Origin of the sequence: Caballeronia terrestris, from assembly GCF_001544515.1 — a bacterium.
GTDB lineage: Bacteria > Pseudomonadota > Gammaproteobacteria > Burkholderiales > Burkholderiaceae > Caballeronia > Caballeronia terrestris.
The window spans coordinates 166383-221283 of sequence record NZ_FCOL02000004.1; the positions used below are offsets into that span (position 1 = coordinate 166383).

The window sequence follows — 54901 nt, forward strand, 5'->3', positions numbered from 1 at the left end:
CGTCTCGCTCCAGAGGCGGTCGAAACCGGCGCTCCAGTCGAGCCGGACGGTCCGGTCCACGAACGCTTGCGCGAGCTGGCACACATGCGGCGCTTCGAGCAGCAGGATCAGCCACCAGCAGATGCCGGAGAGGGTCGCGGTCAGCCGGACGCTCTTCGCTATGTCGCCGTCCTTGCGGGCTTTCCGCAACCGCTTGCGGGTGGGTTCTTCGGTCTTGTCGCTCATGGCATCCTCACGATCCGGTGCAGCGCCGCCTCGATCCACGCCATGACCGGCGCGATGCTCAGCATCAGCGCGAACGCGAGCACCATCGCCTTGACGGTGCGCGCTTCCGCGAAAGGATTGAGCTGCCTCACGTGACGCGACATGAGGCCGAGCGCCACGTCGATCAGAAGCAGCAGCCCGATGAGCGGCGCGGCGAGCCGCAGCGCATCGCCGGCCAGTCCCGGCAAGCTGGTCTCGGCGAGCGCGCGGAACATCGCCGTGAAATCCGGGCTCGCGTGGCCTGCCGGCCAGAGCGCCCACATGTCCGCGAAAAAGCCGAACAGCAGCCTGAGTCCAGGCCCCGTGAAGAGCGTCAGCGCGGCAAACTGCGCGAACAGCACTTCGAGGAGCGCCGCTTCCTGCGCGAAGTACGGATTGAAGGTGGTCGCGATGCTGTAGCCGCCCTGCTGGTCGAGCAGCGCCCCGGCTGCGGCCGCCACGTGGACGATCGTGCCGAGCATGAGCCCCATCGCGACGCCCAGGCCGATCTCGACCAGCGCCGCGAGCACCGGCGCGGGTGGCCAGCCGACCTGCGCGGGGAGCGCCGCGAACGCGAGCATCAGCGGGACGCGCAGCGCCACGCCGAGCGAGCTGTTGTAGCCGAACGGCACCAGGAACAGCGCGACGGCGGGCCGGATCGTGCAGAACGCGAAGCCTTCCAGATACGCCATGACATCCAGGCTCATGTGATGCGCCCCGCCGCCATGTAGACGAACATGTGTTCCAGAAGCCGCGCGACCTCGCGGCCGGCCCACGGCCCCGTGATCATCAGCACGACGCCCACGCAGACGATCTTCGCCCCGTACGGCAGGCTCTGATCCTGGATCTGGGTTATCGATTGCAGCAGCGCGAGCGTGAGTCCGGCGACGGTCGCTACCGCGAGCGGCGGCAGCGACAGCCAGAAGACGAGCAAGAGCGCGTCCGTAGAGAGGGAACCGAGCGTGCTCATGGGGCGTAGCTCACGATGAGGCTGTGCATCAGCTTCGACATCCCCGATACGGAGACGAACACGAAGAGCTTGAGCGGCACGGAGACCGTCGTGGGCGACAGCATCACCATGCCCATCGCGGTCAGCACGTTGGCGATGACGAGATCGATCACGAGGAACGCGATGTAGAGCAGGAAGCCGGCCTCGAAGCCCGCCGATATCTCACTGATGAGAAACGCCGGCACGAGCAGCGTGAAATCGGTTTCGCTGGCGTCGCGTTCGGGATCGATGCGCTTCGCGGCGGCGAGCAGGAACGCCCGCTCCTCCGGACGCGAGTGCTTCAGCATGAAATCGGCAAGCGGCGGCACGACCGCATCGACAATCTCAACCGCGTTCGGCATGCGGTTGCTCTCCAGCCGTTCGCGCAGCTCGAGCCCCGCCTCGATCTTCGCGACGGTCGGGCCCATTACCACGAGCGTCGCGGCGAGCGCGATGCCCGCGATCACGAGATTGCTCGGCGCCTGCTGCACGCCGAGCGCCGAGCGCAAGAGCGTCAGCACGATGGTGAACTTGGTGAACGACGTCGTCATCGTGACGATCAGCGGCAAGAGCCCGAGCAGGAAGAAGCTGACGATGACCGCCAGGTTGTTCATCTGCCCGTTCATTGGCCTGCGTCGCCGTGCGTGAGACGCGTGATGCGCACGCCGAGCGTGTCCTCGATCTCGACCATCTCGCCGCGCGCGAACGGCACGCCCTGGCACAGCAGCGTCACGGAGCGCTCGCCGAGCGGCATCTGGAACGGCACGACGGAACCCGCGCGCAGCCGAAGCAGGTCGTGGACCGACATCGGCACGGTGCCGAGGACGGCATCGAAAGGAAAAGTGAGCGCGTCGACCGGAACCAGCTCGCTGGTTTCTTCGACGGGCGGCGCTTCATCAGGAAGGATGCGATCGATCATGTAAGTGTCTTCGTTGGATTTGAGGAGAAGCCGCCGCGCGCCGTCGCGCAGCGGCACACGCAGGTGGCACGACGCGCCGTTCACCACGACGACGTCGCCCGCGCTGATCTGGCGCACGCGCGGCAGCGTGAGCGCCGGCCCGGACAGGCACACGGGCACCTTCAGCGCGAGCCGTCCGGCGAACGCGTTGGCGGCCGTGGCGCGCCCGGCGGCGGGCGTGCGGCTGGCGAGCCAATGGTCGACGGCCTGGTTGCGAAAGGAGAAGTGCGCCGCGCGGCCGCTTTGCAGATGCGTGAGCGCGAGGCCGTAAGCGCCCGCTTGCGCGTCTTCGTCGAAGGACACGGCGGTGAGCGCGATGGTGAAGCCGAACAGGCCTTCGAGCGCGCAGAGCCAGTCGTCGAGCGCCTCGGCGATGCGCGCGGCGGCGCTCGCGTCGAGCTGCGCCAGCGCTTCCTGACCGAGTTCGGGGAAGAGCGCGGCGGCGTCGCAGTCGAGCAGGAGCGGCTCGCCGCCGGCCTCGCCGTGCAGCCGCAGCGGATAGCGTGCGCGGCACGGCTCGAACTGCAGCGCGTAGCGCCGGTGGCCGACTAGCACGCCGTACGGCTTGCCGAAATGCAGCGCCGCGAGGTTGTGGCGCTCGACATCGGCGTGCGCCATGCGTGCGAAGCGCGGGACGGTTGCGATCGATGGTCTCGCGCTCATGCTGCCACGCTCCGCACGAGCGCCGGGCGCTCCAGCGTGCCGACGACCTCCCGCAAGCGCGACTCGACGACGCCGAACTGCCTGAGGAGCCCCCCGTCGAGGTAGGCGTGATCGCGCAGCACCGCCGCGATCGCGTCACGCATGCCGCGCTGGATCGCCGGAAGCTGTGCGCGCAGGCTGCCGTCGATCACGCCGTATTCCGTCTCGATCACGCAGGCGTGCGCGGGGAGGCTCGCGTCGGCGAGCACGTCGAAGAGCGGCGCACCGAGTTCGCGCTCGACCTCGGCGATGAACTGGCTCGCGGCATCGAAGGCATGCGGCGCGACCCGCACCGACACCGCCCGCTGCGAGCGCGACGCGAGGATGCAGCGGCGCAACAGGTGCGGCAGCGTGAGCGCCGCCGGCATGTCGCCGAGCAGTTGCGAGACTGCCTGCATCGCGATCAGCACGAGATGGTCTTCGAGGCACCGCGCGACGAAAGCCGGCTGCGCCGCCCGCGAGACCAGTTCGCTCGCGGCCCGTGCGCGGCCCGCCGCGTAACCGCGCGCCAGGGCGCGGCGCTTCAGCTCGCGGATGCGGGCCGCACCGGCGCGCGCTTCCCGCGCCGCTTCCTGCGCCCGCGAGCGCTCCAGTTGCCGCAACGTTCCAAGTGAACGGAACTCCTTCGACGCGATCAGTCCGTCCGACTCCACGCGCCACTTGCCTACCTTGCAGATCAGCATGACTCCCCCCGCATCAGCCGGTGAGCTTCGTCCCTGAGCTCGGCCGCGGCATCCGCCGGGACCGCGGGCCCAACCGCGTTTTCGAGTGCCCCGGCGGCATCGGCGACGCCGACGGGCAGCCGCAGGCGCAGCCAGAGCCGCTGGCGCGGGTCCGGCTGCGCCCGCATCGACAAGAGGAGGCCCATTGCCGTCGTTTCGGCGCGCTGGCGCCAGTCGGGCGCGGTGGGTGCGGGCAAAGGATCGAGGCTCGCGCGCCGGCTGAGCTGGATCGCGCGCAGCCGCCCCGGTCCGAGCTCGCGCACGAGCACCTGGCGAGCGGGCGCCGAAATGATCTTGCGCAACTGGCTGGCGTACGCCAGCGCGGCGGCCGTGCGGCAAAGCCGCGCGAAGGCCGGCCGCGGAATCACGTAGACCGGCGCGAGGTCTTTGGGCAGGCCGTCGGCGAGTTCGGGGAAACGCATCAGCAGGCAGGCGTTCGCGGCCCGCGCGGCGCGCTCGCTGAGAATGGCGCGGCGCTGTCCGAGCCACGAGTGATGCGCCCAGGCGGCCGGCGCGAGAGTCGTTCGATGCTTCATGACGGTTCAATCTCCTTGGTGGAATTCGTGTTGCCCGGCTCGCCGCGCGGCGCACGACGGTTGCGCCTTCGCGCGATCAGGTCCGTGAGCGAGCGCACGCCGGAATGCCAGAGCCACGTGGCGGGCAGCACGAGGAGCGCGACGATCGCGATCAGGCACAGGACGATCGGCAGCCGCGCGCGCACGACGGGCGCATTGACGGCGCAGTCGCCGTCGGCGTCGTGGCAGGCGCCGGGGAAGGACAGCACGGGCGTGACGGCGACCAGCACCAGGTCGACGCGCTCGCGCGTGAGTCCTTCCACGCTGCCCGCAACGAGCGTGCGGATGCGCTCGCGCATCTGTTCGAGGTTGTAGTCGCTGCGGTAGCGGATCATCACGGAGGCCGAGGGCTCGGCGGGCGGCGGCCCGAGCGGGGTCTTCTCCGGCAGCACGATGTGCACGCGCGCGACGAGCACGCCGTCCATCTTTTCAAGCGTCTCGGAGAGTTCTTGCGTGAGCCCGTAGACGAACCGCACGCGGTCCTCCTCCGGGCTCGAAATGAAGCCCTGGCGGCTGAACAGGTCACCGAGATTGGCGTGTCCGCCGCGCGGCAGCGCATAGGCGCTCGCCAGTTCGGTGGCGACCACGGCGTCGTGGTCCTCGACCGAGATGTTCCAGGTGCCGTCGGGGTTGCGGCTCTTCTCCCCGGCGATCCCGTGATGGCTCAGTGCCGCGACGATGCGGTTGGCCTGGTCCTCGTCGATCTGCTCGAACAGCGAGGTTCGGCAGCCCAGCAGGACCAGGAACGGCAACAGGACGAGGGCGCGGCGCATCAGCTTCGCTGCGTGAGGGTCTGGATCGCGCTGCCGAGCGTATCGGCAATCCGTACCGTCATCGACGTGCGCACCGCGAACTCGCCCATGTCGCCCTGCAGCCGCAGCATGTCGCTCGTCGAGAGGCGGCCGGTATCGAGGTCCTGCAGGCGCTGGTCGAAACGCGCGAGCGAGCCGTCCTGCAGCGACTGGGCGTGTTCGAGAAGCTGGGTGAGGATGCCGCCGGCATCCCCAGCCGCTCGCTGCGGCTGCGGCGCTGGCGCTGCGGCTGGCGTGAGGCCTGCGGCAAGCGCAGCGTGGGTGGGAGTCAGCATGACTTAGCCTTGATATTTGAGTCGGTTGAGAGTCGGCACGGCGGGTATCGAGAACGCGTTCGCATACGGCACGCAGCCGGGCACTTTCAGGAACGTGGCGGCCAGCGCCCGGCCGCTTTCGTCGTCGCTGCGCGTGGCCGCAATGAGCGCTTGCGCGCCCGCCGCGTAACGCTCTTCGAAGACGAGGCACACGCCCAGCCATGCCTGCGCGAGGCCGTAGTCCGGCACCGCGTCGAGGGCGGTCTGGAACCACTGGCTCGCCTTGCGGTACTGGACGCGGTCGACTTCCACGAGCCCGAGCCCAAGGTACGGAAAGGCGCGCTCCGGATAGAGCAGCGCGAGCCGGTCGAAGAGATAGCGGGCGTCGTCGAAGCGTCCCCGGACCCGTGCGTAATGGCCGATCGAGATCAGCAGTTCGAGCGTTTCGTCTTCCATCGCGTTTTGGCCGCCGGGAACCTCGCGGGGAGGTTCCCGGCGAGCTCCATTGAGTGTTAGCGGGTGGCCTTGGCGGTGTCCTTCTGAGTGTCGTTGAAGCCGGTGATCATCGCGGTCGCGAGCGACTGGGTGTTATTGAGCGCACCCGTCGCCTGCTGGAGCTTGACCATCGCGACGTTGCCCTGCTTCTCGTCGGCGCCTTCGGCCGCCTGCATCTTTTGCGATACGTCCTGGTTCTGCTTCTCCAGCACCTTCGCCATCAGCTCGGCGATCTTCTGGCTGGAAAGGCCGTTGCTGCCTACACCTCCGCCGCCGTTGAAGCCTGCGTTGTTCGGGGAGAAAGTTGCGTTACCTACGGTCATGATGGATTCCTTTGTTTACTGCGGTTGATGGCGCGTTTTCGAAGCTCGCGCTTCGCTCTACCACTCGCCGAGCCGCGCTCAGACACTCGACAAGCAGATTCAATTTCCTGTGTTCGGCATAGTTGCCGCGCTGCGCGGCGGCAAGGCACGCTCGCCGCATGCGCTCGAAGTCGCGCGTGAGGCGCTCGGCGATCGCCGAGCGCCCGGCCGGATCGTTCAGTTGCTGTTCGAGCGGCAGGACGACGAACGCTCCGAGCGTGCTTCTACCGGCAGGCGTTCGCATCGGCGGACCTCACGAAGAATTCATAGACAGTGCCGTCGTCTTCACGCATGACATCGGCGGTGCAGGCGGTGATGCGCGTCAGCTTTCCGAGCGGCATGCGCGCGCCGGGGAAGTAGCGCGCGCCCTGGCCGTCGGCGAGATAGGCCCCGCGGCTCGTGCGCGAGAGATTCATCCCGATGGCCGACAGCGGCAGGCGCACGGGTTCGCCCGGCCTCGTCTCGCGCCCCGGGAAGCGGAGGCTCTTGAGCCCGGCAAGATCGGCCTTCGCGAAACGCGCGACCCGCGCGTAGTCCCACGATTCCGGCAGGACGTGCGCATCGGCGCCCCCGATCACGACGCTGAAGTCGCCGGGCTCGCCTGGACGCAGTTGGGCACCCCGGTAGTACTTCCCGAGGAAGCCGGCAAGCTGGTCGCTCAGTTGCGAAAGGACGGTCACGCGCATCACGGGCGCACGCGGGTTGTGCCATGCGACGGCCGTGAGGTTCGCCATGTCGGCGGGCGTCGCGACGTAGCCCTCGTAGATCATCGCGCCCGTCTTCTTCTCGACGTGCGTGCTCACGAAGCGAAACGCGGAGGCGCCCGCGAGGCCCGCATCGGTGGAGACCGGGCGCGGCGCCTTCGCGAACCAGACCGCGAGCGCGACGACGGCGGCCGTGGCAAGCAGCATGACGATCTTCAACAGCAGCGAGGCCCTGCGCCACATCGAAGCCGCGTAGCCGCTCGCCGAATAGCGGCGCAGATAGGCGCGGCGCGCGGCTTCGGTCTGCGCGGCGCCCGGGCGCACGCCGTCGGGGCCGCCGAGTAGGAACGCGGTGGTATCGATCGAGAAGAGCGCGCCCGGGTCCAGCGTTACCCGCGTGCCGCGCGGGACCGGGCGGCCGAAGACCGCGACGCCATCGTGCAACGCCGCGAGCATGAGCGAGCCGGACACGATGCGCAGCTCCGCATGCGACGGCTTGACGCGCTCGTCCACGAGCATCAGGTCGGCCGTCGCCGCGCTGCCGATGGTGAGCTCGCGGGCCGCGCCGAACTGGACGCTCGCGCCGGTATGCACGCCGCTCGTGACGAACAGGGTGAAGCGGTTCGTCATCGCAGGTTCTCCAGCGTGAGCGGGACGGTTTTCGCCCGCGACGCCTGATCGATGGGCGTGAAGACGGCGGCGACAGGCGGGATTTGCTCTGGCGTCGGCATCGGATACACCGCGTCCGGCGCGCTGCGGGGAGCGGCGCTCAGTTCGGGAGCAGCCGCTTCACGATAGACCGGCATTACCTTGTCCAGCCGTTCGCTGAGCGGCGCGGCGAGCGGCGGCGACACAGACCGTCCGCTCGACGTGCGGATGCGCGGCGTGATGAGGATCAGGCGTTCAAGCCGCTGGCGCGTCGCCTGCTTGTTGCGAAAGAGCGCGCCGAGGTACGGCACGCTGCCGAGCACGGGCACCTGCGAGACGGTCGACTCGTTCTTTTCATACTCGTATCCGCCGACAGAAGACTTTCTCCGTCGCGCACCACCGCCTGCGTGACGATCGAGTGGTTGTTCACGTTCGGGATGCCGTCGACGGTCAGCGACGTATCGAACGCGCCGTCGTCGATCTGGATGTTCATGTGGATGTTCTTGTGCGTGTCCGAAGTGGACTCGACCATCGGCGTGACCCTCAGCGAGAGGCCCGTGTCGACGTTGTAGAGATCGACATCCTGGTTGCCCGCAACGCGCACGTACACCGAGCTGCGCGACGACAGCACCGCCGCCGAATTGTTGAGCGTGAGCACTTGGGGCCGCGAGAGGATCCGCGCGCGGCCGCTCGCCTCCAGCGCGTGGATCTGCGCGAAGAGGTACTGGGCCGAATTGCCGATGAGCGTCGCGAAGTTCAGGCCGGTCACGAGACTCGTCGGCGCGGGCAGGTCGGGCCGGCGCGTGGTCAGGTCCGCACTGCCTGCGTTCACGCCGAGGTTCACGCGCCCGTTCGCCCCGCCCCACTGCACGCCCAGTTCGTTCGTGAAACCGCTCGACACGTCGATCACGGCGGCATCGATCTCGATCAGTTCCTGCGGCCGGTCCAGCATCGCGATCGCGCGTTCGTAGTTCGGCATCATCGCCGGGACGTCGTGGATCACGACCGCGTTCGTGCGCGCGTCGGCGACGATGTTCTGGCGCGCGGGCGTGACGTCGTTCCGGGTCGCGCCGCTCACGGCGTCCGCCATGCCCTTGTCGGTCTGCGGCAGCGCGATGTCGGCCATGCCCATGCCGCGCAGGCTCGGCAAAGGCGGCGGACCGCCCCGCGACGCCTGCCGGCCTGCGCGCGCATTGCCCCGCTCGGGTTGCTTCACCGCATACACGTCCGACATCAGATTGCGCAGGAGCGTCGCCACACCCGGCACGACCTGGTCGCGGCCGTTGATCGTGTAGGTGATGTCCTGGGCCTGCGCATAGTGCAGCGGGAAGACGCGGATCGAGGTCTGGTCGAACGGGGTATCGACGGTGGTCTGGCGCTGCGCCTTGTCAACGGCTTCGGCGACTGCGTCGACGAAGCGGCTCGGGCCGCTCACGCGGATCGACGTGTCGGAATAGCGGATCGACGCATTCGGCCCGTCCAGTTCGAGGCTGCGCAAGAGCGAGGTGACGGTGCCGCGTGTCATCGGCGCAAACGGGATCACGCGGCTGCGCACGTCGGCGGCGGTCGTGACATGCATCGCGCGGCCGTCGAAGTACCAGACGAGACCGTACACCTCGGTGAGCTTCATGAAAAGCGATCCGGGCGTCTCGTCGAAGACGCCGTTCACGGTGCCGCGCACGTCGCGGCCCACGTCCGCCGCGATCCCTCCGGCGGCGAGCACGTCTTTCAGCACATCGGGCAGTGGCGAACTGCGGGCCGCGTAGTGCATCGGCGCGTCCTGCCACCTCGGTGCGGCCGCGTTGGCCGCGCACGGAAACATCGCGCAATGCAGAGCCGCCAGCGCCGGGAGCCAGCAGCGGCTCGCCCGGCGGCGATTCAGGTTCGAGGCATTAACGCCCCGTGTCTTTAGCTTATTCATCTCCACCAACGGATTTTCAGTAACGGCGAAGACGAATTTCAACCTACTTAGCAATGTTGATGGTCATACATTTGTATGACCATTCTGCTTCAGCAAAAGATCAGGATTGCGAAATCCGATTACTGGCAGAACGAGGCGTTGATCAAATTAATCAGCGATGCGTATCTTCAGGATAGAAATGACACGCGCGGTTTCCCCTGAACCGCATCTTGCCTAGTCAAACAACTCGGCAACAATCTGCATCACGATACGACAATGAATAAACCAGAATTTTGTGAGTTCGACCTGGACCTGGTGCGTCCCAGGCTTCGCTCAGTGCGGGTGAACGGCCTTTCCACCTGCTTCCGGCTTGAAGAGGTGTACTGGAAAATCATCGAAGAGATCGCCCGCAAAGAATCGTTAACCGTGGGAAAGCTTATCTCCAAATGGGCGCTCGAGATCGACCTCAAGTATGGCTCTGTGTGGAACTTCACCGGTTTTCTCAGAGTGGTCTGCGTAATGCAGTTGATCGATCGTAAATATCTGATCGACCTTCCGGACCGTGCGCCCGTCGCGCCTCTCGCGAGGAATTCCTTTTTGCCGATGAGTGGGAATTGAATTATCGCTATCACAACGATTCTGATTTCTATTAATAAGGAGGATGCCTACACGAGTTAACTTACATCTTTTGATGCTTGCAACTTTTCTTCTGTGTCACCGTTCATGGTTGTTTCAAATCAACAGGAATCCCTATGTCGATGCAGATTTCAAAGTCGGATAGTCACACCGCCAGCATGTCCATCTCGACCGGCGGCGAGATGCGCAGTGTCTCGAGCAGCACCATGCGGACGCAATCGATGCAGCACGCGCACGTCGGCATGCACGAGCATGATTCCCGGCAGCCGCACATGCGCAACACCGATGCGGACGGGGCGCAGTCCCTCATGCGGCACGGGTCGGCCGCGAGCAAAGCGGAAATGCTGGATGGTCTTGGGCGGCACCGGTGGCAGCGGCGGCCCCGGTAATGTCGGAAGCGCCGGCGGCAGCGGCGGTAGCGAAAGCACCGGCGGCGCTGGGGGCAGCGAACGCGCTGGCGGCTCACAAGGTCAGCAGCAAGGCGGCGGCAGCGAAGGTGCCGGCGGTTCGCAACGTCAGCAGCAAGGCGGCGGCGAGGCGCAGCAACAAGGCATGCAGCAGATCATGCAGATGCTCGGGCAGTTCTTGCAGACAGCGATGCAGGGTCTCACCAGCCTGCTGGGCAGCATGAAAGGCCTTGCCGGCGCTGGTGGCGCAGGGGGCTCAGGCGCCGCCGGCGGCTGAGCGCACCCGCATGCGGCGGCGCCTGCGCGCCAGGACGCATGCGGGGTCCACAAACCAATGACGCTTTACCTTCGCGCCTGGCCCGGCATTTCGAGCCAGGCGCGTTCTCGTTCAAATCACCGCGCCTCGATCATCAACGCATCCAGCTCGAACGAGCCGTCTTCCTGCACGGCGAAATACTGCCGCACTTCGTCCGGCGCGTTATTCCACATCGATTTGATCGCGATCACGCGCTCCGGCGGCGTGCGCATGCGCGCGACCCACGCGTCGAATTCGAGCGGCAAACGCCAGCGGCTGCGCACCTCTGCCTGAAAGCCCGCCCCCTCGAACAGCGCCATCCATTCGTCCGCGCGATAGTCGCGGATATGCGAGCCGTCGCGCAGCAGCTCGATCGCCTGGATGTGCGTGTCGAGGAGCGGATGATCGGCGCCCGCGATATCGACGAACAGCACGCGCCCTCCGGGCTTCAGCACGCGTTTCACCTCCTTCAGCGCGGCCGGCACGCCGTGCCAGTGATGCGCGCTCATCCGCGACAGGACCCAGTCGAACGAGGCATCGTCGAACGGCAGTTTTTCCGCCGGGCCTTGCTGCGTGCGGATGTTCGTGAGACCGCGCTCGGCGGCGGCGCCCGCGACGGTCGCGAGCATCGGCTCGGCGATGTCGTAAGCCACCACCGACTGCGCGTGCGGCGCCACCGCGAAACTGACGTGACCGGCGCCGCAGCCCAGATCGAGGACGGATGCGCCCGGCGTCGCGGCGACTTCGCGCGCGAGGGTCTGCAGGTCGGCGCCCGTCGCGTGGACGGCGCTCGTCAAGTACGCGGCGGCGGTCGTGCCGAAGGCGTCGGCGACCTGGTCGTGGTGTTTCATCGGTTGCTCCGTGCTGAGTTGTGGGGACGTGAGCCGCTACAATAGAGCCCGCCCTGTACCAGTACAAGTGAAGTGATTATTCTGGTATCTACACTACCTGTTCTGCTTTCTCTATGCGTCTGTCGCCCAAGGAAAAAACCGAGACCGCCCCTCCCCCGCTCGACACGACGCCCGCGCGCGCGCTCGGCGATTTCATCCGCGCGCATCGCGAGCGGCTTTCGCCGATGGCCGTCGGCTTGCCGCCGGGTCCGCGCCGCCGCACACCAGGCTTGCGGCGCGAGGAAGTCGCGCAGTTGTGCGGCGTGAGCCCGACCTGGTACACGTGGATCGAGCAAGGGCGCCCGGTGTCCGCATCCGCCGATGCACTCGCGCGCATCGCCGTCGCGCTGCAGCTTTCACGCGCGGAGCGGGCGTATCTCTTTGAGCTGGCCGCGCAGCGCGATCCCGCCGAGCCCGACCCCGCCGCGCAGGACGCGCCGGCCGCATTGCTGCAAACCGTCGCGCTGATCGACGCGCCCGCTTACGTGCTCGACCGGCAGTGGAACGCGCTGCGCTGGAATGCGCAGGCGGCGGCGCTGTTCGTTGGCTGGCTCGACGGCGAGCATGACCGGAACCTGCTGACTTACATGTTTACGATGCCGGAGGCGATGCAGTTGGTCGTCGACTGGGAGACGCGCGCGCGGCGGTTGGTCGCGGAGTTTCGTGCGGATTCGATCCGCCATCTGAACGACGCGCCGACGCGCGCGCTAATCGACGGATTGACCTCCGCGAGCGATGCGTTCGCGCGCTTTTGGGCTTCGCAGGACGTCGGCGAGCGCGAAGGCGGAGAACGCGCGTTCAATCATCCGATGCAGGGACGGCTTGTCTTCGATCAAATCACTTTTAAGCCCGCGCATCGGGAAGATTTGAAGCTGGTGATTTTGGTGGGTGAGAGTTGAACCGCTTCTAATGCTCGCTATCCAGTTCGGCGAAAAACGCTTCTTTAACCCGATGGTTACCCGCTTCCATATCGCGCCGGCCTAAATAGAGAATCGTGCGAGCGATAGTCTGTTGAACATCGTCGGTTTTCCCGAACGCGGCGTCGGTTGGCTTAGATTGATCTGTCTGCACGGCGTCTCCGGCAAATTAAAGCCTGTATTGTAATAAGTATAGGCTATCCGAGAAACGCGCATAAATTACAAATTCCACGTAAGAGGCAGGCACCAAAAAGAAAGCCCGACCATCCGGCCGGGCCAAAACCGTTCTCACTGAATGCACCAATGAGAACGGGGACACCCGATAGCGCACCACTTCGCGCTCCAGTTCTATTTCCCCGCCCGGTCTCCCGCTCTTGTTCCCTCAGTGATACCTAGCCGCTAAACGCACTTACGCAGCACCGGACCGATCGGATGCACACACATCGATAACAATTCCGATGCGATCGATCCCGATTACTTGGGTAAGATCGGTTTTCACCACCTTTCAGAATCGTCTCAAGCAACCGGCCCATGTCGACAGCCCTTCCTCGCGATCCGAACGCCGAAATCCTCGCGCAGCTCCTCGAGCGCGTCGCGAGCGAAGATGCCGCCGCGTTGCGCGCGCTCTACGATCTGACTTCTTCGAAACTGTTCGGCCTCGCGCTTCGTATATTGGTGAAGCGCGAGTGGGCCGAGGAGGTCCTGCAGGACGCGTTCGTCAACATCTGGCGCTATGCCGGCGACTATCGGGCGGGACTTTCCGCGCCGATGACCTGGATGGCGTCAATCGTGCGAAACCGGGCACTCGACTACCTGCGGCGGCAAAAAGCCCACGGCGCGAGCGCGGAGACGCAATGGAGCGAAGCGTTGGACGACATCCTGCCCGGCAACGAGGCCGATCCGTCGGAACAGACGCTGATGAGCCAGGAAGCACGGCATCTCAGAATCTGCATGGAGCAACTCGAAGCGAGCCAGCGTCAGGCGGTCGCGCTCGCGTATCTGCGTGACCAGAGCCACAGCGAAGTGGCCGACGTCATGAAGGTCCCGCTCGGCACGGTGAAATCGTGGATCCGGCGCGGTCTCGAAAAGCTCAGAGCCTGTCTGGGAGGTCTGTGATGGATCTCCACCGGCACGCAGGCCTTGTCGATCAGCTCGCCGCCGAGTACACGCTCGGCGTAATGCGCGGCCGTTCGCGGCGGCGCTTCGAAACCATCGCGCAGGGCGATCCGGCGATCCGCGTCGCGATCGAAACGTGGCGCGGGCGCGTCGAGGCGATCGGCGAACTGGCGCCGCAGGTAGCGCCGCCGCCGTCGGTCTGGGAAGCAATCGAGCGCCGGCTGAATCTCGGCGGCGCGCGGCGCGAAGCGGTCTCGGTGCGGCCCGCGTCCCGGTGGTTCGAGAACCTGTCGTTCTGGCGCGGCTGGTCGATCGCGGCGACGGCGGTGGCCGCGCTCGCGCTCGTCATCTCGCTGCGGCAGCTCACGCCGACGCCCGTGCCTGCGCCGCAAGTCGCGCAGGAACCGCACGTTGGCTATGTCGCCGCGCTCGCCGACAAGGACGCGCATCCGGCGATCCTCGTCACCTGGGACGACCGGACCTCGGAAGTGACCGTGCGCCGTCTGTCCGGCGCCTCGGACCCGACCGACAAATCGATGCAGCTCTGGGGCTTGCCGAAGGAAGGCCATCCGGTGTCGCTCGGCGTGCTGCCGGCCGGTGGGACGGCGCGCTTCAAGGCGGCGTCGGTCAATGCGTTCCCGGCGCTTGCGGTGTCGGTGGAGCCGCTCGGCGGGTCGCCGAATCCCAACGGGCCGACCGGACCGGTCGTCTATACCGGCAAGGTGATTCCGGGCGCTTGATCCCGTCGACGGCGAAGCGCCCTTGGGCCGGCGCGCTTCGTCGTTTCAGAAAGCTCCGATGTTAAAATTGCGGACTCGCCGGCTTCGCGCCGCCCGCTGTCGCTCATTGCCCAAATCCACATCACCATGACGTCCCAACTGCACAAAAAAGGCGAAGCCTGGTCGGCTCGCTTCTCCGAGCCGATGTCCGAGCTCGTCAAACGCTATACGTCGTCGGTGTTTTTCGACAAACGGCTCGCGCTCGTCGACATCGAAGGGTCGCTCGCACATGCGTCGATGCTGGCCGCGCAGAAGATCATCGGCGCCGACGATCTGGACTCCATCCAGCGCGGCATGACGCAGATTCGCGGCGAAATCGAGCGCGGCGAGTTCGAGTGGAAGCTCGACCTGGAGGACGTGCACCTGAACATCGAGGCGCGTCTGACGGCGCTGATCGGCGATGCCGGCAAGCGCCTGCACACCGGCCGCTCGCGCAACGACCAGGTCGCGACCGACATCCGCCTGTGGCTGCGCGGTGAAATCGACCGGATCGGCGTTTTGCTGAAGGATTTGCGCCTCGCGCTGATCGACCTCGCCGACCAGCACGCCGGCACGATCATGCCGGGCTTCACGCACTTGCAGGTCGCGCAGCCGGTGACGTTCGGGCATCACCTGCTCGCGTACGTCGAGATGTTCACGCGCGACAGCGAGCGCATGGTCGACCTGCGCCGCCGCGTGAACCGCCTGCCGCTCGGCGCGGCCGCGCTCGCGGGCACGAGCTATCCGATCGACCGGCAGGCGGTGGCGAAGACGCTCGGCTTCGAGGGCATCTGCGCGAATTCGCTCGATGCGGTGTCGGATCGCGATTTCGCGATCGAATTCACGGCGGCGGCGGCGCTCGTGATGACGCACGTTTCGCGTTTCTCGGAGGAACTCGTGCTGTGGATGAGCCCGCGCGTCGGTTTCATCGATCTGGCCGACCGGTTCTGCACCGGCTCGTCGATCATGCCGCAGAAGAAGAATCCGGACGTGCCGGAACTCGCGCGCGGCAAGACCGGGCGCGTGAACGGGCATCTGATGGCGCTGCTCACGCTGATGAAGGGCCAGCCGCTTGCGTACAACAAGGACAATCAGGAAGACAAGGAGCCGCTGTTCGACACCGTCGATACGGTCGCGGACACGCTGCGCATTTTTGCGGAGATGGCGGCGGGCATCACGGTGAAGCCGGACGCGATGCGCGCGGCGGCGTTGCAGGGTTTTTCGACGGCGACCGATCTCGCGGATTATCTGGTGAAGCGCGGCCTGCCGTTCCGCGACGCGCACGAGGCAGTCGCGCACGCGGTGCGGATCTGCGTGGATCGTGGGTGCGATCTGGCGGATTTATCGCTCGACGAGATGCGCGCGGAGTTGCCGAAAGTCGCGCATCTGCTCGGCGAGGACGTGTTCGAATATCTGACGCTGGAAGGGTCGGTCGCGAGCCGCAATCATGCGGGCGGGACCGCGCCGGAGCAGGTCCGGGCAGCGGTGACGGCGGCGCGCGCGGCGCTTTGACGCGCTGCGCGTCTGACCGACGGCACGCGCGGAACAACCATTAAAAAGCTGTCCGGGATCGCATCCCGGACAGCTTTTTTTACATCACCGTTCGATCAACGCATTTACATCAGATGCCGACGAGGCCCTGCAGGCTCACATGCGTCTCCGTATTGGCCGCCTGCTCTCCGACCTTCACGAGCGAACCGTCCGGCTGGATGGCATAGGAGACGATCTTGTCGGCGCCGAAATAATCCTGGTACAGGAACTTGCCGTCCGCGCTGATCCAGGCGTCGGCGGCAAGCGACGTGTTGGAAACCCCGCTGGCAGGCGGCGGTTCCTCGGCTGCCGTACCGTTGACGAGCGTGGCGCGTCCGTCCGCGTCGAGCGAAAAGAGCGAGACCGCGCCGCTGCCGTCACCGGTGTAGACGAAGCGGTTGTCCGGCGACACGACGAGCCAGCAGGGCGCGCCCTGGCCGGTCACCGCGATCGGGCCGCTCACGCCTTCTAGCTTGCCGTTGTTGAGCGTGTAGGTGCTGAGCGTTCCGCTGCCCGCCTCCGCCGTCAGGTAGACATGCCCGAGCTTGCCGTTGCCGAAGCGTCCGCCGAACGGTCCCATTCCGAGCGAGGTGGTCGACGTCGGCTTGCCGAGCGTACCGTCCGCGTGAATCGGAAAAGTCATGATCGTCTTGCCCGGCTTGCGCGGGTTGACGCCGTCGAGGAAGCCGTTCACGACCACCGAACGGTGGTCGGGGCTGACTTCGACTTCCGTGAGGAGCGCGTCGCCCGGCAGCGTGGCGTAATCGCCGATCTTCGTGAGCGAGCCGTTCAGGCCGACCTTGTAGGCGCCCAGTTGCTTTTCGCCTTCCTGATGCGTGACGTACAGGATGTCGTCCTTCAACGAAAGGCTTGTCGGACGGATGCCGCCCGTCGGGTTCGCCTTGCGCAGGCGCAACTCGCCCGTCCGTTGGTCGATATCGAAAACGGAGACAGTGTTGTCGCCCGCGTTCGCGACGAAAAGCCGCTTCTCGTCCGCGCTCACGATCACGCTGTGATTGCTCGTCAGTGCATCGGGAATGACGCCGTTGTGCTGGAAGTAGTTGACGCCGTTGGTGCCCTTGCCGCCCGTTGCGATCCGGCCGCGCGGCGCGAGTGTGCCGTCGGGGTTGCGGTCGAACTGGAGCACGGAGTTGTTGGTCTCGTTCGTTTGCGCATAGAGCTGCTTGACCGACGCGGCAGGCGCCGAATCGCCGTCGCTTCCGCCGCACGCGGACAGCAGTGCGGCGCAGGCACTTGCGATCGCCAGGTTCTTCAGTTCCATCATTATGTTGACCTCTTGTAGTTGGACACGATTAAAAGCCGGCCTGAACCGGCGGCCGCAGCAACACGGCTGAGTGCTTAGTCATGTCTCAAAAATTTTTGTTGTGCGGGGAGACAAAAAGTGATGAAAAATAGGACTGAATGGGATATTTCTCGATATATCGACAATCCGAAATCTAAAATGGAGAAGATTCACGAAGGCGAGTCGCGAGACAGAAGCACGTCCGACGCGTTGCGGCGAAAAAAAAGCCTCGGGCATGACACCCGAGGCTTCTCGATGATCGCCACAGTCCGGGCCCCGCCCGGACTGCTTCGGAACGACGACTAGATGCCGTCGAGCCCCTGCAGGCTCACATGCGTAGCCGTATTGGCCGCCTGCTCGCCAATCTTCATGAGCTTGCCGTCCGGCTGGATCGCGTAAGCCACGATCTTGTCGGCGCCGAGGTAATCCTGATACAGGAATTTGCCGTCCGGGCTGATCCAGGCATCCGCCGCGAGCGCACTCGCCACACCCGCAGGCGGCGGTTCGGTGGCCGCCACCGGCGTGACGAGGGTCGCGCGTCCTTCCGGGTCGAGCGCATAGAGCGACACCGTGCCCGCGCCGTTGCCCGTGTACACGAAGCGATTGTCCGGCGTGATGACGAGCCAGCACGGTTCCGTCTGACCGACTGCGATCACCGGGCCGCTCTTCGCAACGAGCATGCCGTTGTCGAGCGTGTAGGTGCTGAGCGAACCGCTCACCGCTTCCGCCGTGACGTACACGTTCGAGAGCTTGCCGTGCGCAAACCGGCCGCCGAGCGTGCCCGCGCCCGACGATTGCGCCGTCGCCGGAACGCCGAGCGTGCCGTCGCTCTTGATCGGGAAGGTGGTCAACGTCTTGCCGGGCGCGCGCGTCGCGAGTTCGCTCAGAAATTCGTTTACGACGAGCGACTTGCCGCCGGCACTCACTTCGACCTGCGTCAGGACCGCATCCGGATGCGACAGCGTGTAGAAACCGATCTTGTTGAGCGCGCCGTCGATGCCAATCTTGTACGCGCCCACCGTGCCGCCTTGCTGGTGCGAAACGTACAGAACGTCGTTGTTGACCGCGAGGCTCGTCGGCAGCATGCCGCCCGTCGGGCTGGCTTTCAGCAGGCGCGGGGCGGCTGTCGCCGTATCGATCTGGAACACCGAGACCGTGTTGTTGCCCGCGTTCGCCACGAAGAGACGCTTGCCGGACACCACGACGCTGCGGTTGCTCGACAGCGAATCAGGCCCGGTCACGCCCTTGTTTACGTGATCGACGCCGTTAGTGCCCTTGCCGCCCGTCGCGATACGCGCGCGCGGGGCGAAGGTGCCGTCGGCGTTGCGCTCGAACTGCAGCACGGCGTTGTCCGTCTCGTTGCTCTGCGCGTAGAGCGGATGCGCGACTGCGGCGGGCGAATCGTCGCTTCCGCTACATGCGGCCAGAAGCGCCGCGCACGCGGCCACGATCGCCAGATTTTTCGGTTTCATCATTTTTCGTCACCTTTTTTGTAGTTGAGAATGCTCAAGCCGACGGCTGTGCCGCGTGTGCCGTCATCGGCTTGGATGCGTCTCAAAAATGCTCGTTAGTGAGCGCGACAAAATGTGATGAAAGTGATAAGCGGAGTCCTGGAATGTCTCGGGCCAACGGCGATGGTTCTTGTCGAATCTCGTCTCGCCCAACGATCAACCGGCGCGCGACGTCATGCCCCGCTGCCGCGGCGCCGAATTTCGGGATAATCGACGGATTGCTTCGTCCGGCTGCCGCCATGATCATCCGCCCTCAGCTTCACTGGTTCCGCCTGCTGTTCGTCTGGCGCGGCTCCGTGCTGCCGCAGTTGCTGCCCCGGCTCATGCTGATCCTCGCGCTGTCGATAGCGGCGATCTTCATGCACGACCACATGCGCAGCTATCCTCTCGGGCTGGGCACGCCGCCGTTCGCCTTGATCGGAATCGCGCTCGCGGTGTTTCTCGGCTTTCGCAACAATGCGAGCTACGAGCGCTGGTGGGAAGGCCGCCGGCTATGGGGCACGCTCGCGATCACCGCGCGTTCCCTGGCGCGCCAGGCGCTGACGCTACCCCGCGAACGCGACTCGGACCGCACGCGCCAGTTCGTCGCCGCGCTCGGCGGCTTCGCTCACGCGCTGCGCCACCAGTTGCGTGGCACCGACCCCTGCGACGAACTCGCACCGCGTCTCCCGCCCGAACTCCACGCGCGCACACGCGACGCGCAATTTCGCCCCGCAACCATCCTGCTGTGGCTCGGCGAATGGGTCGCGGACCGCTCGCGCGAGGGCTCGATCGACGGTTACGCCGTGCTCGCCTTCGAGCACAATCTGAACGCGCTGTCCGAGGTGATCGGCGGCTGCGAGCGGCTCGCGACGACGCCGCTGCCGTTCTCCTATTCGGTGATGATTCACCGTACGGTTTATTTGTTTTGCGCGCTGCTGCCGTTTGGGCTGGTGGATGGCGCGGGGTTGCTGACACCGCTCTTTTCCTTGCTGCTCGCCTACGCGTTCATGGCGCTGGAGGCGATCGCGGCGCAGATCGAGGACCCTTTCGGCGTCGAGGAAAACGATCTCGCGCTGAATACGATGTGCGAGACGCTGGAGATCGCGCTGCACGATATGGTTGCGGATGCGGGGTTCGTGCGGCCGCCGGTCAAGCCTTCGCAAGCGCCGGGGCATGTGCTGGACTGAAACAAAAACGGCCCCGCGGGGCCGTTGTCGTCTTGAACGAAGCGGGAAAAATCAATTCCGCACGCAATCCACAAAATACTCGATGCGTCCGTTGATCATCTCCCCGACGAGCCCGTGAATATCCGTATGGAACCCCGGGAAGCGCTCATTGAACTCCCGCGCGAACCGCAGATAATCCACGATCGTCCGGTTGAACCGCTCTCCCGGAATCAGCAGCGGAATACCCGGCGGATAAGGCGTCAGCAAAATACTCGTCACACGGCCTTCGAGTTCATCGATAGGCACCCGGTCGATCTCCCGGTGCGCCAGCTTCGCGAACGCCTCCGACGGCTTCATCGCCGGCTCCATGCTCGACAGATACATCTCCGTCGTCAGCCGCGCGATGTTATTCGCGCGATAGACGCTGTGAATCTGCTCGCACAAGTCACGCAACCCGATCCGCTCATAAGACGGATGCTGCGCAATGAACTCCGGCAGCACGCGCCACAGCGGCTGATTATTGTCGTAATCGTCCTTGAACTGCTGAAGTTCGGTGACCATCGAGTTCCAGCGACCCTTCGTGATGCCGATCGTAAACATGATGAAGAACGAGTAAAGCCCCGTCTTCTCGACGATGATCCCGTGCTCCGCCAGATACTTCGTCACGATCGCGGCCGGAATGCCCGTCTCGCCGAACTCGCCGTCCACGTCGAGGCCCGGCGTGATGATCGTCGCCTTGATCGGGTCGAGCATGTTGAAGCCTTCTGCGAGCGGCCCGAAGCCGTGCCAGCGGTCGTTCGGCTTCAGGATCCACTCCTCGCGGTCGCCGATGCCCTCTTCGGCCAGCGCCTCCGGCCCCCAGACCTTGAAGAACCAGTCGTCGCCGTATTCGGCATCGACCTTGCGCATCGCGCGGCGGAAATCGAGCGCTTCCGCGATCGACTCCTCCACCAGCGCCGTGCCGCCCGGCGGCTCCATCATCGCGGCGGCGACGTCGCACGACGCGATGATCGCGTACTGCGGGCTCGTCGACGTGTGCATCAGATACGCCTCGTTGAAACGATGGCGGTCGAACGTGCTGTTCTCGCTGTCCTGCACGAGAATCTGCGACGCCTGCGAGATGCCCGCGAGCAGCTTGTGCGTCGAGTGCGTCGCGAACACGAGCGCGCCGGTGCGCGGCCGGCCCGCGCCGATCGCATGCATGTCCTGATAGAACGAGTGGAATTCGGCGTGCGGCAGCCACGCTTCGTCGAAATGCAGCGTGTCGAGCAGGTCGCCGAGCAGGTCTTTGATCATCTCGACGTTGTAGATCACACCGTCGTAGGTGCTCTGCGTGATCGTCAGAATGCGCGGCTTGACCTTCGGATTCTTCGCAAGCGCCTCGCGCGCGAACGGATTCGCCTCGATCTTCTTGCGAATGTTCTCAGGCTTGAACTCGTCGCGCGGAATCGGACCGATGAGGCCGAAGTGATTGCGCGTCGGCGTGAGGAACACGGGGATCGCGCCTGTCATCGTGATCGCGTGGAGGATCGACTTGTGGCAATTACGGTCGACCAGCACGATATCGCCCGGCGCCACGGTCGCGTGCCAGACGATCTTGTTCGACGTCGACGTGCCGTTCGTCACGAAGAACAGGTGATCCGCGCTGAAAATGCGCGCCGCGTTGCGCTCCGACGCCGCGACCGGCCCCGTGTGATCGAGCAACTGGCCGAGTTCGTCGACGGCATTGCAGACGTCCGCGCGCAGCATGTTCTCGCCGAAGAACTGATGGAACATCTGCCCGAGCGGATTCTTGAGAAACGCAACGCCGCCCGAATGCCCCGGGCAGTGCCACGAATACGAACCTTCCTCGGCGTACTGCACGAGTTCCTTGAAGAACGGCGGCGCGAGCGAATCGAGATAGACCTTCGCCTCGCGGATGATGTGGCGCGCGACGAACTCCGGCGTGTCCTCGAACATGTGAATGAAGCCGTGCAGTTCGCGCAGGATGTCGTTCGGCAAATGGCGCGAGGTGCGCGTCTCGCCGTAGAGGAAAATCGGGATGTCGGCGTTGCGTCGGCGCACGGCTGTGACAAAAGCGCGCAGCGCGACGATCGCGGCCGCGAGTTCCGGCGTGTCGCCGTCCGCGACCACGACGTTTTCCGCGTACGGCAGCAATTCGTCGTCGTCGATCGACAGGATGAAGCACGACGCGCGGCTCGACTGCTGCGCGAACGACGTCAGGTCGCCGTAGCTCGTCAGGCCGAGCACCTCGGCGCCTTCGCGCTCGATCGCCTCGGCGAGCGCGCGAATTCCGGAACCCGAGATGTTCTCGGAGCGAAAGTCTTCGTCGATGATGACGACGGGAAAACGGAACTTCATTGGGCGATTCTCCAAATGGAACGACCGCTGGCCGGGCGTTTCACGTCCGATTCCAGCGGTCTTTCATCAACCGGTGCCGGTTGCATTGCTTGTCAGCGCGTTCGATTGCGTCAGGTTTTCGGCAGCGTCACGCCGCGCTGCCCCTGATACTTGCCGCCGCGATCCGCGTACGACGTCTCGCAGATCTCGTCGCTTTCGAAGAACAACACCTGCGCCACGCCTTCGTTCGCGTAGATCTTGGCAGGCAAAGGTGTCGTGTTCGAGAATTCGAGGGTCACGTAGCCTTCCCATTCCGGCTCGAACGGCGTCACGTTCACGATGATGCCGCAGCGCGCATACGTCGACTTGCCGAGACACACGGTCAGGCACGAGCGCGGGATGCGGAAATATTCGACCGTGCGGGCGAGCGCGAACGAATTCGGCGGAATGATGCAGACGTCGCCCTTGAAATCGACGAACGATTTCTCGTCAAAATTCTTCGGGTCGACGATCGTCGAATTGATGTTCGTGAAGATCTTGAATTCGTCGGCGACGCGGATGTCGTAGCCGTAGCTCGACGTGCCGTACGACACGATCTTGCGGCCGTCCTCGGTCACGCGCACCTGATCGCGCACGAACGGCTCGATCATCTTGTGCTCTTCGGCCATGCGCCGAATCCACTTATCGGACTTGATGCTCATAGGGACTCATTTGGGTCGACGCCCTTGGGTGAACGGCTCGGGCCGTGCTTGAATCGGGCATGGCCGGGAGCCTCGAGGCGCCGGCCAAACGAAAGGGCGTATTTTACTTGAATGATGTGACGGCTCGCGTCTCTCGATCGGGTGGCCGCGGCGGCTGGCGATGCTACTGCCGGATCACGCCGCACGCGAGCGCGGGGCCGGCGCTGTGCGGCGCCATCGCGTAGTGGTCAGAGGCGTCGCGGTGCAGCAGGATCGCACGGGAGAGGACCGAGCGCACGCCGTCGAGCGACACGTCCGGCGCCACGATGAAACCAGTGGCCGTGCCGTTCGCGTCGGCGCGGATGTTGGCGAGATCGCCTTCGACGCGCGAGCTCGACTTCTTGCGATCCCCGGCCGTCGCAAAGACCGGGCCGGCGTCGGGCTGGTTGATGACGATGCAGTCGCCGCGTTCGTGCACCTGCAGCGCGTGTTCGCTGTTCGGCGGCATGCCCGAGATACTGTAAGAAACCTGCACGCCATCCGAGCGTTCGATGAGCGTGACGCTGCCGCGCGTCGCGTTGCCGGGCGTGGGCAGGAGCGTCGCGTCGGCACGCTTCTCGTGATTCTGGAAGATGATGCCGCAGCCGCTCATGAGGAGCGTGGCGGCGGCCATCGCGATCAGGGCGGACAGCGTCCGCCCGTCGAATCTGTGTCTCATGCGATCCTCTTGGCGGCCGCGCACGCCCCATGCATGCGCGCTGCCGCACCAATCGAAGGCGACATGATACCGCGAGCCGCGCCCGCCAAGGCTCCCGCTGGAGGGACGCTTCAGGTGTTCTGCACGACGATGCTCGGGAACTTCGAGGTCATGTCGCGCTGGCGTTCCGCGATGGCAATCGCGACCTTGCGCGCAATCGCGCGATAGGTCTCCGCGATGCGGCTTTCCGGGTCCGATACGACCGTCGGAGCGCCGGAATCGGTGCGTTCGCGGATCGCGATGTCGAGCGGCAACTGTCCGAGGATCTCGACGCCGTATTCCTTCGCCATGCGCTCGCCGCCGCCCGCACCGAAGATGTGCTCTTCGTGGCCGCAATTCGAACAGATGTGCGTGCTCATGTTCTCGACAATGCCGAGAATCGGAATGCCGACCTTCTCGAACATCTTGAGGCCCTTCTTCGCGTCGAGGAGCGCGATATCCTGCGGCGTCGTGACAATCACGGCGCCCGTCACCGGCACTTTCTGCGAAAGCGTCAACTGGATGTCGCCCGTGCCCGGCGGCATGTCGACGACGAGGTAATCGAGGTCCTGCCAGTTGGTCTGCCGCAGCAGTTGTTCCAGCGCGGACGTGACCATCGGGCCGCGCCAGATCATCGGGTTGTCCTGCTCGATCAGAAAGCCGATCGAATTGGCCTGGATGCCGTGGCCCGTCAGCGGGTTCATCGACTGGTTGTCGGGCGACTCCGGGCGGCCGGTGATGCCGAGCATCATCGGCAAGGACGGGCCGTAGATGTCGGCGTCGAGCATGCCAACCGACGCGCCTTCCGCGGCGAGCGCGAGCGCGAGATTCGCCGCCGTCGTGCTCTTGCCGACGCCGCCCTTGCCCGACGCCACCGCGATGATGTTCTTCACGTTCGGCAGCAACTTCACGCCGCGCTGGACCGCGTGCGCAACCACTTGCGACGACACCGCCACCTCCGCCTGTTCGACCCCCGCGACCTGCCGCAGCGCGTCGGTGACGAGCGCGCGGACTGCTTCGAACTGCGACTTCGCCGGATAGCCGAGCACGACGCCCACGCTGACTTTCGCGCCGTCGATCACGACGTTTCTGAAGCTTTTGGCATCGGCGAACTTGCGATTGGTGTTCGGATCGATCAAGGTAGCAAGTGCGGTGTCGATCCGGGCGCGGTCAATACTCATCGAAACTCCAGGGAACGGTGGTTGCTGCGCGAGGCGGCCGCGCGACAACGTGAGAAATTGAAAGGAATTGTTAAGTGCGGTTGCGCAGGTCACGCGCGCATTGCACTATCCGTCGCGGCAGGTTTCAGGGACGTATCGCCTGGTCCCGCGCGGGCGACCAACCTCATTGTAGTGTCTGCGGCGCGGGACCGCCGGAAGACCCTTTGCGCATCACTGAAGGTTCGGCCGGACCGATTGTTGATTACAGGAGAAATTGAAAATGAACGCAAAATTGTTGACCCGTCTGTCCGTTTTCGCCGTGGCAGGCGCGCTCGTCGCGGGTTGCGCCTCGCAGCAAGGCACCGACACGGCGGTCGGCACGGGCGTCGGCGCGGCGACGGGCGCGGGCCTTGGCGCGATCTTCGGCGGCGGCAAGGGCGCGGCGATCGGCGCGGGCGTCGGCGCGGCGGTGGGCGGTATCACGGGTTACAACTGGGGTGCCATCAAGGGCAAGCTGTCGAGTTCGACAGCGGGCACGGGCACGCAGGTCACCGAGCAGCAGGACGGCTCGCTCAAGGTCAACATCCCGAATTCGATCTCGTTCGACACGAACAGCTACGCGATCAAGCCGACCTTCGCGCCGGTGCTGAACGAAGTGTCGTCAACCCTGACGCAGCATCCGGAACTGGTGGCATCGGTCGTCGGCCATACGGACAACACCGGCCAGCCGGCTTACAACCAGACTTTGTCGCAGAACCGCGCGCAGAGCGTTGCGACGTATCTGGCGGGTCATGGCGTGGCGGCGCAACGCCTTTCGGCGCAGGGCATGGGCCAGAACCAGCCGATCGCGGACAACGCGACGGAAGCGGGCCGCGCGCAAAATCGCCGCGTGGAAATCTACCTGCGCGCGACGGCGCAGCCGGGTCAGGTGCAGTAAGCGCTTGATCTGAAAGGAGAAATGACGGGCGACCAGGGTGCCGCGCAGGCCGGGTTCATCGGATTGAAAAAAATTTGAAACTTGGCCGCGCGCCGATTGTCTGTCTTTATGGTGGGTGGCTGGCGATGCCGCCACCTATCATTCTCCTCTTGTCGTTGTTGCTCCGGGGCCGATTAAGCCCCGGTTTTTTTTGGGCGGTCGTCTTTTCGCTCAGTCGATGGACACGTCCAGCCGCTTGCCGAGTTTGGCAAGCGCAGCTTCGATCGCATCGAGCTTCGATGCGTGCCTGGGATTCAGCAGCCGGTCTATTTGCGGCATGTGCAGGTTCAGCCGCCGCGCCAGCTCCGACTTGCGCACACCCTGCCGCACCATTTCATTCGCCAGCAACACCTTCGCCACGACGAGCGCCGGCAGCGTCACGACACGCTGCGCCCGCTTCGGCTTCGATGGGGCTGGAACTTCGCGCTTTTCGTCGAAATAGATTTCGATGGCGCTTTCGAGCGCGTCGAGCGCGTTGAGCAACGCTTCGTCCTCGTCGTCACTGACGGACACCGCCTCGGGAATATCCGGAAACGTCACCAGATACGTGTTGTTGTTATCGCGTTCCAGATTGACTGGATAGGACAACATGAGTGTCGGTTCTCCAAAGAGGTTGTGATTCATTTCAGCCCAAGCTGCTTCTTGATCCACTCGACCAGTCCCGTACCAACTACCTTGCTGCCGTGATCCAGGAAGATCGTTGTCTTGCCGTCAAGTGTGACGCGGAAGTGGCTGCCTTTCACCGGCACGAACATGGCGCCCTGATCCTTCAGCCACTTCCTGAACCCGCTGTATTTCATTTGCCCCTTCGAATCAGACCGCGAGCAAGAAAAATACAACACACATGTTGCGCTCAGCAATCTTAAAAAAACAACATATTTGTTGTAAATTGTGCCCGCTGGCCCGCGCATCTCAGACTCCCCCCGATTGACCCCCTCCGCGCGCAAACCCCCACCCCTGCTAGAATCGTGATTCCGTTTTTCATGCAATCACGCAACTCAACCCGCAGGCCCGCGCTTCCATGTCAGCACCGATCTCCGCCACCGCATCCACCGCGGCCCCGGCTCAAGCCGGCCGTCGCCAGATTCTCGTCACGTCCGCGCTTCCCTACGCGAACGGCCAGATTCACATCGGCCACATGGTCGAATACATCCAGACGGATATCTGGGTGCGGGCGCTGCGAATGCACGGTCACGAGGTCTACTACGTCGGCGCCGACGACACCCACGGCACGCCGGTCATGCTGCGCGCCGAGAAGGAAGGCATCACGCCGAAAGCGCTGATCGACCGCGTCTGGACGGAGCACAAACGCGATTTCGACAGCTTCGGCATCTCCTTCGACAACTACTATTCGACCGATGCCGAGGAAAACCGCATCCTCTGCGAGAAGATCTACGGCTCGCTGAAAGAAGCCGGCTTCATCGACGCGCGCGACATCGAGCAGGCCTACGATCCGGTCAAGGAAATGTTCCTGCCGGACCGCTTCATCAAGGGCGAATGCCCGAAGTGCGGCGCGAAGGATCAGTACGGCGACAATTGCGAAGTCTGCGGCTCGACCTACCTGCCGACCGAACTCATCAACCCGTACTCGGTGGTCTCGGGCGCCACGCCGATCAAAAAGATCTCGACGCATTACTTCTTCCGCCTCTCCGACCCGCGCTGCGAAGACTTCCTGCGCACCTGGGTGAGCGGCCTCGCGCAGCCGGAAGCGACCAACAAGATGCGCGAATGGCTCGGCGACAAGGGCGACGCGAAGCTCGCCGACTGGGACATTTCGCGCGACGCGCCGTACTTCGGCTTCGAGATTCCGGGCGCGCCGGGCAAGTACTTCTACGTCTGGGTGGATGCGCCCGTCGGCTATTACGCGAGCTTCAAGAAGCTGGCCGACGAGCGCGGGATCGATTTCGACGCGTGGGTCGCACCTGATTCGAAAGCCGAGCAGTATCACTTCATCGGCAAGGACATCCTGTATTTCCACACGCTTTTCTGGCCCGCGATGCTGCAGTTCTCCGGCCATCGCACGCCGACGAACGTGTTCGCGCACGGCTTTCTGACGGTCGATGGCGCGAAGATGTCGAAGTCGCGTGGCACGTTCATCACGGCGCAGAGCGTGATCGATACGGGCATCAACCCGGAGTGGCTGCGCTATTACTTCGCGGCGAAGCTGAACAACACGATGGAAGACATCGACCTCAACCTCGAGGACTTCCAGGCGCGCGTGAACAGCGATCTCGTCGGCAAGTACGTGAACATCGCGAGCCGCGCGGCGGGCTTCCTGATCAAGCGTTTCGACGGCCGCGTGCAGGACAGCGCGATGCATCATCCGCTCGTCGCGCAGTTGCGCACGGCTATTCCGAATCTCGCGGCGCTCTACGAATCGCGCGAATACGGCCGGGCGCTGCGCACGACGATGGAACTCGCCGATGCCGTCAATCACTACGTCGATGCCGCCAAGCCGTGGGATCAGGCGAAGGACCCGGCGAATTCCGTCGCGCTGCATGAGACGTGCAGCGTGAGTCTGGAGGCGTTCCGTCTGTTGTCGCTGGCGTTGAAGCCGGTGTTGCCGAAGCTGATCGAATCCGTCGAGGCGTTCCTCGGCATCGCGCCGCTCGTCTGGGCCGATGCCGCGAAGCCGCTCAGTTCCGAGCAGCCCATAAACGCGTACAAGCACCTGACCACGCGCGTCGATCCGCTGCAAATCCAGGCGCTGCTCGCCGCGAACCGCGAGTCGCTGCAGCCGGGGCAGGAAGGCGCGGCGGCGGCCTCTTCCGCTGCAAAGGCAACGAAGGCTGCTAAGAAAGAGAAGAAAGAACCGGAAGCTGAAGGCGTCATTTCCATCGACGATTTCGCGAAAATCGACCTGCGGATCGCTAAGATCGTCGATTGCAAGGCGGTGGAAGGGTCGGACAAGCTGCTGCAACTGACGCTCGACGTCGGCGAGGAAAACACGCGCAACGTGTTTTCCGGGATCAAGGCGGCATATCAGCCGCAGGATCTGATTGGCAAGCTGACCGTGATGGTCGCGAACCTCGCGCCGCGCAAGATGAAGTTCGGGCTGTCGGAGGGGATGGTGCTGGCGGCTTCCGCGACGGATGAGAAGGCCGAACCGGGGCTCTATATCCTCGAACCGCACAGCGGCGCGAAGCCGGGGATGCGGGTGAAGTAACGCTTCAGGCCGTCCCAAAAACGAAGGGCACGCTCTCAACGCGTGCCCTTTTTTATTTCAGCGGCGCAACGCCTCTCAAGGCCCACCCCTCCGCGCCCACGAATCAAAGCGCCGCGTATAAGACAAATCCAGCCCCTGGAATGTCCCGCCATAGGCCGTCACCGACCAGAACCGCGACAGTGCGAGCGTCGCCTTCACCGCGTTGCTCGCCGACTGCAAGCCCTGCTCATAGCCGATCACGAGCCGTTCGTTGATCGCCTTCGAAATCATCACGACTTGCGGATCGGTCAGCCCGACCTCGCTCGTGCCGATCGAAAATTCGTCGAGCCCGAAAGTCTGCGCGATCCGCTTGCCGCTCGCGCTGCCGAGCAAGGCGAGCGCGTTGGTCATCGCGCTTTGCTGGCCGATGTTGTTGCCCTGGTCGGTGCCGTGCCCGAACAGCAGCCACGACAGCTTTTCGTTGTCCGGCACGTTCGGCTCGGACACGAGCTTCGCGGTCGGCGACTGCACCGTGCCCGTCACCTGCACGCCCGCCTCGATTTCCTGATTGCGCCGCATCGCGAGGATATTGATGCCGGGATTCGCCACCGGCCCGTTGAACGTGAAGAAACCGTTCTCGATATTGAGCTTCCGCCCGAACGCCGTGTACGTGGAACCCGGCGTCACGCGGACGTTGCCGATCGCCCGCAGCGGCATGTTCGGCGCGCTCATCGCGGTGATCGTGCCCGCGAGTCCCAGGTCCGCGCCCGCGCCGCGAAAGCGGAATTTCTGCCCCAGGTCGATGTCGATATTGGCGCGCGGCGCGAACGTCACCGGCCGCTCGCTGGCCGCGACGACCTTCTGGTCACGGCCCTCGCCCTTCACGGTGCCGTCGGGCCGCACGATCACGACGTCGTCGCCGAGGCTCGGCGCGGACTTCTCCGGCAAGTCGAAGAGCGCGTGATCGACCTTGAACTTGCCGTCGATCTTCATGCCGCCCAGCACGCCGCCGTTCGCGATGCTCGCGCTGCCCGACAGCGAAAGCTGACGATCGGGCGATGCGAACAGCTCCAGCTTGTCGGCGATGACGCTCGCCGTCAGGTCCGGCTCGTTCTGGTCGAGCCGCACCTTGCCGGTCGCGCGCAGCGTGCCGCTCGCGCCGTGGAACTCGACCTGCTGCAAATCGACGAGATTCTCGGAAAGCGCGATGCGAATCACGCCGTCCTTCAGTTGCACGCCCTGCCCGACGAGCGTCGCCGACAGTTCATCGCCCGTCAGCATGCCGGACAGACTCGGTTTCGCGACGATGCCCGCGATCGTCAGCTTGAGCGCGATGCGTCCGCCCAGCAGATAGCTCGGGCCGAGGAGACCGCCCGTGGTGCGCAACTGCGGAATGTTCGCGTCGATCGCGCCGGTGAGCGGCGATTCGTCGGCGACCGTGAGGAGGCCGTCGCGCACGACGAGCGGCGTGTGCACATTCGCGTCGATCGTGCCGATGCGGTTCGCCTGCGCGTGAAACGTCGCGTTCAGGCGATTGCCGTTGGTGAAATCGGCGCGCGCGGAAATATCGGAGATGCCGAGCGCCGCCACGCCGCGCGCCGCGTCGATCGAGACGTCGCCGCTGCGGCGTTTGATCTCGGCGTAGCCGGTCGCGGTCGTGCCGAGCGTGAAATTCCAGTCGCCGTCGAAGACAAGGTCGGTCTTGACCGGCGGCTCGGCGCCCGTCAGTTCCTGGCGGATTTCGAGCAGCCGCAGCACGGAGAGATTGCGCAGCGTGCCCGCCGACTGGATGCGCCCGCCTTCGAGCGCGAACGACTTGAGCTCCAGCACGGCGCCTTCCGCCGACAGCCGCGTCGCGCCGAGCACGACGCGGTTCGGCGCATAACTCACCGACAGCGGCGATTCCATGTTCACCGACGGCGTGCCCTTGTTCGTCAACCGCGTGATCGTGCCGTCCCAGTGCGGGCCGTCGTGGGCGTCGGTGAGCTTGCCGTTCGCCGCGAGCGTCAGGTTGACCGCCTCGCCGCGCACCTTGCCGGTGGCGCTGGCATCGAGCGTGTGGCGCGCGCGCGTGCCGGTGAGGTTGGCGTCGAGCGTCGCGAGTTCGACGCCTTCGGTGCTCAAATCGCGCGCCTTCGTCGTGAAGACGAGCGCGCCGTTCGCGCCGTCGCGCAGTTCCGCGCGGCCTTCCGCGTGGCCGAGGCGGTTCGCGCCGAACACGACGCCATCGGCCTGATAGTTCGCCGCGACGTTCGGATGCGCGAACGAGCCGGTCAGGTCGCCGTCGGCCTTGACGATCCCAGCAAGGCCGAAGCCGAGCCTTTCCAGCGCGGGGGCATCGACGCGAAAACGCAGCCGGTCGCTGGGCGCGCCGAAGCTGCCGTTCAGGTCGACGTCGTTGCCCGCTACCGACAGATGCGCCTTGCTCGGCAAAATCCGCGTCCCGGCGACCTGCACGGTGCCTTCGCCCGTCAGCGGCAGATTGTCGTAGACACTTTCGCCGAGCTTGAACTGGGCCTTCGTGGTCAGAATAGGCGCGAGCACGCCGGTCGCGGCGAGCGTGCCGTTCACGCGCGCCTCGATCACGCGCGCGGGGGGCGCCTTTTTCCCCTTGCCGCCCTTGACCGGCGCGGCGGCTTTCGGCGGCACGAGCAGCAGCGGATTGAACTCGACAAGCTTCGCCTTAACGTCATAGCTCGAATTGACGTCCTTCTTCAGCGCGCCGCTCAGTTCGATGCGGCCCTTTCCCACCGAGAGCTTCACGCCTTCGAACGCCGTCTGCTTTGCGTCGAGCTTGACCTTGCCCTGCGCGCGGATCGCGGCTTTCGGGTCGTTCAGGTCGAGCGTGATCGTCTGCGTGTCGCCGGCGAGCGTGACGCCGACCGGTCCCGCGAACTGCGTCGGCAGGAGGCTCGACTGGATCGCGTGCAGATCGAGTTTCGCGACTTTCAGGTCGAACTGGCCGCGCTCGCCCTTGAGCGATCCGCCGCCCGTCACGGTCGCGTCCTTGACGAGCCGCACGTTCAGGTCGCTGATGGTTTGCGCCGACGCGTCGAGGCGCACGTTCGCGCGGGCGTCGATGAGCGGGAGAAGCTGCTGGTCGATCGAGCCCGGCTTCGCGTTGACGATCGACACCGGTCCGGTCACGACGAACGCGCCCGGCTCGGCCGGCTCGGCGGGCTTCACTTCGGCGCGCACCGCGAGATCGGCGAACGGCGCGCTCGGGCTGAACGCCTGCGGATTGACGTGATCGACGGTGACGAGCGCGCTTTTCAGCGGCACGTCGCCGAACGGCAGCGCCTCGACGTGCGCGCGGCCGTTCAGCTTCATGCCGCTCGCCTGGACATCGGCGACGAGGTTTTCCAGCGATCCCGTCAAATGCGCGCCGACCTGCACCGCCTCGCCGCTCACCTTGCCCGAGTACGTCGCGTCGCCCGTCAGCGGGAACGGCCGCGCGCCGCCATCCATGTTCACCGATGCCGTCACCGCTCCGAACGGCGTGTCGAGGCGCTGGACGCTCGCTTCGTGATGCCGGCCGTCGCTGCGTCCGTTGAACAGCAGGCGCGAGAGTTCGGTCGTCGTCGTGCCCTGGTGCAGCCGCAACTTCGCGACACTCACGTCGCGGATCGCGAGCTGGATCGGCAGGCGCAGGTCCTTCGGCAGTTCCGTCTTCGTGGTGTCTTTAGGCGATGGCGCGATCCGCGCGTCGATCGTCCCGATATGCAGATAGTCGATCGTGAAGCGCCACGGCTCGCGCGTGAGCTCCCAGCGAGCGGAAACGCTGTCGACAGCGACATCGGTGCCTTTGCCGTCGAGGCTTTTCCAGTGGACGTTGCGCAGGCGCACGCCGGTTGCGACCGCGCCGCCGTCGAGCGTGCCGGTGAGACGTCCGCCGAGCAGCGACGTGGCCGCCTGCCACACGTAATGCGTTCCGCGCTCGCTCATCAGCGCGTAAAAGATCAGCCCGACGCCGAGCGCGAGGCACAGCACGAGCGCGAGCACGATCCCGCCGAGCCACTTCGCGAACCGCCGCCAGCCACCGCGACGACGCGGAGGCTTGTCGTCAGGCGCGCCGCTCTCGCCTTCGTGGGCGGGTTCGTCTGCGTTCGCGGGGACTGTCGGTTCGGTCATGCGTCGTGGGTCGTCAAAAAAGCCGCGTAAAAATCCGTGTAGATAATCAGAAAGCGATGCCGAGCGTCAGATACGGCTTGATGCTCTTGTTCTTGAAGCCATAGGCCAGATCGACGTTGACCGGCCCGACCGGACTGCGCCAGCGCACGCCCAAACCCGCGCCCGGCTGGAATACGCGCTCGCCCCAGGTATCGGTGGCGGTGCCGATGTCGAAGAACGCCGCGCCGCCCCAGTCGTGCGTGAACCAGTGTTGATATTCGGAACTGCCGGTGACGAGGTACTTCGTCGGCAGAATCGACCCGTCGACGTTGTTACCGATGCTCTGATAACTGTAGCCGCGCACCGAATTCGCGCCGCCCGCGCGGAACAGCAGCGACGCCGGAATGCCGTTGGTCGGCCCGCTCGTGAACACGCCGCCGAACTCCGCCCGGAACACGAACAGGTCATTTTTTGTGATCGGCAGGTATTGCAGCAGGTTCGTGTAGAACCGGATGAACGTCTGCTCGGTCGCGACGCCCTTGACCGCGAAACCGGCCTCGGCGCGGATCAGGTTGCCGCTGCGCGGAAAGAGCGGATCGTCGACGTTGCGGCGAATCCATTGCCACGCGGGCACGAGAGCACGCGCATTCGACGGATTCGGCGCGTTTTGCGTCAGGCGATCGTCGTAGAAGATCAGCGAGTACGTGGTGTCGATGTTCTGCGTCGAGCGCGAGCGCTGCACGCCGACGCGCGCACTGTAGATGCGCGTGTCCGACACGTTCGTGTTCGTGTACGACGCGAGCACGCTGTTGACCCAGCCGCGCGCGCCCGGCGGCATCGCGAGCGTCACCTGGCCGTACTGCTGCGTCTGGTCGAGGCGACCGGAGATCGTGAACGGATACGCCTTGCCGAAGGTATCGAGATAACTGTACGAGCCCTGGATGTGCGGGCCGGTGTCCGTCGCGTAGCCGACGCCGTAGCGCACCGCGTTGTACGGATATTCGCTGACCTTCAGGTGAATCGGCGTGTTGTCGGGCTTGGCGACGTCGTTATCGGCGTCGATCGCGACGCTCGCGTAGTACGGCGTGTTCTGCAACTGGCGCTGTAGTTCGTTGACGCGCGCGATGTCGTAGATGTCGCCGGGGTGGATCGGATTCACGTTGTGGATGATCTCTTCCGGGTAGCGGCGCACGCCGCTTACGTCGAGATCGCCGAAGGTGAAGGTCGGGCCGCTGTCGAACGTCACCGACAAATCCGCGATGTGCGTGCGCGGATTCACCCGCGCCTGCGAGCGCGCGATTTTCGCGCCGAGGTAGCGGCGCGCCTGAAGCGCCTTCAACGCGGCGTTCTTGGCGTCGTTCCAGGCGTCCTGCGAGAACGGATCGCCCTCTTTCACCGAAAACGCGAAGCGCGCGGCGTTCTCCTGCTTGCGGTCCTCAGTCGTCACGGCGCCCTTGAAAATGAGCGAAACCGACGCGACGGTGGTCTGCGGCCCCGGATCGACGCTCACGGTGACGGTTTTCTTGCCGTCGGTAACCGAGACGTCGGTGCGCACGACCGGCGTGAAATAGCCGTCGGTCGCGACGAGATCGCGCACTTCCTGCGGAGCGGCGGTCACGAGGAACTCGAATTGTTCTTCACTGACGTCGTCGCGCTTCGCAAATCGCGCTAAATCGAGATGGTCTTTCAGCAGGGAACGCACGCTGCGCGGAGCGTCGATATCGACGGTGTACTTGGCGAGCGCCGGGCGCGCGGAGGCCAGCAGCAAGAATGCCGCGCCCACGAGCGCGATTCGTCGGGCGAGCGGCGCGCGCGTCAAGCGTAAAGAGTCGAACAGGCGCCCCGCCAAACGTGACCTCCGGCATTGGTATTGTTGTCGATGATGGTTCGATCCGCGGCATCGCGCTGCCTGCCGGCTCTCGACCGAGGCGGTCCGCGCCGCTTCGTTACACACTTCGATCCGACACGAAAACCGCGCAGGCGCTATTTCACCACATCGATACGGCCCGCCGTCTCAAAATGGGCGGCGCGCAGCGTGCCTCGGAGCGATCCGAAAACATCGGTGGAAAACCGGCTGCCCGCCTTGGACGGCTGATGGCGCCTCGGGTTCCGGCTTTCTCACGCGCGCGGCGCACGAGCGCGCTTTTCCGAAGACTCCGATAGGCCGTTCGGCCAATCCGCGGAACAAGCCCGCCGATATCGAACCGCGGGCAGTCGCTTGCGGTAAAATTGCGACGAAAATGCGGCGGCAACGGCTGCCCGCAACGAGACGAAAGCTCCCTGATCCCAACGGACTCAACACCGGAAGTCGAATCATGTACCAGTCGGACATCACCCAGTTCATCAATCAGTTGAAAGCGCAGAAGCCGTCTCTGGAAGAAGAACAGCGCCGCGGCCGCGCGCTCCTGTGGGACAAGCAGCCGATCGACCTCGACGAACGCGCGAAGCAAAAAACCTCGCGCGTCGACCAGACGCCTTACGTCTACTACCAGAACTTCTGAGCGTGAGCGCCGCCCGCGAGGCGCTGCCGGCAACGGACGCGCCTCCCCAGGACGCGAAGGAACGCCGCGCCGCCGCGCTCGCCGCGCCTGCGACCGATTCGACGCCCGATACCATCGACGGCGTCGCTTTTGCGCACCTGTATGGCGAACCTCTCTGGAAGCTGCCGGCGGATCTCTATATTCCGCCGGACGCGCTCGAAGTCTTCCTGGAGGCGTTCGAAGGGCCGCTCGACCTCCTGCTGTACCTGATTCGCAAGCAGAATTTCAACGTCCTCGACATTCCGATGGCGGACGTCACGAAGCAGTATCTCGGCTATGTCGACCAGATTCGCGAATCGAACCTGGAACTCGCCGCCGAATATCTGCTGATGGCCGCGATGCTGATCGAGATCAAGTCGCGCATGCTGCTGCCGGTGAAGAAAGCCGATACCGGCGAGGAAGCGGAAGACCCGCGCGCCGAACTCGTGCGGCGTCTGCTCGAATATGAGCAGATGAAACTCGCCGCGCTGAGGCTCGATCAATTGCCGCAGCTAGGGCGCGACTTCCTGCGCGCCGAGGTCTACATCGAGCAATCGCCGACGCAGAGGTTTCCCGACGTCGACGTGATTGACCTGCGCGCCGCCTGGGCCGACGTCATCAAGCGCGCAAAGCTCGTGCAGCATCACAAGATTTCGCGCGAGGAACTCTCGGTGCGCGAGCATATGAGCGTGATCCTGCGGCGCTTGCAGAACGCGCGCTTCATGGAATTCTGCGAGCTCTTCGACACCGCGCGCGGCGTGCCGGTCGTCATCGTGAATTTCATCGCGATGCTGGAATTGTCGAGGGAATCGCTGATCGAGATCACCCAGGCCGAACCGTATGCGCCCATCTACGTGAGACTCGCGTATTCGCCCGCTTGAGGCGAGAATCCTTTTTTCTCACCTTGGCCTCGGAGCAGCGTGATCAAGGCTGCCCGCCTAAAGAGCCAACTCTGGCCGACAGGAGACACCCGCTCGATGAAAGTCATCAGCTCGATCCATGAACTGCGCGACCAGTTGCGCGGACAAAACCGCACCGCCTTCGTGCCGACGATGGGCAACCTCCACGAAGGCCATCTCTCGCTGATGCGGCTCGCGCGCCAGCACGGCGATCCGGTCGTCGCGAGCATTTTCGTGAACCGGCTGCAGTTCGGCCCGAACGAAGATTTCGATAAATATCCGCGCACGCTGCAGGACGACATCGAAAAGCTGCAGAAAGAAAACGTCTACGTGCTCTTTGCGCCGACGGAGCAGGATCTGTATCCGCAGCCGCAACAGTATCGCGTGCATCCGCCGCATGATCTCGGCGACATCCTCGAAGGCGAGTTCCGGCCGGGGTTCTTCCAGGGCGTGTGCACGGTCGTGATGAAGCTGATGTCGTGCGTGCAGCCGCGCGTCGCCGTGTTCGGCAAGAAGGATTACCAGCAGTTGATGATCGTGCGGCAGATGTGTCACCAGTTCGCGCTGCCGACCGAGGTGATCGCCGCTGAAACCGTGCGCGACACCGACGGCCTCGCGCTCAGTTCGCGCAACCGCTTTCTCGCGGCCGCCGAGCGCGCCGAGGCGCCGGTACTCGCCACGACGCTCAATCGCGTGCGCGACGCGGTGCTCGCCGGCAACCGCGATTTCGCGTCGGTCGAGAAGCAGGCGATGGATGCGCTTGCCGAGCGCGGCTGGAATCCCGATTACATCGCCGTGCGCAAGCGCGTGGACCTGCTCCCGCCCGGCCCCGCCGATACCGACGCGCCGCTCGTCGTGCTCGCCGCGGCCAAGCTCGGCACGACCCGCCTCATCGACAACCTCGAAATCTGAGAGAACGAAGACATGCAGCGAACCATGCTGAAATCGAAGATCCACCGCGCGACGGTCACGCATTGCGAATTGCATTACGAAGGCTCGTGCGCGATCGATGAAAACCTGCTCGAAGCGGCGAATCTCGTCGAAAACGAGCAGATCGACATCTGGAACGTGAACAACGGCGAGCGCCTGACCACCTATGCGATCAAGGGCGAGCGCGGCAGCGGGATGATTTCGCTGAACGGATCGGCGGCGCGCCGGGCGCAACTGGGCGACCTGGTGATCATCGCGGCGTTCGCGCAGGTGGACGAGGCGGAATTGAAGGCGGGCTGGAAGCCGGACCTCGTGTTCGTTGATGAAAAGAACCGCATCAAGGGCAGCCGGGACCACGTGCCGACGCAGAATTGGACGTGACTTTGATCTCCGCAAAAGCGGGCCGGGCGGCCCGCTTTTGCGTTGCAGGCTACTTCCCCGCCCACTCCACGATCGGCTGCCACTGCTCCAGATCCTTTTCCACGCGGCTTTTCGCGACGTCCCAGACGGTGAGCCCGTGCGCCGCAAGCTGCACGTAATTTTGTGTATCGCGTAAAAACCCGAGCACCGGCAAATCGAGTCCTTCGACGAACCGATGTAGCTGTTCCGCTGAGCGCGTGCGCGCATCGACCCGCATCCCGACCACGCCGATCTCGATCGCGCCCTTCTTCACCGCCTTCTCCTTCGACAACTTCTGCAGGAAATCCTGCGTCGCGAGGATGTCGAACATCGACGGCTGCAGCGGCACGATCACCTTGTCGGCCAGTTCCAGCGCCAGCGCGAGCCGGTTGCCGTGAACCCCGGCGGGCGTATCGACGACGGCTTTCTCCAGACCTTTCGGCGGTTTCGAAGGCGTATCGATGTCGATCGACCACTCTTCGATCTTCGGCAACGTGTCCGGCCGCAGCGTCAGCCACGCGTGGGAGGAGCGCTGCTTGTCGAGGTCCGCGAGCGCGACCCATTCGCCGTTCGCCGCGAAATACCCCGCCAGATTGGTCGCGAGCGTGCTTTTGCCGACGCCGCCCTTTGGATTCGCCACCACGATCACCGTCATAGAGTTTCCCGGAAATGTTCTGTCGGACAGCCGGAAAAGTCCAAATCCCGCTGGCCGGTTCGTTGTTTTGGAACCTGCAATGTTCGAGCCGTTGATATTATCGGCAAAACCGGCCTGCCGGATATCTTGCAAACAGCCAACGTTCCCCCGCCCATGACGACACTTCGCCCCGACATTACCCTCGATTTCCTGCGCAATCGCCAGCGCGGCCGGCTGCCGGAACTGCTCGGCGTCGAGCTGATCTCGCTCGAAAGCGGCACGCTCACCGGCGAATTGCCGATCCGGCCCGAGCTGCTCGCGCCCAATGGCTTCCTTCATGCGGCGAGCGTCATCGGCCTCGCGGATACCTGCTGCGGCTACGCGTGCATCGCGCATCTGCCCGAAGGCGCGAAGAATTTCACGACCGTCGAGCTGAAAAGCAATCACGTCGGGACGGCGCGCGAAGGCAGGATCATCGCGAAAGCGACGGCCGTGCACCTCGGGCGCAGCACGCAGGTGTGGGACGCGCTCGTGACCAATGCCGATGGGAAGACCATCGCGCTCTTTCGCTGCACGCAGATGATCTTGTATTAACCGAACGCTGCGCCGATCGCGTCCAGGTCGAGCGATTCGGCGAGCGTATCGGCGAGGCGATCCAGCGACGCCTCCCGCAGCGCCGGGTAATCGAGCGCCTCCGCCTGCGTGACACCCGCCCATTCGAGCAGCGCAGCGCAGGCTTCCGGCGTATCGAAGATGCCGTGCAGATAGGTCGCGGCGATTTGACCATCGTCCGAGATGGCGCCGTCCGGGCGACCATTGTCGAGATGCACAGCGGGCCGCGCCAAAGCCGCGCCGCTCGTGCGCCCCATGTGGATTTCGTAGCCCCGGACCGGCGCCGCGCCGCCGAGCGTCAGCCTTCCCGTGACGTTTTCCAGCAGCTTGTGCGGCGTAAGCGTTGTCGACAAATCGAGCAGCCCGAGCCCCTTCGCGCGCCCCGGCGGGCCTTCGAAGCCATCCGGATCGTCGATTTCGCGCCCCAGCATCTGCATCCCGCCGCAGATGCCGAGCACCTTCCCGCCATAGCGCAGATGCCGTTCGATCGCGCGATCCCAGCCGTTTTCGCGCAGCCAAGCCAGATCGCGCGGCACGCTTTTCGAGCCCGGGAGCACGATCAGGTCGGCGGGCGGCGGCGCGATGCCGGCCCGCACGTACTCGAAATCGACCTGCGGATGCGCGCGCAGCGCGTCGAAATCGGTGTGATTACTGATGCGCGGCAGCGCCGGGACGATCACCTTCAGCGCACCGCGCGCGCCGCGCGTGTGCGCCTGGCCCGGCAGCATGTCCTCGGCATCGAGCGTGAGGCCGTGCAGATACGGCACGACGCCGAGCACGGGCTTGCCCGTCTGCGCCTCCAGCCAGTCGAGGCCGGGCTTGAGCAAGCCGATATCGCCGCGAAACCGGTTGATGACAAAGCCGCGAATCCGCGCCCGCTCGCTCTCCGACAGGCATGCCAGCGTCCCGACCAGATGCGCGAACACGCCGCCGCGATCGATGTCGGCGACGAGCACCACCGGGCAATCGACGCGTTCCGCAAACCCCATGTTCGCGATGTCGCGGTCGCGCAGATTGATTTCGGCGGGACTCCCCGCCCCTTCGACGACGATCGCGTCGAACCCTGCCTGAAGCCGCGCGTAGGACGCGAGCACGGCATCGAATGCGATGGTCTTGTACTCGTGATACGCCCGCGCATCGAGGTTCGCGTGCGCGTGGCCGTGGATGATGACTTGCGCGCCGCGATCGCTCGTCGGCTTGAGGAGCACGGGATTGAAGTCGATCTGCGCATCGACGCCGGCCGCGATCGCCTGCAGCGCCTGCGCCCGGCCGATCTCGCCGCCATCGACCGTCACTGCGCTGTTGAGCGCCATGTTCTGCGGCTTGAACGGCGCGACCCGCACGCCGCCGCGCCGCGCGAGGCGGCACAGGCCGGCGACGAGTGTGCTCTTGCCGGCATCGGACGTGGTGCCCTGGATCATCAGAGTGCCGCGCGGGGCGAAATGCATGGTGTCGTCGGTTCCTTGGGGAGCCCGCTATCTTAGCCCGCCGTTACAATATGGCGATGACCTCTGCTCCATTGCGGGACCTCACCTTCATCCTCGGCGGCGCGCGCTCGGGCAAGAGCGCGCACGCCGAGCGGCTCGCCGCCGAGAGCGGCCTGCCCGTCACTTATGTGGCGACCGCGCGCATCGGCGATGCGGAATTCGAGGCGCGCATCGCGCATCATCGCGAGCGGCGGCCCGATCATTGGAAGCTCGTCGAAGCGCCGCTCGATCTCGCAGGCGCATTGCGCTCGGCGGCGCGCGAAGAACATTGCGTCCTGATCGACTGCCTGACGCTCTGGCTCGCCAACCTGCTCTGCCCGCCCGATGGCGCCGAACCGCACGCTTTTCCCCAGCAAGCCTTAGACGCCTTCGATTACGTTTTGGCCGAAGCGCCCGGCAAGATCATCGTCGTCAGCAACGAGATCGGGCTGGGCGTCGTGCCCCTCGGCTCGGTAACGCGCCTCTACGTCGACGAACTCGGCCGCCTGAACCAGCGCGTCGCCGCCGCCAGCACGCGCGCGACGCTGATGGTCGCGGGCCTGCCGCTCGCGCTCAAGGGCTGAGCGCCCATGCTCCTCCTCTCCTTCTACACAACGGCGATGCTGGCGATCGCGGGCGTGGTCGTCGATCGGGTGATCGGCGAGCCGGGCACGCGGCATCCGCTCGTCGCGTTCGGGCGGCTCGCGACGCGTCTCGAAGCGCGCATGAACACCGGCTTTCGCGCGCGGCCCGCGGGCATTCTCGCGTGGTTCGCCGCGGTCGTGCCGCCGGTCGCGATCGCGTGGCTGCTCGTGAGCTTGCTGCCGTTCGCGCTCGCGTGCGCCGTGCATGCGGCGCTCCTGTGGTTCGCGCTCGGCGGGAAGAGCCTGCGCGACCACATCGCGCCGATCGCGCGTGCGCTCGGCTTCGGCGACCTCGCTGCCGCGCGTACGCTGACCGCGCGCATCGTCTCGCGCGAAACCGCCGATGCAGACGAAGCCGCGCTCTCGCGAGCCGCCGTCGAATCGGCGCTGGAGAACGGCAACGATGCGATCTTCGGCGCGCTCTTCTGGTTCGCGGTCGCGGGCGGGCCGGGCGCGCTGGCGTTTCGCCTCGCGAACACGCTCGATGCGATGTGGGGCTACCGCACGCCGCGTTATCTGCGCTTCGGCTGGGCGGCCGCCCGCTTCGACGACGTCCTGAACTTCGTCCCCGCGCGCCTGACGGCGGCGAGCTACGCGCTCCTCGGGGACACGCGCACGGCGTGGCACTGCTGGCGCACGCAGGCGCCCTCGTGGGACAGCCCGAACGCGGGCCCGGTGATGGCGTCGGGCGCGGGCAGCCTCAACGTGCTGATCGGCGGGCCGGCGGTCTATAACGGCACGCTGGAATCGCGGCCGGTGCTCGGCTACGGCATGACGGCGACGCCGCAGCACATCGTGGCGGCGCTGCGGCTCGTCGAGCGGACGACATTCCTCTGGCTCGCGCTGTTCCTCTTTCTGGCTTTCATCAGCTTGGGCGCTCATGGCTGACACCTCAGACCCGATCCCGATCCGTCACGGCGGCAATCTGCGCGAAGCCGCGCGCCGCTATGCAATCCCTCTCGACGACTGGCTCGACCTTTCGACCGGGATCAATCCGCGCGGCTATCCGGTGCCCCCGGTGCCGCCCGACGCATGGCGCCGCCTGCCCGAAGATGACGACGGCATATCCGATGCCGCCGCACGTTACTACGGTGCACCGGCGGCGCTGCCCGTCGCGGGGAGCCAGGCGGCGATTCGTGCGCTGCCGGCATTGTTGCGGCCGGGCGTGGCTGGCGTCGCGCCGCTGACCTACGGCGAATACGCGCCCGCGTTCGAACGCGCGGGCCATCGCGTGATGCCGCTCGATATTCGCGCGGGCGAATTGCCCGGCGAACTCGATCACGTCATCGTCGCGAATCCGAACAATCCGACGACCGAGCGCATCGAACGCGATGTGCTTTTGCGCTGGCATCGGCAGCTCGTGGAGCGCGGCGGGACGCTGATCGTCGACGAAGCCTTCGCCGATGCCGCTGATCCCAGCGCATCGCTTGCAGACGAAACGGATCGCGAGGGACTCGTCGTGCTGCGTTCGGTCGGCAAGTTCTTTGGGCTAGCGGGGATTCGCGTGGGATTCGTGCTGGCCGCCGAGCCGCTGCGTCGCGCGCTGGACGACCGGCTTGGCGCGTGGACGGTGAGCGGCCCGGCGCGGCACGCGGTCCGCGCCGCGTTCGGCGACATCGCGTGGCAACAGGCGATGCGCACGCAACTCGCGACCGACAGCGCGCGCCTTGCCGCGCTGATCGCGAGCCATGGTTTTGAACCGAAGCCAGCGCCGCTCTTCGTCTGGTTCGAGACGCACGACGCCGCGTCGCTGCAACACGCATTGGCGACGCGCGGCATCTGGACGCGTCTCTTCGATCGCGCCGGCATGACGCCTAGCCTGCGCCTTGGCCTGCCCGGATCGGAAGGCGACTGGGCGCGTCTTTCACGCGCGTTCGCGGAGATTCACGCATGACGTTGCGGTACTTGGCAGCGTCGACAGCGTTGTTGATCGCGATGCAAGCGCACGCCGCGCTCACCGTCACCGACGACACCGGCGCCACCGTCACGCTCGATGCACCCGCCCAACGCGTCGTCAGCCTCGCGCCGCACGTCACCGAATTGCTGTTCGCGGCGGGCGGCGGCGCGCGCATCGTCGGCGCGGTGACTTACAGCGACTACCCGCGCGAGGCGCAATCGATACCGCGCGTCGGCGACAACAAGGCGCTCGATCTGGAGCGCATCGTCGCGCTGAAGCCGGACCTGATCGTCGTGTGGCGGCATGGCAATGCGGCGCGTCAGACCGAACGTTTGCGCGAGTTGCACGTGCCGCTCTATTTCAGCGAGCCGCAGCACCTCGACGATATCCCTGCCACGATCGACAAGCTCGGCACGCTGCTAGGCACGTCGAACACCGCCGCCGATGCATCGAACGCGTTTCGCCGCGACATCGCCACACTGCGCACGCGCTATGCGGCACGGCCGGCGGTCGGCGTGTTCTATCAGGTGTGGGACGACCCGCTGATGACGCTCAACGGTGCGCACGTCTTCAGCGAAGTGATCGGGTTGTGCGGCGGGCGCAACGTTTTCGCGGACCTGAAGCCGCTCGTCCCGACGATCTCGACCGAAGCCGTGCTCGCCGTGAACCCTGAAGCGATCGTCACTGCGACGCCGGGCGCGACGCAAACGGATCATCCGTTGCCAGCGCTCGCTCGCTGGAAACAATGGCCTTCGATGACGGCGGTCGCGCGCAACAACCTGTTCGGCATCGACGGCGATCTGATCAACCGGCCGACGCCGCGTCTCGCCATCGGCGCGACGCGGCTGTGCGAAGACCTCGAAGCGGCGCGCGCACGGCGGCCGAAGTGATCACGCGTTCCAGCGCACGAGCAGCCATTCGTCGCGCACGCGCCTGAGCCACACCATCGCGCCGTAATCGAGCGGCCATTGCAGCACGTTGGCCTGCTGCGCGTTCAGCAGACGCGCCGTGAGCACGCGGATCACGCCCGCATGCGTGACCGCGTGAACGGGCGCATCTTGATGAGCGCACGTATCGTCGAACCACTGCATCACGCGCACGTTGAACTGCGCGAGACTCTCGCCGCCATGCGCGCGAGCGTGTTCGAGATCGTCGGCCCAGGCATCGAGCAGCGCGCGATCGATGCTGTCCCACGCGCGGCTTTCCCATGCGCCGAAGTCGATTTCCTTCAGGCGTTCATCGGTGCGCACTGCGCCGAGCGCTCGCGCAATCAGCGCGCATCGTTGCAGCGGACTCGCGTGCCACGCGCCTGCGCACGGCGGCACGTTCAACGCACGCATGCGCTCGGAGAGCACACGCGCCGATGTTTCGGCATCGTCTGCGAGCGGCACGTCGGCTTGGCCGTAGCAGATGCCCGCAGCAATCGCGACGGCCGGATGGCGGATCAGGACGAGATCCATGCGAGCCCCGTCAGGTAGATCGTCACCTCGAAAAGCTGTTGCGCAAAGCCGAGACAATCGCCGGTATAGCCGCCGATGCGTCGCACGAAGTATCGGCCGATCGCGAAACGCATCACGATCAGCATGGCGATCGACAAGCAACCGAGCTGCCAGTCGGGCCAGAAGAGCCACGGCAATCCGCATATCACCGCAAGCCCGAACGCCGCCACGCTCATGCGCTGCGCAACCGGTTTTGCCTTGCCCTCGTCGCGCACGTAGTCGAGCGTAAGCAGATAACTGATCGCAAACGTGCGGCTCGCGGCATGCGCGGCGATCATGAGCCACACGGCGCGCATCGGTGGAAGAAAGGCGAGCGCCTGCCACTTCAAAGCCAAAACGACTACCAGCGCGATCGCGCCGAACGCCCCGATGCGCGAGTCGTGCATGATGCGCAGCGCATCGTCGCGGGTGAAGGCGCCGCCGAATGCGTCGAAGCAATCGGCGAGGCCGTCTTCGTGAAAGGCGCCGGTGAGGAGCAGCGTCGCGGCCATCGACAGCAGCACGGCGACGCTCGCGGGAAACACGCGCAACGCCACGAGATAAACGAGCGTCCCGACCCCGCCGACCATCAGCCCGACGAGCGGAAAATAGCGCGCCGCCGCGTTCAGGTAATGCCGCTCGAAGCCGACCCAGCGCGGCACCGGCACGCGCGTGAAGTAGCCGAGCGCGGTGAAGAAGTAGCGCAGTTCGTCGAGTGGCCGAAGCATCGCGTCACGCGTCCTTGTTCGACACGCCCGCCGATTCGAAGCTCGCCATTTCATCGACGAACGCGACCGCCGCGCGCAACAGCGGCAACGCGAGCGCGGCGCCCGTGCCTTCGCCGAGACGCAGGTCGAGTTGCAGCAGCGGCTTCGCATCGAAGTAATCGAGCATGCGCGCGTGCCCCGTTTCGTTCGATGCATGCGCGAACACGCAGTAATCGAGCACTTCAGGCGCGATCGCATGCGCGACGATGAGCGCGGAAGTCGCGATGAAGCCGTCGACCAGGATAGTCATGCTCGCGTGCGCGGCGGCGAGATACGCGCCCGCGATCATCGCTATTTCGAAGCCACCGAACGTGGCGAGCGTATCGACGGGATCGCGGCTTGAAGGATGGCGTTCCAGCGCGGCCGCGAGCACGTCGCGCTTGTGGCTCACGCCTTCGTTCGACAAACCCGTCCCCCGTCCGACACAGACGTCGATCGGCAAGCCGCACAGCCGGCTCATCAAACACGCCGCCGCCGACGTGTTCGCGATCCCCATCTCGCCGAAGCCGATCACGTTCGTTCCGAGCGCCGCGTGATGACGCACGCGCTCTGCACCGCGTTCGATCGCTTGCAGCGCTTCGTCGCGCGTCATCGCCGGTCCGTGCGCGAAGTTGCGCGTGCCACCGCGCCGGATCGCGATGTCGATCAAGCCATCGGACGCGGGCAGCGCCGTCGCGACGCCCGCATCGACCACTTCCAGCGTCATGCCGACCGAGCGCGACAGCGCATTGATCGCCGCGCCACCCGCCACAAAATTTGCGACCATCTGCGCGGTCACTTCCTGCGGATACGAACTCACGCCCTCCGCCGCGATGCCGTGATCGCCCGCAAAGACGATCATCGCGGGGCGTTCGATGCGCGGCTTCGTCGTCCGCTGGATCAGGCCGATCTGCAACGCGAGCGATTCGAGCCGGCCGAGGCTGCCGGGCGGCTTCGTCTTCGTATCGATGATGTGCTGAAGCTCGAGTTCGAGCGAGCGGTCGAGCGGTTGCGGCAGGTCGTGGATGAGTGGCATCGATTCGTCCAGTGGGGATCAAAGGTCTGGCGTGCGCATCACGGGCACGAGCGCCTCGTGATCGCCTTCGCGGATCAAGGTGAGCGGATAGCCGAACGCGGCGCTCGCACGCTTCGCACTCAGCACGTCGCGCGCGGGGCCGGTGTGCGCGCGGCCGGCGCCGTCGAGTAGCAAAGCGTGCGTTGCGAAGCGGCGCGCGAGGTTCAGGTCGTGGCACGAGAAGATCACCGTGCGCACGTCCGGCCGGTCGCGCGTCCAGCGGGTAAGCACTTGCAGGCACTCGATCTGGTGATGCAGGTCGAGATGCGAAAGCGGTTCGTCGAGGAAGAGGAGCGGCGCGTCCTGACAGAGCGTCGCAGCGAGCGCGACGCGTTGCCGCTCGCCGCCCGAGAGCGACAGCACATCGCGCGTCGCAAACGACGCAAGCCCGAGCGAGTCGAGCGCGGCCTGCGCCGCGCGACGATCGGCGTCGCTTTCCCAGCCCCAGCCGGTCAGATGCGGGAAGCGGTTGAGCATTACGATTTCGAGGACGGTGGCGTTGAACGCGTCGTGCGCGCTTTGCGGCATCACCGCGCGGCGTCGTGCGAGATCGGCGGCGCGCCAGCTATTCAACCCGATGCCATCGAGCGACACCGACCCCACCGCCGGCTTCGACAAACCGCCAAGCGCCGCGATCAGCGTCGTCTTGCCCGCGCCGTTCGGCCCCGCGATGCACCAAACTTCTCCGGGCGCGAACGTCTGCGTGAGCGCTGCGATCAGCGTGCGGCTCGCGGCGCGCAAGGTGAGGCCGTCGGCGCGAAGGGTCATCGCGGCCTCCGCAGCAGCATCCACAGGAACACCGGCACGCCGATCAGCGCCGTGATCACGCCGACTGGCAACTGCGCCGGCGCGATCGCCGTGCGCGCGATCAGATCGGCGCCCATCACCGCGACGCCGCCCGCGAGCGCCGCCGCCGGCAGCAGCATGCGCTGGTCGTTGCCGAACGCGAGCCGCAGCACGTGCGGCACGACGAGCCCGACGAAGCCGATCGTGCCGGCGGTTGTGACGGCGGCCGCTGCCGCAAGCGACGCCACCAGATAGATGCGCAACCGCAGGCGCACGACCGGCACACCGAGCGCCTGCGCGGCCGCATCGCCGCGCAGCATGACGTTGAGTTGCGGCGCTACAGGCACGATCGACGCGAGCACGACAATCAGCGCGATCAGCGCCGTCCACGGCGCCGCGACGCCGTTGAGATCGCCGGTCAGCCAGAAGACCATGCCGCGCAGCCGGTTCTCCGGCGCGACCGCGAGCATCAGCGTGATCAGCGCGCCCCAGCCCGCCGCGATCACCGCGCCCGTCAGTAAAAGACGCGGCGACGCGTCTTGCGGCTCGCCGTGCCAGAGCTCGCGGCGGGCCAAGCCGAGCACGAGCAGGATCGACAGGAATGCGCCGGCGAAAGCGGCGGCATCGACGCTCCACCACGGCAGCGACGCGAGCATCGCGGCGAGCGCGAACGTCGCCGCGCCGCCGGACACGCCGAGCACGTAAGGCTCGGCGAGCGGATTACGCAAGAGCACTTGCAGCAGCGCGCCGCCCATCGCGAGCAGCGCGCCCGACGCGAAGCCCGCGAGCGCGCGCGGCAAGCGCAGGCTGAGCACGATTTCATCGATCACATCGGGGGAAGAAGCGCGCGCATGCATCAACGCATCGATCACGCGTGACGGCGAGACCGCGATACTGCCAAGCGCAAGCGACGCCACGAACACGACGAGCGCCGCCACGGCAAGCGCAGTCCAGATCGCGGCGGCGCGGCTCACGTTCATGCCGCGCGCGAGCGTCTGTTCAATGCTCAAAGCTGCCGCCAGCCGAGCGTGATGGTCGCGCCGCGCCGCGGCGTGTTGTACGAATAGGCGAGTTCATAGTCCTTGTCGAACAGGTTGTCGATGCGCGCATCCACGTACCATGACTTCGTGATCTCGTAACGCGCCGACAGGTTCACGACGCCATAGCCCGCCAGCGTCGACTCGTAGTCGTTGCGCGCGCCGCTGACGATCCACTCGCCGCCGACACGCCAGGCGCCGATCGACCGGTGCGCCGTGAACGACGCGAACCTGCGCGCGCGCCGCGTCAGTTCCTCGTGATTCGTTTCGTCGAGTGGATTCTGGAACGTGAAGCTCGCGCGGACGTCCGTTGCGCCGACGTGCCCCTCCCACGATCCCTCGATACCCTGAATCTTCGCGCGCCCCACGTTCTGCGCGATATAGAAGCCGCTGCCGTCGCCCGCGTAATCGATCAGATTCGTATAGCGCGTCTGAAACGCCGTCAGGCGCAGCACGCCGATCTTCCCCGATGCGTACTGCAACGCCGCTTCGACCGAATGGCTGCGCTCGGGCTGGATCGACGGATTGCCGCTGAACGGATAGTACAGATCGTCGAAGCTCGGCGCGCGGAACGACGCGGCGTAGCTTGCGGTCACCTTCCAGTGCGCATCGAAGTTATAGCCGTAGCCGAGATAGTAGCTGTTCGCGCCGCCGAAATCGGAGTACTGGTCGCGGCGCACGTTCGCCTGGAACTGGCTCGCGCCGATGCGGCCCACGTAGCCCGCGAACACGGAATTCACGTGGCGATCGGGGGCGGCGAGTTCATCCGAATCGAGCGACTGGTCGACGTGTTCGTAGCCGAACAGCAGCTTGTGATCGCGCGCGAGCTGGAAGTCGTTCTGCCACACGAACTGGCGGTTCTCCGAATCGAAGCGGTTCGTCGTGACGCCGTTCTGCTCGATCGCCGCGCGATCCTGTCCCTGCGCCAGCGTGAAGTGCGTGGTCCAGCGATCGGTCAACCTGCCGTTCGCGAACACCGACGCCGAGCGCACACGATCGTGCGATTTATTCAGGTCGGTCGGCACGCCGTATGCATCGTCGAAACTGTTGATGCCGTTCGACTGCAAGAATCGTACGCCGCCGTCCCACTTGTCCGTGAATGCGTGGCGCAGCGCCGCCGCGACGCTTTCGTTGAGATAGCCATTCGCGTTCGGATTGGCGTTGGGCGCGACTGCCGGATCGATCGACGAGAAGCCGTCGGTCTTTTCGCGCGAGACGGTCACGTTGAACGTGGTGCGGCCGTCCTGGTCGAGCGCGCCGTTCGCGCCAAGCTGCTGGCGCTGCGTGTGATAGCTGCCGTATTCGGCTTCGAAGTTGAAGCGCGGTGGATGGTTGCCACCCTCCTTCGTAAAAATTTGCACGACGCCGCCGATCGCCCCCGATCCATACAGCGCGGACACGTTGCCGTTCACAACTTCGATGTGGTCGATTTCATCGAGCATGAGCTGCGAGAGCTGCGCGGCGCCGAGCCCCGCCGACTCGACGCGCACGCCGTCGACCAACACGAGCGACTGCGCCGACGACGCCCCTCGTATGTACAACCCCGACGATGCGCCCGGCCCGCCGTTGCGCGTGATCTGCACGCCGGGCGCGAGCGCGACGAGGCCCGAAGCATCGGACGAATTCGTGTCGGCGATGTCCTGCGCGTCGAAGAGCGTAGCTTGTGCGATGGCGTCGGCGAACGGCTCGGGCGCGCGCGTCGCGGTGACGACGATGGGCTGCAAAGCCTGCTCGGTTTGAGCAAGCGCCGCAAACGGCAGCGCGCCGGCGACGACGAGCATCGGCCGGACAACGCGGACGAGGGGATGAAACATGTGTGAAGCGTTTCCTGTCGATGGCGAGCGCGGCCCGCTCCCCGCAGGCTTCATGCGCAAACGGTGCTGCCCCGTGCGAAGCACGAGCGGCACGTGACCATTGGCCGGTATCCGGGCTGGCGACATCATCGGCCCGCCTTCCCGCGCGAAAACGCGCAGTGGCATCGACACATTTGTTCGCGCGCCGCGTTTCAGGTGACGAAAAACGCATCACGCATGAACGGCGGCCATCGACCAAACGCATCCGGGACGACTTGCAACTTGCGTGGCTGTCGCTTACCGTTGCGGGGGCAGCACAGGTTGGCTCGTCCTCGTCGGACTCTGCTCCCTGTTTCCCGTTTGACTGCGTCCGCATGAATGCGGGCGCGAGCACCAAAAGTGCGGCAAGTGTAGGAGCGGCACCGGAGGGCGTCAAGAAAGCGGAACGACTGCGCTCATGCATGTCAAAGGTTTGCGCGCGCATCAACGCGTATGAACAAGCGACGACGCGCGACAAAAACGCCCCGCTCTTTCCCCACACGAATTGCGCGGCAAACGCGTTTTACGCGCAAGAACGCGTGCTGTTACGTCTCGAAACGAGACATTTATCGGAAGCCCGGTTGAACCGCGCTAAAATGCGAGGTCTTTAGAGGACGCAGCACATGCTCAACGAACTCGAATCACTTTCACAGAACATCGGCCGGCTGATCAAGATCAGCGAACGCCATCATCAAGCGCGCCGCACGCTCGAAGAGCAACTCGAACAGGTGCGTGCCGACTATGCCGCCGTGCAGAGCGAACTCTCGCAAGTGCGCGACGAGCGCGATTCGCTGCAAGCGGAACGCGACGGCCTCTCGGCAAAAATCGACGACGCTCAGGTGCGCCTGAACGCCATCCTCGAAAAATTGCCGCGCGCGAAGGCCGCGCCCGAGCCCGACAATCAACTGGATCTTCTTGGCCCCGATTCGCCGCCGCACTCATCGTCCGATGCAGAACACGAACCTGCGCATGCAGGTGAGATGCACGGTGAGCACAGCCACGGAGAAAAAGCATGACGACCAAGCAGATCGAAGTATCCATTCTCGGACAGCAATACCGTCTCGCCTGCTCGGCGGAAACCGAAGACGCGCTGCGCGAAGCCGTGGCCCGCGTCGATGCGGAAATGTCCAAGGTGCGCACTGCAAGCAACGTGCGCGGTACGGATCGCATCGCGGTGATGGCGGCGCTTTCGCTGGCGTCGGAATTGCTTAAGCTGCAAAACAGCGTGCGTCACGGCGAATCGTTCCCCGCGGAAGAAATCCGCCACACGATGCACCAGATGAACGAGCAGCTCGGCGCCGTGATTGCGCAATACGAAGCGCAGTAAGCCCTTGAAATAAGCAGCAAAGTAAAGCGCAAGTTCGCTTTGTGCGGTGGCCGTCCTTAATTCGAGAAAGATTAAAAGTCGTTGCTGCATCCAGCTAACGATTGGTGTAGAGTTAGTACTCCCTGCCTGGTTCGCCAAGGTCATATATTCCTTGAACCAATGCCATTGTGCACGGTTGCGGAAATTTGTAGCACGGGCGCGCGCGTCACTCTGTCTGATGTACCCGAAGTGCTGCCTACTGCGACCAATCTTGAACCCAGGTTCAGGATGCCGGCCTAGCGGCTAAGGCGGGGACCTTATACGAACGGCATCGGTTTTTCCGATGCCGTTTTTCTTTGCTCTCAACCTTCTCTCTCGATCATGCGCTACTGGCTCATGAAGTCCGAACCGGACGAAGCAAGCATCGATCATCTCGCGCACGCGGCGAAGAAAACCCTGCCGTGGACCGGCGTGCGCAATTATCAGGCGCGCAACTTCATGCGCGATGCGATGCAGGTCGGCGACGGCGTGCTCTTCTACCATTCGAGTTGTCCGCAGCCGGGCATCGCGGGGATCGCGAAGGTGTCGTCGACTTCGTATCCCGATCCCACGCAGTTCGACCCCAAGAGCCCCTATTACGATGCGAAGTCGACGCAGGAAACGCCGCGCTGGCTACTAGTCGACGTGAAGTTCGTGAAGAAGACGCCGCTCGTGCCGCTCGCCACGTTGCGCGAGCACGAAGAACTCGCCGGCATGAAGGTGCTCGCGAAGGGCAACCGGCTGTCGATCACGCCGGTCACCGAAGCGGAGTGGCGCTTCATCACCGAGCATCTCGTCTAGGCACACAGGGAACTTCACGCACACGCGCGCCGCCTAAGTGGCGTCGCGAATCGCGCGATTCATGCCCCGGAGTTTCACGATGATCAAAAAGAACACTGCGTTCGCACTCGCAGCCGCCGCCATTTCGAGCGCGGCGCTCACGATGTCCGCGAACGTCGCCGCGCAAACCGTCGTCACGCAGCCGCAGCCTTCAGGCGTGCTCTCGCTTGCAGCGCAAGCGAGCGCCGAAGTGCCGCAGGACACCGTCGACATCACGCTCTTCTACGAGCAGCAGGCCGCGGACGCGTCGTCACTGACGACCACGCTCAACCAGCGTGCAGACGCCGCGCTGCGCATGGCGAAGGGCGTCGACGGCGTCACGGCGCGCAGCGGCTCGTTCACCGTCTATCCGTCGACGGATCGCGACGGCCGCATCTCCGCGTGGCGCGGCCGCACGGAAGTCGTGCTCGAATCGCATGACTTCGAAGCGGCATCGAAGCTTGCGGGCAAGATGAGTTCGTCGATGCAGGTCGGCAACGTCGCGTTCTCCTTGTCGCCGCAAGCGCAGCGCACGGCTGCGCAAAAGCTCTCGTCGCAGGCGATCGAATCGTTCCGCCAGCAGGCGCAGGCATCGACGCAGGCGTTCGGTTACAACAGCTATACGATCCGCGAAGTGAGCGTCAATCACGACGGCGGCTCGGCGCCGCGTCCCGTGATGATGATGCAGGCGCGCGGCATGAGCGCCGACGCGAAGATGGCCGCGCCGATGGCCTTCGAAGCGGGGACGTCGACGGTGACGGTCAACGTGTCGGGATCGGTGCAGATGGGGCGTTGAACGTAACGCCCTCGCCATGAGAAACGCCTCGCTGGGTAAAACCAGCGAGGCGTTTGTTTAAAATCATCAAGCCGCGTTCGCCGGCTTCGGTGGCAGGCGCTTGTCGCGCCGGTACGCCCAGATCATGATCCCGATGCCGACGACGATCATCGGCACCGAAAGCCATTGGCCCATCGAAAGTCCGAAGGTCAGCAAGCCTAGGTAGTCGTCGGGTTCGCGCGCGAATTCAACGGTGAAGCGCGCGAGTCCATAGCCGATCAGAAAGAGCGCCGAGCCCGCGCCCATCGGACGCGGCTTGCGCGAGAACGTCCACAGCAGGATGAAGAGCACGAATCCTTCGAGCGCGATCTCGTACAACTGCGACGGATGGCGCGGCAACATGTGATAGCGCGCAAAAATCTCCGTGAGATGCCACTGCATGTCGGCCTGCGAGTGCTTGGCTAACCAGATCGCATCATCGTTCGCGGCGCCGGGGAACAGCATCGCCCACGGTGCGTTCGGATCGGTCACGCGGCCCCACAGCTCGCCGTTGATGAAGTTGCCGAGGCGCCCCGCCGCGAGTCCGAGCGGCACCATCGGCGCAACGAAATCGGTCACTTGCAGCCAGGTGCGCTTGCGCTGGTATGCGAAGAGGATCATCGCGAGCGTCACGCCGATGAACCCGCCGTGAAACGACATGCCGCCTTCCCACACCTTGAAGATGTCGAGCGGATGAGCGAGATACCAGCTCGCCTTGTAGAAGATCACATAGCCGAGCCGGCCGCCCAGGATCGTGCCGAGCACGCCGTAGAACAGCATGTCGTCGATGTCGCGCGCAGTCCAGCCTTGCGCCGCGACGTGCGGCAGGCGCAGCCGCAACCGGCCGACGACGACCGCCGAGACGAACGCCACCAGATACATGAGACCGTACCAGCGCACGGCGAGCGGCCCTAAGTGAATCGCGACGGGATCGAAATTGGGATGAATGAGCATCGTAGGTTGTAGTAGCGGTTCGAGATGCGCGAACTATAAAGCGTCAACTTATAAGCGCGAACTAGGTAGCAGGCACCGCGGCGCCGTGGGCGCGCACGATGTCGATGAAACCGGCGAGCACGGGACTCACTTCCGCCGCGCGCCAGACGAGCCCCGTCTCGACGAACGGCCCGTCGACGCAGAGCGGACGATACACCACTCCCGTGCGGCGCAGATTCCTGAGCGACTGCGGCACGAGCGCGACGCCCATGCCGGCGGACACGAGGCTCACGATGGTTTGCATCTGGATCGCCTCCTGGCCGATGCGTGGCGTGAGTCCTGCCGCGCCGTAGCAACCCATAATGATGTCATAGAAACCGGGCGCGAGCCGTCTCGGGAAGACGACGAGCGGAGCCGGGGCCAGTTCCTGCAGGCTCACCGGCGTATCGGCCCACTCGCAGGCGCCCTGCCCCAGTTGCGTGGCGAGATCGGCGGGCATCGCGGCGACGAGCGGCTCGCGCGCGATAGGCAGGTACGACAGCGCCGCCGCGTGCCGGGGTGGCAGCGGCGGAATGACGAGGCCTGCGTCGATGCGGCCCGCGACGAGTTCCTCGATCTGCACGTCGCTCGTCGCTTCGGTCAGCTGCAACCGTACGCCGGGATAACGCGCGCCGAAATCGCGCAATAGCGGCGGCAAAAGCCCGTAATCCGCGGTCGATACGAACGCGAGCGACAGCACACCCGCCTCACCGCGGGCGAGCGATTGCGCGAGCGGACGCAGCGCGTCGGCGTCTGCGAGCAGGCGGCGCACTTCCGGCAGCAGGTCCGCGCCGACCGGCGTAAGCTCGACCGAACGCTTCGTTCTTGCGAAAAGCGCGACGCCGAGCGCGTCCTCCAGCGCGCGGATCGCCTGCGAGAGCGGCGGCTGCGTCATCGCGAGGCGCGCGGCCGCGCGGCCGAAGTGCATTTCCTCCGCGACGGTCACAAAATAGCGCAACAGGCGCAGTTCGACGGG

General features: G+C 65.2%; 57 protein-coding genes, 1 other RNA gene, 1 pseudogene and 1 riboswitch (2 of these 60 only partly in view). Of the genes and pseudogenes, 24 read left to right on the forward strand and 35 right to left on the reverse strand.

Annotation, left to right across the window (positions count from 1 at the left end; translation table 11 throughout):
- From AWB67_RS05415 to sctC, 13 genes and pseudogenes are all read right to left on the reverse strand, one after another.
- Positions 1-225 carry the 5' portion of an EscU/YscU/HrcU family type III secretion system export apparatus switch protein gene (locus tag AWB67_RS05415; RefSeq protein WP_087655205.1) on the reverse strand. It extends 510 nt beyond the left edge of the window, so only the first 225 of its 735 coding nucleotides appear in the window; its start codon is at positions 223-225; its stop codon lies beyond the left edge, outside the window.
- Positions 222-950 (reverse strand): EscT/YscT/HrcT family type III secretion system export apparatus protein, encoded by a 729-nt coding sequence (locus AWB67_RS05420; RefSeq protein WP_200822175.1) that lies wholly within the window; start codon positions 948-950, stop codon positions 222-224. Before AWB67_RS05420 ends, AWB67_RS05415 begins: the two co-directional genes overlap by 4 nt.
- Positions 947-1213 carry a type III secretion system export apparatus subunit SctS gene (sctS, locus tag AWB67_RS05425; RefSeq protein WP_087655206.1) on the reverse strand — a complete coding sequence of 89 codons (267 nt, stop codon included), beginning with the start codon at positions 1211-1213 and terminating at the stop codon, positions 947-949. The genes AWB67_RS05420 and sctS overlap by 4 nt, the downstream gene beginning before the upstream one ends.
- Complete coding sequence (sctR, locus tag AWB67_RS05430) at positions 1210-1845, reverse strand: type III secretion system export apparatus subunit SctR (RefSeq protein ID WP_235025045.1); 636 nt, start codon at positions 1843-1845, stop codon at positions 1210-1212. The genes sctS and sctR overlap by 4 nt, the downstream gene beginning before the upstream one ends.
- 8 nt (positions 1846-1853) lie before the next feature.
- Positions 1854-2852, reverse strand: a complete 999-nt coding sequence (locus AWB67_RS05435; protein WP_235025046.1) for a FliM/FliN family flagellar motor switch protein — start codon at positions 2850-2852, stop codon at positions 1854-1856.
- Positions 2849-3574: a FliH/SctL family protein gene (locus AWB67_RS05440; protein ID WP_087655208.1), complete on the reverse strand. Its 726-nt coding sequence runs from the start codon at positions 3572-3574 to the stop codon at positions 2849-2851. The genes AWB67_RS05435 and AWB67_RS05440 overlap by 4 nt, the downstream gene beginning before the upstream one ends.
- On the reverse strand, positions 3568-4149 hold the full coding sequence (locus AWB67_RS05445) for a hypothetical protein (protein ID WP_087655209.1): 582 nt from the start codon (positions 4147-4149) through the stop codon (positions 3568-3570). Before AWB67_RS05445 ends, AWB67_RS05440 begins: the two co-directional genes overlap by 7 nt.
- Positions 4146-4961 carry a type III secretion system inner membrane ring lipoprotein SctJ gene (gene sctJ, locus AWB67_RS05450; RefSeq protein WP_087655210.1) on the reverse strand — a complete coding sequence of 272 codons (816 nt, stop codon included), beginning with the start codon at positions 4959-4961 and terminating at the stop codon, positions 4146-4148. The genes AWB67_RS05445 and sctJ overlap by 4 nt, the downstream gene beginning before the upstream one ends.
- Complete coding sequence (locus AWB67_RS05455; RefSeq protein WP_087655211.1) at positions 4961-5275, reverse strand: hypothetical protein; 315 nt, start codon at positions 5273-5275, stop codon at positions 4961-4963. The genes sctJ and AWB67_RS05455 overlap by 1 nt, the downstream gene beginning before the upstream one ends.
- Before the next feature lie 3 nt (positions 5276-5278).
- Positions 5279-5710 carry a tetratricopeptide repeat protein gene (locus AWB67_RS05460; protein WP_087655212.1) on the reverse strand — a complete coding sequence of 144 codons (432 nt, stop codon included), beginning with the start codon at positions 5708-5710 and terminating at the stop codon, positions 5279-5281.
- Between the two features lie 56 nt (positions 5711-5766).
- On the reverse strand, positions 5767-6072 hold the full coding sequence (locus AWB67_RS05465; protein ID WP_087655213.1) for a hypothetical protein: 306 nt from the start codon (positions 6070-6072) through the stop codon (positions 5767-5769).
- Between the two features lie 263 nt (positions 6073-6335).
- Entirely contained in the window at positions 6336-7445 is a 1110-nt protein-coding gene (locus AWB67_RS05475; RefSeq protein ID WP_087655215.1) for an FHA domain-containing protein, read from the reverse strand.
- Positions 7442-9384, reverse strand: a pseudogene (gene sctC / locus AWB67_RS05480) (type III secretion system outer membrane ring subunit SctC). The gene AWB67_RS05475 and the pseudogene sctC overlap by 4 nt, the downstream one beginning before the upstream one ends.
- 255 nt (positions 9385-9639) lie before the next feature.
- On the opposite strand from sctC, the gene AWB67_RS05485 reads away from it, so the two are divergent.
- The 3 genes from AWB67_RS05485 to AWB67_RS05495 all read left to right on the forward strand — a co-directional run bounded on the left by AWB67_RS05485 (position 9640) and on the right by AWB67_RS05495 (position 10683).
- Positions 9640-9981, forward strand: a complete 342-nt coding sequence (locus AWB67_RS05485) for a ribbon-helix-helix domain-containing protein (protein ID WP_087655216.1) — start codon at positions 9640-9642, stop codon at positions 9979-9981.
- A gap of 134 nt (positions 9982-10115) precedes the next feature.
- Complete coding sequence (locus AWB67_RS05490; RefSeq protein ID WP_087655217.1) at positions 10116-10388, forward strand: hypothetical protein; 273 nt, start codon at positions 10116-10118, stop codon at positions 10386-10388.
- Positions 10348-10683 carry a hypothetical protein gene (locus tag AWB67_RS05495; protein WP_087655218.1) on the forward strand — a complete coding sequence of 112 codons (336 nt, stop codon included), beginning with the start codon at positions 10348-10350 and terminating at the stop codon, positions 10681-10683. The genes AWB67_RS05490 and AWB67_RS05495 overlap by 41 nt, the downstream gene beginning before the upstream one ends.
- A 116-nt stretch (positions 10684-10799) precedes the next feature.
- Here the strand turns inward: AWB67_RS05495 and AWB67_RS05500 are convergent, their stop codons facing one another.
- On the reverse strand, positions 10800-11552 hold the full coding sequence (locus AWB67_RS05500) for a class I SAM-dependent methyltransferase (RefSeq protein ID WP_087655219.1): 753 nt from the start codon (positions 11550-11552) through the stop codon (positions 10800-10802).
- A gap of 113 nt (positions 11553-11665) precedes the next feature.
- On the opposite strand from AWB67_RS05500, the gene AWB67_RS05505 reads away from it, so the two are divergent.
- On the forward strand, positions 11666-12490 hold the full coding sequence (locus tag AWB67_RS05505) for a helix-turn-helix transcriptional regulator (RefSeq protein ID WP_087655220.1): 825 nt from the start codon (positions 11666-11668) through the stop codon (positions 12488-12490).
- A gap of 7 nt (positions 12491-12497) precedes the next feature.
- On the opposite strand, the gene AWB67_RS40755 is transcribed toward AWB67_RS05505, so the two are convergent.
- The gene (locus AWB67_RS40755) at positions 12498-12662 is read right to left on the reverse strand and encodes a hypothetical protein (protein WP_159964794.1); all 165 of its coding nucleotides are present in this window, start codon (positions 12660-12662) and stop codon (positions 12498-12500) included.
- A gap of 377 nt (positions 12663-13039) precedes the next feature.
- Here AWB67_RS40755 and AWB67_RS05510 point away from each other — a divergent pair, with 377 nt between their 5' ends.
- The 3 genes from AWB67_RS05510 to argH all read left to right on the forward strand — a co-directional run bounded on the left by AWB67_RS05510 (position 13040) and on the right by argH (position 15894).
- The gene (locus tag AWB67_RS05510) at positions 13040-13624 is read left to right on the forward strand and encodes a sigma-70 family RNA polymerase sigma factor (protein WP_087655221.1); all 585 of its coding nucleotides are present in this window, start codon (positions 13040-13042) and stop codon (positions 13622-13624) included.
- Entirely contained in the window at positions 13624-14364 is a 741-nt protein-coding gene (locus AWB67_RS05515) for an anti-sigma factor (protein WP_087655222.1), read from the forward strand. The genes AWB67_RS05510 and AWB67_RS05515 overlap by 1 nt, the downstream gene beginning before the upstream one ends.
- Positions 14365-14490: 126 nt before the next feature.
- Positions 14491-15894, forward strand: a complete 1404-nt coding sequence (gene argH / locus AWB67_RS05520; RefSeq protein ID WP_087655223.1) for an argininosuccinate lyase — start codon at positions 14491-14493, stop codon at positions 15892-15894.
- A 109-nt stretch (positions 15895-16003) separates the two neighbouring features.
- Here argH and AWB67_RS05525 read toward each other — a convergent pair whose 3' ends face one another.
- On the reverse strand, positions 16004-17197 hold the full coding sequence (locus tag AWB67_RS05525; protein ID WP_235025047.1) for a lactonase family protein: 1194 nt from the start codon (positions 17195-17197) through the stop codon (positions 16004-16006).
- A 320-nt stretch (positions 17198-17517) separates the two neighbouring features.
- Positions 17518-18690: a lactonase family protein gene (locus tag AWB67_RS05530; RefSeq protein ID WP_235025048.1), complete on the reverse strand. Its 1173-nt coding sequence runs from the start codon at positions 18688-18690 to the stop codon at positions 17518-17520.
- A gap of 275 nt (positions 18691-18965) precedes the next feature.
- Between AWB67_RS05530 and AWB67_RS05535 the strand changes: the two genes are divergently transcribed.
- Positions 18966-19895 carry a bestrophin family protein gene (locus tag AWB67_RS05535; protein ID WP_087655225.1) on the forward strand — a complete coding sequence of 310 codons (930 nt, stop codon included), beginning with the start codon at positions 18966-18968 and terminating at the stop codon, positions 19893-19895.
- Positions 19896-19946: 51 nt separating this feature from the next.
- Here the strand turns inward: AWB67_RS05535 and AWB67_RS05540 are convergent, their stop codons facing one another.
- The 4 genes from AWB67_RS05540 to apbC form a co-directional block, all read right to left on the reverse strand.
- Positions 19947-22235, reverse strand: coding sequence for an arginine/lysine/ornithine decarboxylase (locus AWB67_RS05540; RefSeq protein ID WP_087655226.1), 2289 nt, complete (start codon positions 22233-22235; stop codon positions 19947-19949).
- A 110-nt stretch (positions 22236-22345) separates the two neighbouring features.
- Positions 22346-22915, reverse strand: coding sequence for a dCTP deaminase (dcd, locus tag AWB67_RS05545; protein WP_087655227.1), 570 nt, complete (start codon positions 22913-22915; stop codon positions 22346-22348).
- Between the two features lie 163 nt (positions 22916-23078).
- On the reverse strand, positions 23079-23612 hold the full coding sequence (locus tag AWB67_RS05550) for a superoxide dismutase family protein (protein WP_087655228.1): 534 nt from the start codon (positions 23610-23612) through the stop codon (positions 23079-23081).
- Positions 23613-23722: 110 nt separating this feature from the next.
- Entirely contained in the window at positions 23723-24811 is a 1089-nt protein-coding gene (gene apbC, locus AWB67_RS05555; RefSeq protein ID WP_087655229.1) for an iron-sulfur cluster carrier protein ApbC, read from the reverse strand.
- A 259-nt stretch (positions 24812-25070) separates the two neighbouring features.
- Here apbC and AWB67_RS05560 point away from each other — a divergent pair, with 259 nt between their 5' ends.
- On the forward strand, positions 25071-25727 hold the full coding sequence (locus tag AWB67_RS05560; protein WP_087655230.1) for a YiaD family glycine zipper/OmpA-like lipoprotein: 657 nt from the start codon (positions 25071-25073) through the stop codon (positions 25725-25727).
- Positions 25728-25937: 210 nt separating this feature from the next.
- On the opposite strand, the gene AWB67_RS05565 is transcribed toward AWB67_RS05560, so the two are convergent.
- Positions 25938-26357 carry a type II toxin-antitoxin system HicB family antitoxin gene (locus tag AWB67_RS05565; RefSeq protein ID WP_087655231.1) on the reverse strand — a complete coding sequence of 140 codons (420 nt, stop codon included), beginning with the start codon at positions 26355-26357 and terminating at the stop codon, positions 25938-25940.
- 29 nt (positions 26358-26386) lie between these two features.
- The gene (locus tag AWB67_RS05570; protein WP_087655232.1) at positions 26387-26566 is read right to left on the reverse strand and encodes a type II toxin-antitoxin system HicA family toxin; all 180 of its coding nucleotides are present in this window, start codon (positions 26564-26566) and stop codon (positions 26387-26389) included.
- A gap of 221 nt (positions 26567-26787) precedes the next feature.
- Between AWB67_RS05570 and metG the strand changes: the two genes are divergently transcribed.
- Positions 26788-28932 (forward strand): methionine--tRNA ligase, encoded by a 2145-nt coding sequence (metG, locus tag AWB67_RS05575; protein ID WP_087655233.1) that lies wholly within the window; start codon positions 26788-26790, stop codon positions 28930-28932.
- Positions 28933-29007: 75 nt separating this feature from the next.
- On the opposite strand, the gene AWB67_RS05580 is transcribed toward metG, so the two are convergent.
- Complete coding sequence (locus AWB67_RS05580) at positions 29008-33042, reverse strand: translocation/assembly module TamB domain-containing protein (RefSeq protein ID WP_087655234.1); 4035 nt, start codon at positions 33040-33042, stop codon at positions 29008-29010.
- Between the two features lie 46 nt (positions 33043-33088).
- Positions 33089-34870, reverse strand: coding sequence for an autotransporter assembly complex protein TamA (locus AWB67_RS05585; RefSeq protein ID WP_087655235.1), 1782 nt, complete (start codon positions 34868-34870; stop codon positions 33089-33091).
- A 463-nt stretch (positions 34871-35333) separates the two neighbouring features.
- Here AWB67_RS05585 and AWB67_RS05590 point away from each other — a divergent pair, with 463 nt between their 5' ends.
- The 4 genes from AWB67_RS05590 (at position 35334) to panD (ending at position 37750) form a co-directional block, all read left to right on the forward strand.
- The gene (locus tag AWB67_RS05590; RefSeq protein WP_181505519.1) at positions 35334-35522 is read left to right on the forward strand and encodes a DUF3460 family protein; all 189 of its coding nucleotides are present in this window, start codon (positions 35334-35336) and stop codon (positions 35520-35522) included.
- A gap of 2 nt (positions 35523-35524) precedes the next feature.
- Complete coding sequence (locus AWB67_RS05595; protein ID WP_087655237.1) at positions 35525-36421, forward strand: segregation and condensation protein A; 897 nt, start codon at positions 35525-35527, stop codon at positions 36419-36421.
- A 96-nt stretch (positions 36422-36517) separates the two neighbouring features.
- A complete protein-coding gene (panC, locus tag AWB67_RS05600) occupies positions 36518-37351 on the forward strand; it encodes a pantoate--beta-alanine ligase (RefSeq protein WP_087655238.1) in 834 nt (277 codons plus the stop codon).
- 12 nt (positions 37352-37363) lie between these two features.
- A complete protein-coding gene (gene panD / locus AWB67_RS05605; protein ID WP_087655239.1) occupies positions 37364-37750 on the forward strand; it encodes an aspartate 1-decarboxylase in 387 nt (128 codons plus the stop codon).
- A 49-nt stretch (positions 37751-37799) separates the two neighbouring features.
- Here panD and AWB67_RS05610 read toward each other — a convergent pair whose 3' ends face one another.
- Positions 37800-38423 (reverse strand): ParA family protein, encoded by a 624-nt coding sequence (locus tag AWB67_RS05610; RefSeq protein ID WP_087655240.1) that lies wholly within the window; start codon positions 38421-38423, stop codon positions 37800-37802.
- 153 nt (positions 38424-38576) lie between these two features.
- Between AWB67_RS05610 and AWB67_RS05615 the strand changes: the two genes are divergently transcribed.
- Positions 38577-38996, forward strand: a complete 420-nt coding sequence (locus AWB67_RS05615; protein ID WP_087655241.1) for a PaaI family thioesterase — start codon at positions 38577-38579, stop codon at positions 38994-38996.
- On the opposite strand, the gene AWB67_RS05620 is transcribed toward AWB67_RS05615, so the two are convergent.
- Positions 38993-40462 carry a cobyric acid synthase gene (locus AWB67_RS05620; RefSeq protein ID WP_087655242.1) on the reverse strand — a complete coding sequence of 490 codons (1470 nt, stop codon included), beginning with the start codon at positions 40460-40462 and terminating at the stop codon, positions 38993-38995. The genes AWB67_RS05615 and AWB67_RS05620 overlap by 4 nt on opposite strands.
- A gap of 56 nt (positions 40463-40518) precedes the next feature.
- On the opposite strand from AWB67_RS05620, the gene cobU reads away from it, so the two are divergent.
- From cobU to AWB67_RS05640, 4 genes are read left to right on the forward strand one after another with little or no spacing between them, the layout of a single operon-like run.
- The gene (cobU, locus tag AWB67_RS05625; RefSeq protein WP_087655243.1) at positions 40519-41064 is read left to right on the forward strand and encodes a bifunctional adenosylcobinamide kinase/adenosylcobinamide-phosphate guanylyltransferase; all 546 of its coding nucleotides are present in this window, start codon (positions 40519-40521) and stop codon (positions 41062-41064) included.
- Between the two features lie 6 nt (positions 41065-41070).
- Positions 41071-42012: an adenosylcobinamide-phosphate synthase CbiB gene (cbiB, locus tag AWB67_RS05630; RefSeq protein WP_087655244.1), complete on the forward strand. Its 942-nt coding sequence runs from the start codon at positions 41071-41073 to the stop codon at positions 42010-42012.
- Positions 42005-43018, forward strand: a complete 1014-nt coding sequence (gene cobD, locus AWB67_RS05635; protein ID WP_087655245.1) for a threonine-phosphate decarboxylase CobD — start codon at positions 42005-42007, stop codon at positions 43016-43018. Before cbiB ends, cobD begins: the two co-directional genes overlap by 8 nt.
- Positions 43015-43911 (forward strand): cobalamin-binding protein, encoded by an 897-nt coding sequence (locus AWB67_RS05640; RefSeq protein WP_087655246.1) that lies wholly within the window; start codon positions 43015-43017, stop codon positions 43909-43911. Before cobD ends, AWB67_RS05640 begins: the two co-directional genes overlap by 4 nt.
- Here the strand turns inward: AWB67_RS05640 and cobC are convergent, their stop codons facing one another.
- From cobC to AWB67_RS05670, 6 genes are read right to left on the reverse strand one after another with little or no spacing between them, the layout of a single operon-like run.
- Positions 43912-44481 (reverse strand): alpha-ribazole phosphatase family protein, encoded by a 570-nt coding sequence (cobC, locus tag AWB67_RS05645; protein ID WP_087655247.1) that lies wholly within the window; start codon positions 44479-44481, stop codon positions 43912-43914.
- A complete protein-coding gene (locus AWB67_RS05650; RefSeq protein WP_087655248.1) occupies positions 44466-45227 on the reverse strand; it encodes an adenosylcobinamide-GDP ribazoletransferase in 762 nt (253 codons plus the stop codon). The genes cobC and AWB67_RS05650 overlap by 16 nt, the downstream gene beginning before the upstream one ends.
- 4 nt (positions 45228-45231) lie before the next feature.
- Complete coding sequence (gene cobT, locus AWB67_RS05655; RefSeq protein WP_087655249.1) at positions 45232-46281, reverse strand: nicotinate-nucleotide--dimethylbenzimidazole phosphoribosyltransferase; 1050 nt, start codon at positions 46279-46281, stop codon at positions 45232-45234.
- Positions 46282-46299: 18 nt separating this feature from the next.
- Positions 46300-47088, reverse strand: coding sequence for an ABC transporter ATP-binding protein (locus AWB67_RS05660; protein WP_087655250.1), 789 nt, complete (start codon positions 47086-47088; stop codon positions 46300-46302).
- On the reverse strand, positions 47085-48086 hold the full coding sequence (locus tag AWB67_RS05665) for a FecCD family ABC transporter permease (protein ID WP_087655318.1): 1002 nt from the start codon (positions 48084-48086) through the stop codon (positions 47085-47087). The genes AWB67_RS05660 and AWB67_RS05665 overlap by 4 nt, the downstream gene beginning before the upstream one ends.
- A gap of 26 nt (positions 48087-48112) precedes the next feature.
- Positions 48113-49924: a TonB-dependent receptor domain-containing protein gene (locus tag AWB67_RS05670; RefSeq protein WP_235025051.1), complete on the reverse strand. Its 1812-nt coding sequence runs from the start codon at positions 49922-49924 to the stop codon at positions 48113-48115.
- A 118-nt stretch (positions 49925-50042) separates the two neighbouring features.
- A riboswitch (cobalamin riboswitch) is annotated at positions 50043-50349 on the reverse strand.
- 249 nt (positions 50350-50598) lie between these two features.
- Here AWB67_RS05670 and AWB67_RS05675 point away from each other — a divergent pair.
- From AWB67_RS05675 to AWB67_RS05695, 5 genes are all read left to right on the forward strand, one after another.
- Positions 50599-50991: a DUF4349 domain-containing protein gene (locus tag AWB67_RS05675; RefSeq protein WP_087655251.1), complete on the forward strand. Its 393-nt coding sequence runs from the start codon at positions 50599-50601 to the stop codon at positions 50989-50991.
- Positions 50988-51302: a cell division protein ZapA gene (locus AWB67_RS05680; protein ID WP_087655252.1), complete on the forward strand. Its 315-nt coding sequence runs from the start codon at positions 50988-50990 to the stop codon at positions 51300-51302. Before AWB67_RS05675 ends, AWB67_RS05680 begins: the two co-directional genes overlap by 4 nt.
- 116 nt (positions 51303-51418) lie before the next feature.
- Positions 51419-51600, forward strand: a non-coding RNA gene (gene ssrS, locus AWB67_RS05685) — 6S RNA.
- Between the two features lie 62 nt (positions 51601-51662).
- Positions 51663-52121, forward strand: coding sequence for an EVE domain-containing protein (locus AWB67_RS05690; protein ID WP_087655253.1), 459 nt, complete (start codon positions 51663-51665; stop codon positions 52119-52121).
- Positions 52122-52200: 79 nt separating this feature from the next.
- On the forward strand, positions 52201-52935 hold the full coding sequence (locus tag AWB67_RS05695; protein WP_087655254.1) for an SIMPL domain-containing protein: 735 nt from the start codon (positions 52201-52203) through the stop codon (positions 52933-52935).
- Positions 52936-53001: 66 nt separating this feature from the next.
- Here the strand turns inward: AWB67_RS05695 and lgt are convergent, their stop codons facing one another.
- Both lgt and AWB67_RS05705 read right to left on the reverse strand, forming a co-directional pair.
- Positions 53002-53907 carry a prolipoprotein diacylglyceryl transferase gene (gene lgt / locus AWB67_RS05700; RefSeq protein ID WP_087655255.1) on the reverse strand — a complete coding sequence of 302 codons (906 nt, stop codon included), beginning with the start codon at positions 53905-53907 and terminating at the stop codon, positions 53002-53004.
- Between the two features lie 61 nt (positions 53908-53968).
- A protein-coding gene (locus AWB67_RS05705) for a LysR family transcriptional regulator (protein WP_087655256.1) crosses the window boundary here: on the reverse strand, positions 53969-54901 show its 3' portion. Its footprint extends 18 nt past the window's final position; the window shows 933 of its 951 coding nt (coding positions 19-951); its start codon lies beyond the right edge, outside the window — the gene reads right to left on this strand; the stop codon is at positions 53969-53971.

Coding starts and splice junctions, on each gene's coding strand:
- AWB67_RS05420 (WP_200822175.1), bottom strand. CDS start 950: ATGAGCCTGGATGTCATGGCGTATCTGGAAGGCTTCGCGTTCTGCACG.
- sctS (WP_087655206.1), bottom strand. CDS start 1,213: ATGAGCACGCTCGGTTCCCTCTCTACGGACGCGCTCTTGCTCGTCTTC.
- sctR (WP_235025045.1), bottom strand. CDS start 1,845: ATGAACAACCTGGCGGTCATCGTCAGCTTCTTCCTGCTCGGGCTCTTG.
- AWB67_RS05435 (WP_235025046.1), bottom strand. CDS start 2,852: ATGAGCGCGAGACCATCGATCGCAACCGTCCCGCGCTTCGCACGCATG.
- AWB67_RS05440 (WP_087655208.1), bottom strand. CDS start 3,574: ATGCTGATCTGCAAGGTAGGCAAGTGGCGCGTGGAGTCGGACGGACTG.
- AWB67_RS05445 (WP_087655209.1), bottom strand. CDS start 4,149: ATGAAGCATCGAACGACTCTCGCGCCGGCCGCCTGGGCGCATCACTCG.
- sctJ (WP_087655210.1), bottom strand. CDS start 4,961: ATGCGCCGCGCCCTCGTCCTGTTGCCGTTCCTGGTCCTGCTGGGCTGC.
- AWB67_RS05455 (WP_087655211.1), bottom strand. CDS start 5,275: ATGCTGACTCCCACCCACGCTGCGCTTGCCGCAGGCCTCACGCCAGCC.
- AWB67_RS05460 (WP_087655212.1), bottom strand. CDS start 5,710: ATGGAAGACGAAACGCTCGAACTGCTGATCTCGATCGGCCATTACGCA.
- AWB67_RS05465 (WP_087655213.1), bottom strand. CDS start 6,072: ATGACCGTAGGTAACGCAACTTTCTCCCCGAACAACGCAGGCTTCAAC.
- AWB67_RS05475 (WP_087655215.1), bottom strand. CDS start 7,445: ATGACGAACCGCTTCACCCTGTTCGTCACGAGCGGCGTGCATACCGGC.
- AWB67_RS05485 (WP_087655216.1), top strand. CDS start 9,640: ATGAATAAACCAGAATTTTGTGAGTTCGACCTGGACCTGGTGCGTCCC.
- AWB67_RS05490 (WP_087655217.1), top strand. CDS start 10,116: ATGTCGATGCAGATTTCAAAGTCGGATAGTCACACCGCCAGCATGTCC.
- AWB67_RS05495 (WP_087655218.1), top strand. CDS start 10,348: ATGGTCTTGGGCGGCACCGGTGGCAGCGGCGGCCCCGGTAATGTCGGA.
- AWB67_RS05500 (WP_087655219.1), bottom strand. CDS start 11,552: ATGAAACACCACGACCAGGTCGCCGACGCCTTCGGCACGACCGCCGCC.
- AWB67_RS05505 (WP_087655220.1), top strand. CDS start 11,666: ATGCGTCTGTCGCCCAAGGAAAAAACCGAGACCGCCCCTCCCCCGCTC.
- AWB67_RS05510 (WP_087655221.1), top strand. CDS start 13,040: ATGTCGACAGCCCTTCCTCGCGATCCGAACGCCGAAATCCTCGCGCAG.
- AWB67_RS05515 (WP_087655222.1), top strand. CDS start 13,624: ATGGATCTCCACCGGCACGCAGGCCTTGTCGATCAGCTCGCCGCCGAG.
- argH (WP_087655223.1), top strand. CDS start 14,491: ATGACGTCCCAACTGCACAAAAAAGGCGAAGCCTGGTCGGCTCGCTTC.
- AWB67_RS05525 (WP_235025047.1), bottom strand. CDS start 17,197: ATGATGGAACTGAAGAACCTGGCGATCGCAAGTGCCTGCGCCGCACTG.
- AWB67_RS05530 (WP_235025048.1), bottom strand. CDS start 18,690: ATGATGAAACCGAAAAATCTGGCGATCGTGGCCGCGTGCGCGGCGCTT.
- AWB67_RS05535 (WP_087655225.1), top strand. CDS start 18,966: ATGATCATCCGCCCTCAGCTTCACTGGTTCCGCCTGCTGTTCGTCTGG.
- AWB67_RS05540 (WP_087655226.1), bottom strand. CDS start 22,235: ATGAAGTTCCGTTTTCCCGTCGTCATCATCGACGAAGACTTTCGCTCC.
- dcd (WP_087655227.1), bottom strand. CDS start 22,915: ATGAGCATCAAGTCCGATAAGTGGATTCGGCGCATGGCCGAAGAGCAC.
- AWB67_RS05550 (WP_087655228.1), bottom strand. CDS start 23,612: ATGAGACACAGATTCGACGGGCGGACGCTGTCCGCCCTGATCGCGATG.
- apbC (WP_087655229.1), bottom strand. CDS start 24,811: ATGAGTATTGACCGCGCCCGGATCGACACCGCACTTGCTACCTTGATC.
- AWB67_RS05560 (WP_087655230.1), top strand. CDS start 25,071: ATGAACGCAAAATTGTTGACCCGTCTGTCCGTTTTCGCCGTGGCAGGC.
- AWB67_RS05565 (WP_087655231.1), bottom strand. CDS start 26,357: ATGTTGTCCTATCCAGTCAATCTGGAACGCGATAACAACAACACGTAT.
- AWB67_RS05570 (WP_087655232.1), bottom strand. CDS start 26,566: ATGAAATACAGCGGGTTCAGGAAGTGGCTGAAGGATCAGGGCGCCATG.
- metG (WP_087655233.1), top strand. CDS start 26,788: ATGTCAGCACCGATCTCCGCCACCGCATCCACCGCGGCCCCGGCTCAA.
- AWB67_RS05580 (WP_087655234.1), bottom strand. CDS start 33,042: ATGACCGAACCGACAGTCCCCGCGAACGCAGACGAACCCGCCCACGAA.
- panC (WP_087655238.1), top strand. CDS start 36,518: ATGAAAGTCATCAGCTCGATCCATGAACTGCGCGACCAGTTGCGCGGA.
- panD (WP_087655239.1), top strand. CDS start 37,364: ATGCAGCGAACCATGCTGAAATCGAAGATCCACCGCGCGACGGTCACG.
- AWB67_RS05610 (WP_087655240.1), bottom strand. CDS start 38,423: ATGACGGTGATCGTGGTGGCGAATCCAAAGGGCGGCGTCGGCAAAAGC.
- AWB67_RS05615 (WP_087655241.1), top strand. CDS start 38,577: ATGACGACACTTCGCCCCGACATTACCCTCGATTTCCTGCGCAATCGC.
- AWB67_RS05620 (WP_087655242.1), bottom strand. CDS start 40,462: ATGCATTTCGCCCCGCGCGGCACTCTGATGATCCAGGGCACCACGTCC.
- cobU (WP_087655243.1), top strand. CDS start 40,519: ATGACCTCTGCTCCATTGCGGGACCTCACCTTCATCCTCGGCGGCGCG.
- cbiB (WP_087655244.1), top strand. CDS start 41,071: ATGCTCCTCCTCTCCTTCTACACAACGGCGATGCTGGCGATCGCGGGC.
- cobD (WP_087655245.1), top strand. CDS start 42,005: ATGGCTGACACCTCAGACCCGATCCCGATCCGTCACGGCGGCAATCTG.
- AWB67_RS05640 (WP_087655246.1), top strand. CDS start 43,015: ATGACGTTGCGGTACTTGGCAGCGTCGACAGCGTTGTTGATCGCGATG.
- cobC (WP_087655247.1), bottom strand. CDS start 44,481: ATGGATCTCGTCCTGATCCGCCATCCGGCCGTCGCGATTGCTGCGGGC.
- AWB67_RS05650 (WP_087655248.1), bottom strand. CDS start 45,227: ATGCTTCGGCCACTCGACGAACTGCGCTACTTCTTCACCGCGCTCGGC.
- cobT (WP_087655249.1), bottom strand. CDS start 46,281: ATGCCACTCATCCACGACCTGCCGCAACCGCTCGACCGCTCGCTCGAA.
- AWB67_RS05660 (WP_087655250.1), bottom strand. CDS start 47,088: ATGACCCTTCGCGCCGACGGCCTCACCTTGCGCGCCGCGAGCCGCACG.
- AWB67_RS05665 (WP_087655318.1), bottom strand. CDS start 48,086: ATGAACGTGAGCCGCGCCGCCGCGATCTGGACTGCGCTTGCCGTGGCG.
- AWB67_RS05670 (WP_235025051.1), bottom strand. CDS start 49,924: ATGCTCGTCGTCGCCGGCGCGCTGCCGTTTGCGGCGCTTGCTCAAACC.
- AWB67_RS05675 (WP_087655251.1), top strand. CDS start 50,599: ATGCTCAACGAACTCGAATCACTTTCACAGAACATCGGCCGGCTGATC.
- AWB67_RS05680 (WP_087655252.1), top strand. CDS start 50,988: ATGACGACCAAGCAGATCGAAGTATCCATTCTCGGACAGCAATACCGT.
- AWB67_RS05690 (WP_087655253.1), top strand. CDS start 51,663: ATGCGCTACTGGCTCATGAAGTCCGAACCGGACGAAGCAAGCATCGAT.
- AWB67_RS05695 (WP_087655254.1), top strand. CDS start 52,201: ATGATCAAAAAGAACACTGCGTTCGCACTCGCAGCCGCCGCCATTTCG.
- lgt (WP_087655255.1), bottom strand. CDS start 53,907: ATGCTCATTCATCCCAATTTCGATCCCGTCGCGATTCACTTAGGGCCG.